We start from the raw sequence: 57,671 nt of genomic DNA, 5'->3' as shown, positions 1-57,671 counted from the left end.
CGCCGTGCAGGGCCTCGTTCCACCAGTTGTAGGCCGGAATGCCCAGCCGGTCGATGGCCGGCGAGGCGTTCAGCATCTGCGACACTTTTTCGGGCAGGGTCAGGCGGCCCACCAGGTCGTCCACGCGCTGGTCGACGGGCAGGTCGGGGTTCTGGAACGGGAATTCGGCCACCGGGGCATGGGCGGGAGGAGCCGGCTGGGCCCCGCTGCTGAGCAAGAACAGGCCGAGTAAAGCAGTAGCAAGTTTCATAATGAGGATGGGGAAAGCGTTTATCAGTTGCTTGAGCCGCCGCGGGGCGGAGTGTCAGCCGTGCGGCCGTTGCACGGGGAGCTCACTCGAAGCGGACCCAGTCGACCTCCACAGCTGCCGCCGCTGAGGACGTCGGCTTTGGCGCGACGTACAGCGCGTGCGTGCCGGGCCGGAAAGCCCGCATTGGCGCTTTTACTTCCTGCCAGGCACTGCCCTTGGGCACGGTGATTTCGGCGACAACCGGCCCCGCCGCGTTATCCAACCGGATTTGCAGGGTGGCACCGGCGGCCGACATGCCCCGGAGCATCACAGTTTTCAGCTTTTGCGCGCCAAACGCGACGCCGTTGTACTGCACCCAGCCTTGGTTACCGGCGAAGACGGTTTTCCAGCCCCGAAACGTGTTGGCCGTGTCCAGAAAGGCAATGGCGGCGCCTTGCGTGCTCAGGCGGCTGTAGCGGTCGAGCTGGATTTTCTGGCGGGCATCGGTGAGGCCCACGCCGCGCAAAGTCGGCGTCACTTTCCGAATCGAGCCGTCGGCCGCGAAGGACAAGCTGTCGATTCTAACGGAGCGGTTTTTGTCAAACTTCGGCGACAAATCGTTGTGGTGATAGAAGAGGTACCACTGCTTGTTGAGCTGCAGCAGGGAGTGGTGGTTGGTCCAGCACCCGGTCGGCGACTCGTCCATCATCACCCCGCGCACCGTGAACGGCCCGAGCGGGCTGCTGCTGGTGGCGTATTCGAGGCGCTCGGTCTTGTTTGCCACGTGCGGATACGTGAGGTAGTAAATGCCCTTGCGCTCGAATACATAGGGGCCTTCCTTCAGGCCTTTGGTGGGCAGCTCGCCGAGGGTGTGGGGTTCTTCGGCCAGCTCCAGCATGTTGGCCTTGAGCTTGGCGCCGTAGATGTTGCCCTGCGACCAGTAGAGGTAGGCCTGGCCGTCTTGGTCGATGAACACGTTGGGGTCGATGCCGCGGACGTTGGCGATGGGCGCGGGCTGCGGCACGAAGGGGCCGGTGGGCTTGTCGGCCACGGCCACCCCAATGCGGAAGCCCCGGCCGCCGGTGGTGTCCTGGGGCGTGGCGGGGAAGTAGAAGTAGTACTTGCCGTTGCGCTGCACGCAGTCGGGCGCCCACATGGCGTAGCTGTCGGGCTTCACCCAAGGCACCTTGTTTTGGGTCACGATGACGCCGTGGTCGGTCCAGTCGGTGAGGTTGGCCGACGAAAAGACGTGGTAGTCTTCCATCACAAACCAGCCGGCCCGCCCGTGCCCCGGAGTAGCCTGGATGTCGTGCGAGGGGTACACGTACACCCGGCCGCCGAACACGCGGGCCGTGGGGTCGGCCGTGAATTGGTTGGTGATGAAGGGGTTTTGGGCGTGGGCGGACTGGAAGCTAGATAGAGCCAGCGCCGTGAGCAGCCAAAGGTTAACGTTTTGTATCATATGGGTTAGAGCACGGGTATTCGTTCTGACGGGGCGCCTCACCCCCCGGCCCCCTCTCCCAAAGGAGAGGGGGTGCGTTCAACAATTTTGGCGTCTGGCTCCCCTCTCCACCGGAGAGGGAATGGGTGTAAGGCGCCCTGCCAACATGGTTAATTGGTAAGCTTGTCAGTGATGCGGAAATAGTCGAAGTCGGCGTAGCCGCCCGCTGTTTGGGTGGCGTAGTTGAAGAGGGCAAACCGGTAGCCCATGAAGTGCGGCAGCGTGTAAGCCATTTTGAGGGGCCTGCCCACGGGCTGCCAAGTGTTGCCGTCTAGGCTGTAGAAGAAGGTGGCCACGTCCTTGCGGTCCCGGAAGTCGCACTCGATTTTGAAGTACACCCTGTCCTGGTTTAGCGGCAGGCGCTGCAGTTCCACCGGCTTCTCCGATTCGGCGCTCACCATTACAATGGCTTTCGCGCCCGCACTAGCCTGCACGCCCACCAGGCCGTAGCGCCGCTGCAACACCCCGAGGCCGGCAAAATCGCCGGGCTGCAGGTGCGACACGTCCAGGGCCGTGGTGCCGGCGCACACCGGGCCGATGGTGCGCTGCGTGAGGGTGTTGCGGGCCAGCAGGAAGGACGTATCGACCCGCCCGGTGGTGAGGCGCAGGTAGCCCGACCGCCTGGTCACCGACCAGCGTTGGTTGTCGGGGTTGTGGTTCCACTGCCACACCAGCGGCAAGGCCGGCTCGCCCGCCCGGCGCGTAAACTCGTCGGAAGCAACAATGCCCGGAATCAGACTTTTATTCGCGGGCAGGGCCAGTATTTCGGGCACTTTGCCCGCCGGGCTGCCCAGCACCAGCCAGCCCCCCTCCCACTGCACCGGCACCAAGTACGGAATGCGGCCCACCGCGCCAAAATCGCGGAATAAGTAAGCGTACCACTTGCCGTCGGGCGTGTCGATGAGGCCGCCCTGGGCCACGCCCAGGTCCTGCAGGGCCACCCGGCCTTCGTAGGGCCCGCCAATCTTATCGGCCCGGTGCACCACCACGGTGCGCATGCCGCCCTTGGGCCAGGTGATGTTGAAGAGGTAGTACTTGCCGTTGATTTTGAACAGCTGCGAGCCTTCGGCCGGCAGGCCAAGGTTGGGGCCAGCCGGGGCGCTGGCGTTTTCGATGATGACCTGCGAAGTGGTGCCCGGCTTCAGGCCCGAGGCGTCGGCGGTGAGCTCGGCCAGCTGGATTTTGCCTGCGCCGTACACCATGTACACGCGGCCATCGTCGTCGAAAAACAAGGAATGGTCGTGCAGGCTGGGCCGGAAGGAAACCGCTTTCCAGGGGCCCTTCTCGATGTTCTTGGTCGAATAGACGTGGGTTTTCCCCGTGGTTTGGGCGAAGGTGCTCACGTAGTAGGTGCCCCGGTGGTAGCGCAGGCTGCTGGCCCACGAGCCCCGCCCGTAGGTGCTCCGGCCGTTGGCGAGCGTCATGGCGTCGTTGCCGGAGAGGGTATCGTAAGCGTAGCCCACCAGCTTCCAGTTCACCAAATCCGTCGATTTCATGAGGGGCACCCCGGGGCTCATGTGCATGGTGGTGCTGCTCATGTAGTACGTTTTGCCCACCCGAATGATGGACAGGTCCGGCACGTCGGCGTGCACCACGGGGTTGTGGGCCGGCAGGGTCTGGGCGCTCGCGGCCGCCCCAACCAGCAGCAACGGATAGATTTTCATCACGAACCTTGCTTGATTAATGCGTTTGGGGCTTTATCGCCTGGTACTTGCCGCTCAGGTGCATCAGGCTGAAGAGGTACAGGAGGCCGTCGTAGTAGGGGTCGAAGTAGCCGTCGTCGTAGGGCGCCAGCTTGGCATTCCAGAGGGCGTGCACAAAATCCAGCTGCGGCGGGGCCGGGCGCATGAGCGAGGCCGCGGCCGACGTGGCCACCAGGCCCAGCGAGTGGCGCAGCTTTTTCACCTTGCCGGCCGGCAGAATGAACTCCGGCCGCGAGCCGTCCACGTTGAACTGGTCTTCGAAAGTGTTGAGGCCCTTGCGGCGCAGAAAACCCTGGAAGCGCTGCGCGTACTGCTGCTGCCAGCGCCGGTCCTTGCCAAACCACACGTAATCCATGGCCAGGTTCATGGGCACGCGCCAGGAGTCGTAGCGAAAGGCCGGCGGCGCCCAGCGGGTAGCGTGCGGCTGGCCGCTGAACTCGGTGTAGTCGTAGTTGAGGCCGGTGGGCGCGGTGCAGGCCCGGTGCAGAAACACTCGCGACGTATCGGCGCAGTCCCGGTAAAACTGCTCGTGCCCGTCCTTGGCATATTCGGCCCACACTTCCAGAAAAGCGGGCACGTGGTACGAGGGGTCGGTCCAGGTGTACATGTCACCGGTTGGCACGAAGCTTATCTGCTTGGCTTTGGTGTTGAATAGGTTGTACACGCCCCCGGTGCCGTCCTTTTTCCACGAGGCGTCCAGAATGCGGCGGGCTTCGCGGTAGTAGTCAATGCCGGTGGCGTTGCCCCAGCGGTTGGCCGCAAACAGCAGGCTGGTCACGAAATACAGCTCGCCATCCGAGGCCGGCCCCTCGGAATTGCGCTTCATGGTGGCGGGGTTGAAGCTCCAGGCAAAGTAGCCTTCCAGCGGGCCGCTCTGGTGCTGCAAATACTTCTTCGACCAGCGCCAGAGCCGGTCAAAGACCTGCTTCTTGTTGAGCTGCACGGCCACCATCATGCCGTAGGAAAGGCCTTCGGTGCGGGCGTCCTCATTCTTCACATCCGACACGTAGGCCATGGAGTCGCCCACCTCGAAATACACCTTATTGGGCCCCTCAAACACGTCGTGGTAGGCCTGGGCCACCTTCTTGTCGATGTCGGCCTGGCGGTAGCCCGCTTCCCGAAACAGATTGGGGTATACGTTGGTATAGAAAGCCGCCTTGCCGGCCGGTGGGCGCGCCGGGGCCGGGGCTTGGGCGTGCGCAGCGTGCAGGTGCACGAGGCACAGCGCCAGCAGGCAAGCCCGCCAGCCAAGGGCCGAAAGGCGGAAAGAAAGTTTCGGCATAAATAACCCCGCGCGGGGCGGACGGAATGGTGGGGAAAGCCTCATTTGGCCGGAGCGACGCCGCGAGTGGTCTGCACGATGGGCTGGATGGTGCCGTCCGGGTTGTAGTGCAGGTAGTCCACACAGATGGAGCGCCGGTAGTTGCCGCCGGTGGGCAGGGCGCCGTTGTGGTAGAAAAAGTAGCTCTTGCCCTTGTAGTCGACGATGCCGGGGTGCGTGGTGAAGCTATTCGGCACGTTTTCCTGGATGATGCCCCGGTACGTCCACGGCCCGGCGGCGCTGGGCGCCGTGCAGTACTCTATCATCTCGGGCTTGGTGCCGGCGCCGGCGTACACGAGGTAGTAGAGCTTTTTACGCTTGTACACCCAGGGGCCTTCGATGTAGTTCTTGGGACTTATCACCGTGATGGGGCCCGCCAGCTCCGTCAGGTTGTCCTTGAGCTTCACCCAGCGGCAGCTTAAGTTGCCCCAGTACATGTACACCTGCTTATCGTCGTCGACGAAAACGGTGGGGTCGATGTCGTCCCAGGCGTGGGGCTTGTCCTTGGTCATCTCATTGGTGATAAGAGCCTTGCCGATGGCATCCCGGAACGGCCCGGTGGGCCGGTCCGACACGGCCACGCCAATGGCTGCGCCGCCCTGGCTCTGGTCGTCCTTCTTGTGGAAGGTGGCCACAAACCAATAGAACTTGCCCTTGTGGTACACGCACTGCGCCGCGTAGGCATCGCCGGTGGCCCAGGCAAAGGTGCGGGGCGAGAGGCGCTTGCCGTGGTCTTGCCAGTGCACTAGGTCGGTGGTGGAGTAGATGCGCCAGTCGGGCATCTTGTAGTTCGTCTCGCTCACCGAAGCCGTGTCGTGCCCGGTGTACAGAAACAAGGTGTCGTGGTACACCAGCGGCGCTGGGTCGGCCGTGAACACATTCCGAATAATGGGGTTCTGCGCCCGCATGGGCAGGTAAGCCCCAAGGGCCAGCAGGACGACAAGCAAAGTAGTTTTCATGGAGCTTGGGCAAAAGAAGGAAAGCCCTGCACAGGCCAGGGCTGATGAGGCGGAAGCTGCTACCCAGCCTAAAACAGGTCCTGGGCAAACAGGTACAAGTCGTGCCGCCACACGGGCCAGGTGTGGCCGCCGGGGTACTCGCTGTACACGTACTTGATGCCCAGCTCATCCATCCTGGCGCGCATCGCCTTGTTGTTGGCGTAGGCGATGTCGGCCGGCCCGCCCATCGAGAGCCACAGTTGCTTCAGGTTGGTGTTGATGGTGCCGGCGTTGGCCTTCATGTAGGCGTACTGCGGGTCGGACAAGGCCGGGTTATTGGCAAAAAAGCCCGAGCTGAAGACGCCCAGCGCGGCAAACAGGTCGGTGTTTTTGAGACCAGCGTAAAGCGTCTGCAGGCCGCCCACCGACAAGCCCGCCAGTGCCCGGTTCGGGGCTCCGGCCGCTGCCCGGTAGCTGCTTTCCACCAGCGGCAGCACGGTTTGCTTCAGCTCGTTTTCGAAGCGCTGCAGCGTGCCTTCGTTGAAGCCGGCTAGGCCGCCGGGGCCGCCCAGGTTGCCGTCCAGCATCACCACGAGCATGGGCTTCGCCTTTTTCTCGGCAATCAGGTTGTCGAGTATCAAACCGGCTTTGCCCTGCCGGGCCCAGCCGGTTTCGTCTTCGCCGCCGCCGTGCAGCAGGTACAGCACCGGGTACTTGGCGGCGGGGCTGGCGTCGTAGCCGGGCGGCGTGTACACGAAAAACCGGCGCCACGAATTGGTGATTTTGGAGAAAAATCGCCGCTCCCGCACCTCGCCGTGGGGCACGTCCTTCAGGGCGTAGAAGCCGGTGCCGCGGCCCGGAATTTCGATGCCGCTGGCCATGCGGCCCATGCCGTAGAACGTGTCGCTGGCGGGGTCGGCAATGGGCAGGCCGTCGAGCACGAGCGAGTAATAGTGCAGCCCCCGGCTCAGGGTGTCGGTGGTCACGGTCCAGGTGCCGATGCTGTCCTTCACCATGTCGTATTTGCGGCCGAGGTCCAGCTGCGCTTGCCGCACGCCGGGGGCTTTCAGGCGGAATACGGCGCGGTTGTCCGGCAAAATCTGCGGGTATTTGGCGTTGCGCACGTTGGTGGCCGCCGGTGTGCCCAGCACGGTGTAGGTGGGCAGCGCGGCCACTTCCACGGGCTTGAACAGAAACTGCGAGAACATGTACAGCCCGTTTTTCCACACCTTGAAATCGTGCCCGCCGGCTTCGAGGTAGTACACGTGCGGCACGCGGTGCTCGTAGAGGTAGTCGTGCGTGCGCTGGCTGATGGGCAGCAGCCCGTCCTGGTCGCCGCACGAAATCCAGAGCAGCCGAAGCTGCTTTTTGGCTTTGGCCACGTCGGGCACCAGCTGCTCGGGCTGCTTCGTGTTGGGGGCCGACGAAAAGCCGCCCACCCAGGCAAAGGTATCCAGGTTGCCGAGCCCGAAATTCAGCGACTGCCCCCCTCCCATCGACAGCCCGGCCAGGGCCCGGCTCTCGCGGTTCCGGAGCACCGGATAGGTCTTCTCCACGTAAGGGATGAGGTCGGTCAGCAGGTCCTTTTCGAAGTTGGCGAACGCGGCCACTTTGTCCGGGCCGTAGATATTGCCCACGGCGCGGTCGTCCGGCATGGCCCGTCCGTTGGGCATCACCACCAGCATTGGCTTGAGCTTGCCGGCCGCGTACAGGTTGTCCAGAATAACCTGCGGGTGGCCGCCTTTGAGCCATTCCTTCTCGTCGCCGCCGATGCCGTGCAGCAGGTAGAGCACCGGGTACTTCTTCTTTTTGGAATAGCCCGGCGGCATGTACACCAGCGCCTTGCGCACCGTGCCCACCGTTTTGGATGGGTAGTGGATGCTGTCTATCCGGCCGGTGGCATTGCCCGCCGTGGGCTGGTCGAAGCCTTTGGGAGCTTCCAGCGCTATTTTTTGCGCCGAGACCGTGCCGACGCTTATGGCGGCGACGGCAAGCAGCAGGATGGAAAAGGCGTTTCGCATGGTGTCAGATGGGTTCATCAACGGAGTTTTCGGCAGGCCACTACCCGCCGCAGGGGCTGCATCTGTTCTTTTTCACGGGCAAGCACCGCCTAGGGCTGCACCACGAAGCCACCCCGCGCCGGCAGCGTCACGCTGAGGCCAGCGCCGCCCACGGCCCGGGTGCTGAAGCTGCGGTTGGTGGCGCCGTCGGTGATGAGCGTGCCACCGGCCAGCCCCAGCTTGCCAAGGTCGAGCTGAATGGTTTTGGGCGCGTCGGTGGCGTTGATGCCGGCCACGTACCACGCGCCGCCCGGCGCCCGGCGGGCCAGCACCGCGTACTCGCCGGGGAAACCGTCGAGCAGCTTCACCTCGGCCCAGCGCGGCGGCAGCTTTTTCACGAAGTCCTGCACGTAGGCGGGCTGCGCGGCCATGCCCTCGGGCACCTCGGCATAGTGCTGGATGCCCGACTGGAAGAGCACCGAAAGCGCCAGCTCGAAGGCGTTGGAGGTGCGGCGCTGCTTGCCGTTGATTTCGGAAAACGCCATGGGCGTGAAGTCCATGGGTCCCACGGCGTTGCGGGTGAAGGGCAGCGTGGCGCAGTGCGTGGCCTCCTGGTCGGTGTTGGCCTGGTCGAAGGTCAGGAACTCGAAGCCCTTCACGGCTTCCATGGTCATCAGGTTGGGGTAGGTGCGGTGCCAGCCGCGCGGCAGGGTGGCGCCGTGGAAGTTCACCAGCAGGCCGGCCTGGGCGGCATCGGTGAGCAAGTCCTGGTAGTAGTTCATAAACGACTGCCCGTCGCCGCCAAAGAAGTCGATTTTCACGCCCGCCACGCCCATTTGCTTGATGCGGGCGAACTCCCGGCGCCGGCTTTCGGCGTCGAACAGCACCTTGGTGGGCGTTTGGGGCGCTTCGTTCCAGTTGCCGTTGGAGTTGTACCACACCAGCAGCCCCACGTTTTTGGCGCGGGCGTACTGGGCCAGCTCGGCCAGCTTGTCGTAGCCGATTTGCTTGTCCCACAGGGCATCGACCAGGCAGTAGCGCCAGCCCATGGCGGCCGCGTAGTCGATGAAGCGGCGCTGCACGTCGTAGGTCGTGTTCTGGTCGCCCATCAGCACCCACGACCACGACGCCTTGCCGGGCGCCTCCGTGAGCACGGGCGATTGGGCGGGCGCGCTCACGTCGGTGGTCAGCGTCGACTCTACGATGGGCGCCAGCGAATTGCCCAGCACGATGACGCGCCAGGGCGAACGCCAGGGCAGTCGGCTTTCGGGCAGCAGCGCCGCGTCGGGCGTGGTCTTTTCCGGGGCTTGCGGAAAGGCGATGCGGTACTCGGCATCGGGCGCGGCGTGGGCCAGGTGGCTGCCGCAGTAGCTGCGGCCCATGCCCGCCTCGGTGAGCAGCACCCAGTGGCCGCCCGTCTGGAACAGCGCCGGAAACGACCACCCCTGCCCCAGCGTGGAGGGCGTGCCGGCCGCGATGCCGCCCTGGTAATACTCTTCGTACGAAGGCTGCGAGTTGGCCCAGCCGGTCTGGGCCTTAGCGTGCGGGTGCAGCCAGCCCCTGGCCCCGGCGGGCAGATGAAACGTGGTTGCCTCGGTGGCAATGCGCTGCACGTCGGCACTGTTGCCTTCGACGAGGTACTGAAACGCCACGCCGTCGTTCGACACCTGAAACGCCACGCTCAGCGTGGGCGCCCCGGCCGGGACGGCAAAATGCACCACGCGGCGGTTGGCCCGGTAGCGGCAGTTGGCGCGCTTGTCGGTGGCCAGCTGGTAGTCGTCGGCCACGGCCGTGACCTTGTCGGCTTGCGTCAGTTTCAGTCCCTTCGAAAGGTCGGCGCCGGCCAGCTGCAGGCCCAGGCGCGAGGGGCGCAGCAGCTCGGCCTGGCGGTAGCGCACGGCGTAGGTGGGCTGCCCCTGGGCATCGACGGCCACGCTCACCCGCACGGCCCCGTCGGGACTGCTGACCACTACGGGCCCCGCGGCCCGGGCAGCGAAAGCGGCTAGCATCAAGGCGCAAAAAAAGAGAGTCACTCGCATGATAATCAAGACAACAGTTGGCAAATCGAGCCAGCGCGCAACGGACCCCAGCTCCCGCCCATCGGCATTACTTCCGGTACATAGGGTCGTTGCCCTCGTATTTCAACCACTTGAAGGAGGCCGTATTGGTGGTGGGCTGGCCTGAGGAAGTGGCGTACAGCCCAAACAGGCAACCGATGAAGCCGCCGGCTACTTGGGTACTCAGGAACTTGCCGTCCACCTTGTCCTTGAGCACCGTCCAGGCCTTGCCGTTTTCTGAGAAACCAAAGCTGTAGGCGTCGCCCTGGGCCTGAATGCGCAGCTGCACGCCGCCCGCGGCCGACTTGAGCGGCGCCTGCGCCAGCAGCTCCATGCGCTTGGCTTCGGGGGTGCTTTTGTACAGCTGCAGCACGGGCTTGCCCTGGTCCACCGACTTGCTGAGGAAGTAGCAGTGCTTCTCGTCCTGAAAGATGACCAGGCCCGCCTGTTCATTGGCGGCTTTCGGCGCAAAGGTCAGCTCGGTTTCGGCGGTGCAAAACTGGTGCTGCTGCCGCTTGCCGATGAAGGCCGGATTGCCGGTTTCGGCGCAGGTTTCGGGCTTGAGCTTTAGGGTGAGGCCCTTGGCTTTGCTCAGGGCAAAGCTGGTGCTGTCGACGGTGCGCAGCAGCAGCAACGCCGGGTCCAGCTGCTTCTCGAAGGTGAGGGTGTAGCCAAAATTACCGCTCTGGGGCCGGGCGCCGGGCTGCTTCACCTCCGGGAAGTTGGCCTGGTAGCGGTATTGCACGCCGTTGGGCCCCGGGTCCATCACGGGCCACTCGTCCTTCCATACCACGGGCACGATGAACGTCTCGCGGCCGGTGTTGTAGAAATTGCCCTCATAGGGCCGCACGGCCAGGAAAATGGCGTAAGTCTTCCCATCGGGCCCTTCCACAAACTGGGCGTGCCCGGCCGAGGTGATGGGGTCTTTGCGGTCTTTGGGCAGCTCGCGCTGCGAGAGGATGGGGTTCTTGTCGTAGGGCACAAACGGGCCCAGGGCCGCTTTGCTGCGGAACACCACCTCCGTGTGGTTCACCGAGGTGCCGCCTTCGGCCGCGTAGAGGTAGTACCAGTCGCCCCGCTTCATCAGGTGCGGGCCTTCTATCCAAACGGGCTTTTTGCTGATGTCCACTCCCCCATTCACCACGATTTTGGCCTCGCCCACGGTTTGCAGCGTGCGCGGGTTCAGCTCCATCATCTTGATGGAGCGGTGCCCCTCGTAGAGCGGCTTGTTGTCGGGCGGGTCGCTGTTGTAGATGACGTAGGCCTTGTCGCCCTCGAAATACAACGACGGGTCGATGCCCTTTACTTCGGGCAGGAAAGTGGGGTCGCTCCACGGCCCGGCGGGGTTGTTGGCCGTCACCACGAAGTTGCCCTTGTGGTCAATCAGCGTGCAGGTGACGTAGTACGTGCCGTTGTGGTACTCAATAGCGGGCGCAAACAGGCCCCGCGTCATGCGGTCGCCCAGGAAGTTCATCTGCGAGGGCCGGCTGATGACGTTGCCCACTTGCTTCCAGTTTTTCAGGTCGCGGCTGTGCATCACCGGGATGCCCGGGAAGTAGGAAAACGTGGAATTGACCAGGTAATAGTCCGCCCCCACCTTCACGATGCTGGGGTCGGGGTAAAACCCGTTTAGGATGGGATTCACCAACTCAATCGATTGTGCAACTGCCCCCAAAGCAGGCAGCAGCAGGGCCGCCGCCACGCTCAGCGCGGCCGCCCAGCGTTTCAGCTTCGGGGCGACAAAACGGACAGTGAGACAATGGGCCGGGCAGCCAGCATGTGGGGCGGAGGTCATTTGCGCGGAGGGAAGTTGACGGTTGGGGCAAATCGGGGAATTCGCCTGCTCAGGATTTTTTGGGGATTGACGCGAGTGCCACAGTGCTAGCGCTGCCCAAGGCTGCCCTTGTTGCTCTTGGGCGCTGGCGTGGCGGCCGGTGCATTTTCGGGCGGGCCCAGGTAGCTGGCGGGCACCGCGCCCTGGCTCAGCACCAGTTTTTCGAGCACCACGCCGGGGTCGACGCGCCAGAACTTGAGCACGTGCGGGCCGGCCGCGGCCACGTTGTGCTGTGAGGTCTTCAGGATAATGTTTTCCGCCACGGCCTTCTCCCATGGTCTGTTGCCATTATCGGGATTTAGCCCGGTGTGCAGGTTGATGAGCTGCGGGGCTTCGTCGTCGAGCGACACGGCGTAGCGCAGGCCGGTGGTGTTGGTGAAGTCCAGCGTGGGCGCCAGGTAGGCCTGCACGGTCACGGGGCCCGGCTGCGCAAGCGTGATGCGGTACTCCAGATGCGGGCTGCTGCCGCCCGGCGCTGCCGTGGGCGCCGCCGTCACCGGAAACGTGGTGACGGCGCCCAGCGTGCGGCCCAAATCAGGCAGGCGCTGCCAGGTGATGGGGCCGGCATTCACGGCCTGGGCGTAGTGCTCGGCTTCCAGTGAGACGTAGCTGCCTGCGGCGGCCGGGCCGGGCGCCGGAGCGGGCGCCGCCACCGCGCCCACGGGCAAGGTCATCACCTCGGGCATCACGTCCCTGGGCTCGTCGTGCCAGGTTTTGTAGCCGATGTGCATCTGGTCCATCATGTGGTTCCATTTGCCGCCGGCGATGCCGTTGTAACGCTTCGAAATCTCGGCGTCTTTGGCAAACAGGGCCTGGGCGGTTGAGGCCAGCTCGTTGGTGGTGGGCTGGTTGGTTTTGGCGGCCTCGCGATTCCGGGCCACGGTGTAGTACAGCTCGTTGAGGTTGGCGCAAGCCTGCACGGGGTGCAGCACCAGCTCGTAATACGCGTCGCGGTCGGCGGCGGGCAGCTGCTGGTTGATGGCCTCGGCGCGGGTTAGCAGCTGCTGGTAGTCGGCCACTACGTTGGCCCACTCGCCGGTGGCCAGGCTATAAGTATCGGGCGAAAGCAGCTCGGGCTTGCGGCGGGCGTTGTACTTGGCATACTTGGCCAGGATGTCGCCTATTTCGGCGGCGTGCTTCGTTCCAAACTGCTGGGCCGCCCAGCGTTGCGCATAGGCCGCCACGCCGGTGGCCGGAATGCGGTCGGGGTTCCAGGCATAGTCCAGGAAGAAGCTGATGGGCAGCTCCATGGGCTTGAGGTCGCCCACGTTCACCACCCAAATCTGGTTGGCGCCGTACTCGTGGGCCAGGTGCATTTGCTCCCAGATGCGCGGCAGCGGGTTTGTGTTCAGCCACTTGTAGTTGCGCGGGCCGCCCACGTAGTCGAAGTGGTAGTAGATGCCGTAGCCGCCCTTGCGGGGTTTCTCGCCCAGCTTGGGCAGCTTGCGGATGTTGCCCCAATTGTCGTCGCAGAGCAGCAGGGTCACGTCGTCGGGCACGCGCATGCCCTTGTCGTAGTACTCCTGCACTTCCTTGTAGAGGGCCCACATCTGGGGCGTTTGGTCGGCGGGCTTGCCGGTGACCTCGGCGATGATGGTGCGCTGGTCGGCCACGATGCGTTCGAGCAGGGCGGTGTTGCTTTCGCGGCTCATGGGCTCGTCGCCGTCGCCGCGCATGCCCACGGTCACGATGTTTTCGCGGGTGCCCATGCGCTGCATGCCGCCGCGCCAGAAGCGCCGCAGGGTGCTGTCGTTGGTTTGGTAGTTCCAGGGCGTGCCGTGGCCAAATGCCTTCCACTCCTCGTGGGCGCGGGTCAGGGGCTCGTGGTGCGAAGTGCCCATCACGATGCCGTACATATCGGCCAGTTCCGGGCTTTTGGGGTCGTCCACGTTGAACATGTTGCCCCACATGGCCGGCCACAGGTAATTGCCCTTGAGCCGCAGTATCAGCTCAAACATGTGGGTGTACATCTTCGAGTTCACGCCCCCAAACTTCTCCCGGCTCCAGCCCGACAGCGCCGGGGCCTCGTCGTTGATGAAGATGCCGCGGTACTTCACTTTGGGCTCGCCCAGGGTGTAGCGGGCGGGCGCCACGTACAGGGCCGTTTGTGGCTTCACCGGCACGTCGGCCCACCAGTACCAGGGCGAGACGCCCATCTGCTGCGAAAGGTCGTAGATGCCGTAAATGGTGCCGCGCTTGTCGCTGCCGGCTATCACCAGGGCGCGGGCCACGCCCGGCAGGGGCTGCTCCACTACTTGGCGCACAAAGGTTTCCCACTTGCCGGCCACGGCCTTCACGTCCAGCTTTTTGGCTTGAATCAACTGGTCAATGAGCGGGCTCTTGCCGATGGTGCCAACGAGCACGACCTCCTGCCCGACCGGCTTGCTGGTGCCGAACGCGGGCAACACCTTGGTCACGCGCTGCACGTCGGCCTGCAGGTCTTTGGCGGCGCGCAGCACGCCCGGCCAGTCGCCGGCGCTGGCGAAGATGGGCGCAGTTTTGCCGGCCGCGGCCAGGGTGAAAGCGCCCTTGCCTTTGGTGGCCGACACGGTGGTTGCGCCCACGGGGAGCGTGGCCTGCGCCTGCGCCCCAACGGCCACGAACAGCAGCGCCAGTGGCAGCAGCGTTTGGCGGAAGGAGGTGATTTTCATAGCGTAGAGTAGCGTAATGGTGTAGCGCGGCCTCGGCGAGCCCACGCTACAACTTTGCGAAAAGGCTTACTTGGCGGCCCGCAGCACCGCTTGCACCGCCGGTTTGGGCTGGTAGTTGCGGTCAAACAGCAAAGGGTAGCTCGTGCGGCCGCGGATGGGCCAGTCATTCAGCCAGGAGTCGGCGTCGGTCACGCCCCAGAGCGTGATGCGGTCGATGACGTCGCGGTGCTTGTGGAACAGGGCAAACAGGTCGGCGTAGCGCTTGGTCAGCTTTTGCTGCACCGAGTCGGGCAGGCCCGTGGTGTACACGTTGTATTTGGCATCGACCGCGAAAGTTTCGGCAATGTCGGCCCCCTGGCGGCGGCTCGGGTTGGGCAGCACGTCAATGTCCAGCTCCGTAAAATTGACGTGCACGCCCAGCTTCGAGAAGGCCACAATGCTGGCTTCTACCTGCTCGATGGTGGGCTTGGTGAGGCCGTAGTGGCCCTGCATGCCAATGGCAGTCACCTTGATGCCCTTGGCTTGCAAGCTCTTCACCAGCTTAATCACGCCCTCGCGCTTTTCGGGGCGGTAGAGGCTGTAGTCGTTGTAGTACAGCTCCGCTTTCGGGTCGGCTTTGTGGGCGTATTCAAACGCTTTGGCGGCAAAGTCTTCGCCAAGGATTTCCAGCCACTTCGTTTTGCGCAGGTCGCCCTGCTGGTCGTCGATGGCTTCGTTCACCACGTCCCAGCCCGCGATTTTGCCTTTGTAGCGGCCCACTACGGTGTTGATGTGTTCCTCCAGGCGCTTGAGCACCATTTCCCGGGTGGCGGGTTTGCCGGCCCCGTCCTCAAACACCCACTTGGGCGTTTGCTGGTGCCACATCAGAGTGTGGCCGATGGTGAACATTTTATTTTCCTGCCCGAAGGCCACGTAGTCGTCGGCGGGCTTGAAGTTGTACTGGTCGGGCTGCGGGTGCACGGCCTCCCATTTCAGCAGGTTTTCGGGGCTGATGGTGTTGAACTGCTGCTGGACCAGCGCCGCGGTTTTGGCATCGCGGCCGCTTATCACGCGGTAGTTGAGGGCAGCCCCCACGTAAAAATCCTTCTTAAACGCCTCTTTCAACGGCACGTCCGCTTTCGGCCCGAAGCCGAGGCCAAGGCTGGCCAGCGCGAGGTACACAAATCCTTTCTGGGGGGTCATAAACTGTGCTGACTAGGGTGGGCGGCCGGGCACAAGCCCCGGCCACTCCGGAGAGTATTTATTTCAGTTCGAGCACCACCACCGATTTCGGCGGCAGCGTCACGGCCAGCTTGTCGCCGCGCTTTTTCGCGCCGTTGAAAGCGGCCAATGCTACGGTGTTGGGCTTCTCAAACGTGTTGTAATCGTTGATTTTGGCCGACGTCAGCACGCGGCCGGTCACCGTTTTCCACGTCACGCCGGGCAAGGCCGTTTCCAGGGTCAGGGCCTTGGTGGGGTCGAGGTTCACGAGGGAGATGTGCACCGCGCCTTTGGCGTCTTTCGAGGCCGAGGCATTCAGCGCCGGGATTTTCTCGTTGCCAAACGCATAGTCCGGGCTGCTGAACTGCAGCGGCAGGTACTGCGCGTCCTGGTGCACCTGGTAGAGGTCGAACACGTGGTAAGTGGGCGTGAGCAGCATCTTGTCCTTCTCGGTGAGGATGACGGCTTGCAGCACGTTCACGGCCTGGGCGAGGTTAGCGCCGCGCACCCGGTCGCAGTGGTTGTTGAAGATGTTGAGCGTGGTGCCGGCCACCAGCGCGTCGCGCAGGGAGTTTTGCTGGTACAGGAAGCCGGGGTTGGTGCCGGGCTCCACGTCGGTCCACACACCCCACTCGTCCACTAGTAGCGCCACCTTTTTGTCCTTGTCGTATTTGTCCATGATGGCGGCGTGCTTGCTCACCACGGCGTCCATTTTCAGGCAGTTGCGCAAGGTGCTGAAGTACTGGTCCTCGCCAAAGCCGGTGGCCTTGCCCTTGCTGCCGCTCCAGCTGCCGGTGGGCAGCGTGTACTGGTGCAGGGTGAGGCCCCACATCTGGTTGAGCGGGATGTTTTTCATGCACGTCTCGGTCCAGTGGGCGTCGTCGCCATTGGCGCCGCTCACAATGCGTTTCAGCGGGGTACCGGGGTAGTTGTGGGCGAAGGTGGCGTAGCGCTTGTACACGTCGGTGTAGTACTCGGCGGTCATGTTGCCACCGCAGCCCCAGCTCTCGTTGCCGATGCCCCACCAGCTCACTTTGTAGGGCTCGGGGTGGCCGTTGGCGCGGCGCTCCAGCACCATGGGCGTGTCCTCGTTGGAGTTGAGGTACTCCATCCAGTTGCTCATTTCCTGCACCGTGCCGCTGCCCACGTTGGCGGCCAGGTAGGGCTCGGTGCCGAGGAGGTTGCAGAGCTCCAAAAATTCGTGGGTACCGAAGCTATTATCCTCCAGCGTATTGCCCCACCACAGGTTCAGCATTTTGGGGCGCTGGGCCGTGGGCCCCACGCCGTCGTGCCAGTGGTAGGTGTCGGCAAAGCAGCCGCCGGGCCAGCGCAGGTTGGGCACCTTAATTTTCTTCAGCGCCTCCACAATGTCCATGCGGATGCGGCCTTGCTGTGGCGCTTTCGAGTCCTTATCGGCCCAAAAGCCGCCGTAGATGCAACGGCCCAGGTGCTCGGCAAAGTGGCCGTAGATGTGCTTGCTGATTTGCAGCTTGGGGTCGCCGGCCTGCACGGTCATTTGCACGGTTTGGGCAGTGGCCCCCGTAGAAAGGGCAAGACTGGCCGCCGCAAAAGCGGCGAAATGCGTTGGGAATTTCATGTCGAAATTTTGGGTCAAGTGGCGGGACAAATACTGGTTAACATCTACCTGTCGCGCCGGACGGCAAAACGGCGTTCCGGCCGGCGGGCACAATGGCCCGCCTGAAGTTTGGCCCGCTCACCAACGAGCCTATCTTCGTGCCGGAACGCCGGAGCCGCCTCGGACCGCGGGCTCGTCTCGAGCCCGCAGCCGTCGGCAAAACGTCCCCAACCAGCCGCCTTGCTATTCCCACCACTCGGCGGCCGGCCGGTTCCGTTTTTTCGTTCTGACGTTGCGCCTCACCCCCGGCCCCCCTCTTCGAAGGGAGAAGAGAAACCGGTCTAGCACCAATTAGCGTCGGCTGGCTCCCCTCTCCCTTGGGAGAGGGGCCGGGGGTGAGGCGTAACGTCAGGATTTTCCTAGATGTACTGGTTGATAATGGCTTCCAGCCACTCCTGCTTGCCACTCTTGGGGGTCGGCTCGCCCGATTTGTGGGCAATGGTGCGCAGGTCTTCCAGCGTCAGGCCGCCGCGCTCGAACTCGGCGCCCTGGCCGGAGTCAAACGACGCGTACCGCTCCTTGCGGAACTTGCGGTAGGGCGACTTTTCCAGGATGTCGTTGGCCACCACCAGGGCGCGGGCGAAGGTGTCCATGCCGGCGATGTGGGCGATGAAGATGTCCTCCAAGTCCGTCGAGTTGCGGCGGGTTTTGGCGTCGAAGTTGATGCCGCCGGGCGAGATGCCGCCGTGCTCGAGGATGATGAGCATCGACTCGGTCAGCTCGTTCAGGTTGTTGGGGAACTGGTCGGTGTCCCAGCCGTTCTGGTAGTCGCCGCGGTTGGCGTCGATGCTGCCCAACAGGTTGGCGTCGGCGGCCACTTGCAGCTCGTGCTGGAAGGTGTGACCGGCCAGGGTGGCGTGGTTCACTTCCAGGTTTAGCATGAAGTCGTCCTGCAAGCCGTGCTCGCGCAGGAAGCCGAGGACCGTGGCCGCGTCGAAGTCGTACTGGTGCTTGGTGGGCTCGGCTGGCTTGGGCTCGATGAAGAACTTGCCGGTGAAGCCCTGCTTGCGGGCGTAGTCGCGGGAGATGGTCAGGAACTTGGCCAGGTGCGCCTGCTCGCGCTTCATGTCGGTGTTGAGCAGGGTCATGTAGCCCTCGCGGCCGCCCCAGAAGGTGTAGCCTTCGCCGCCCAGCGCGATGGTCGCGTCGATGGCATTCTTCACCTGGGTGGCGGCGTGGGCCACCACCTGGAAGTCGGGGTTGGTGCTGGCGCCGTTCATGTAGCGTGGGTGCGAAAACACGTTGGCCGTGCCCCAGAGCAGTTTCACGCCGGTGTCGGCCTGGTGCTGCTTGGCGTAGTCCACGATGGTGGCCAGGTTGCGCTCGTACTCGGCCAGCGAGTCGCCTTCGTCCACTAGGTCAATGTCGTGGAAGCAGTAGTACGGCGTGCCCAGCTTGGTGAAAAACTCGAACGCGGCGTCCATCTTGTCCTTGGCGCGGCCGATGATTTCGTGGTGCGAGTCCCAGGCAAACTGCTTGGTGCCGGGGCCGAACGGGTCGCCGCCGGTGCCGGTGAAGGTGTGCCAGTACGAGACCGCGAAGCGCAAATGCTCCTTCATGGTCTTGCCGGCAACCACGCGGTTTTCGTCGTACCATTTAAAGGCGAGCGGGTTGTCCGACTCGCGTCCTTCGAAGCGAACGGTGTCGATGCCCGTGAAAAATTCTGTCTTGGAGAGCGTGTTGCTAGACATAGGAAGGGGTGGTGATTGAATTGGGAATACGGTGAGATAAAGCGTCTTGCCAGCGGCCATAGGCAGCCTGGTATTGTTCGCGGAGCTGGTGAGTGGGCTCCACGGTGAGAATGCGTTCGAGGCCACCGAAGGCTTCGGCCGGGCTGGCGTACACGCCGGCGCCGATGCCCGCGCCGCGCGCCGCGCCCTGGGCCGCGTCGGTGTTGTAGAGTTCGAGCTCCACGTTGCCGCTGTTCACGAAAGCTTCGCGGAACACCGGGCTGAGGAACATGTTGGCGTTGCCGGCGCGCACCTTGCGCACCTGCACGCCGCTGGCCCGCATGATGTCCATGCCGTAGTTCAGGGCGAACACAATGCCTTCCTGGGCCGCGCGCAGCACATGCGCTTGGTGATGGATATTGAAGTTCAGGCCGCGCAGCTCGGCGTCGGCCGGGCGGTTTTCGAGGATGCGCTCCACGCCGTTGCCAAAAGGCAGGAACACGAGCCCCTCCGCCCCTACCGGCGCCTGGGCGGCCAGCTGGTTCATGCGGTCGTAAGGCAGCTCGCCCACGATTTTGCGGAGCCAGCTGTTCAGGATGCCCGTGCCGTTCAGGCACATCAGCACGCCGTTGCGGGGCTGGGCGGGCGTGCTGTTCACGTGCACGAAGGAGTTGACGCGGGAGCGCGGGTCGGGCGTGTTGGTTTCGTTGATGCCGTAGACCACGCCGCTGGTACCGCCCGTGGCCGCCACTTCGCCGGGGTTCAGCACGTTGAGCGAGAAGGCGTTGTTGGGCTGGTCGCCGGCCCGGTAGCTGATGGGCGTGCCGGCCGTGAGGCCCAGCTCGGCGGCGGCCTCGGCGCTCAGGTGGCCCTGCACCGAGAAGGTATCTACCACCTCCGGCAGCAAGTCGGCGCTGATGCCGTAGTAGTCCAGGAGCTCCTGGGCGATGGCCTGCTTCTTGAAGTTCCAGAACACGCCTTCCGACAAGCCGGAAACCGTGGTTTGCAGCTGGCCGCTCAGCTTGAAGGCGATGTAGTCGCCGGGCAGCTGAATTTTGTGAATCTGGGCGTACACGTCGGGCTCGTTTTCGCGCACCCACTTCAGCTTCGACGCCGTGAAGTTGCCCGGCGAGTTCAGGAAATTGCTCAGGCAAAACTCTTCGCCCAGCTCTTCAAATGCTTGGTTGCCAAAATTCACGGCGCGGCTATCGCACCAGATGATGGCGGGGCGCAGCACCTGGCCCGCCTGGTCAATCAGCACCAGGCCGTGCATTTGGTAGGTGATGCCGATGCCGGCCACCAGCGAGGTGTCGAAGCCGTAGCTGGCCTTTAGCTCGGCGGTGGCGTTCACCACTTCCTGCCACCAGCGCTCGGGGCGCTGCTCGGCCCAGTTGGCCTGGGCCACGGTGATTTCCATCTCCTGTTTGGGAGACGTAGCGGCGGCCACGCACTTGCCGGTGTCGATGTCCAGCAGAGAGGCTTTTATGGAAGAGCTACCGATGTCGTAGCCAAGGAGGTATTTCATGGGAATAGAATAATCAACGCGACTTGCTATAGTCGAACGAGTATTACAGGCGGCTGGTGGCGCCGGGCACCTCCGGCTCGGTGGTGAAGGTGGAAGCCGGCAGGCCCTCTTTGTTGTACAGGTTTACGCCTTCGGGGTTGTCGGCCCAGGCGTAGCGCACCACGGCGGGGTTGGGCACCTGGTCGTTCCATACCACCACCTTGTTGCCCTCAATTCGGGCCTGGGCCCACACAAACTTCTTGTCGGGCCCAGCGATGGCGAAGCCCTTCAGCGGCTCGCCGCCCTTGGCTACCAAGCCACTGCCCACGCTGGAGAAGCTCAGCGTGACTTTGTTGCCACTGGTTTGCATGCTCTGGTAGAGCGGGCCGGAGGAAACCACTTTGGTATCGCCGTAGGCTACTTTTTGCGCCGCCAGGGCCAGGCGGTGGCCGGGCGTCTGCTTGTCCAAGGGGTGAATGTCGTTCCACTCGCCGGCGTCCAGAATCACGGCCATGCCGGTGTGGGGCAGCGCCAGCCCGCGGCGCTGCACGTCGCGCACCACGGCCCAGCCGCTTTCCGAAGGCTCTTTTTTCACGGCCATGAAATTGGGCAGCTGCGCGTACAGGAACGGCAGGTTGGGCTGCTTAAACTGCTGGCGCCAGTCGGCAATCATGCCGTTGAACAGGGCATGGTAGTCGCCGGTGCGGCCGGCGTTGCTCTCGCCCTGGTACCACAGCACGCCCTTGATGGCGTAGGGCAGCACCGGCGCAATCATGCCATTGAACAAGCCGCCCGGCGTGTACTGAAACGTGGTGGTGCCGGGCGTGGGCGGCATGGTGGCGCCCAGCTTGTACTGCCAGGGCCCGCGCAGGTCGATGGTCTGGCCGCCGGCCGTCAGCTCGTACTTCTTGTCCATGGTGAAGCCGCCGCGCCCGCCGTTGCTGATGAGGCGCACCGTCACCACGTTTTTGCCGGCCTTCAGCACGCCGGCTTTCACGTCGTACTTGCGGGGCGGGTACTGGTAGCCGGTGCTACCCACTAACTGGCCGTTGATGTAAGTGGAGTCGGCATCGACCAGCGTGCCCAGCTCCAGGCGGGCGGGCTGGCCTATCATAGCGGCCGGCACGTCTACTTCCTTGCGGAACCACACCACGCCGTTCACGGGACCCAGGGGAGTTTGGTTGGCCCAGAAGCCGGGCACCGGCATGGTGGGCCAACTGCTGGCGTCGTAGTCGGGCGCCGACCACTTTTGCTGGCCGCGGGCTTCGCCCTGGTCGGTTTTGTAGAGGGTCTGGTACCAGTTGGCCACCGCGGCGCCCTCGCGCTGCCGGATGCCCAACACCACCGTACTGTCTTTGTACTTGGCCAGCTGCTGCTCGTAGGTCGGGAACTGCTTCAGTCCCTCGGCGCTCAGCCAGGCCTCGGCCGGCGAGCCGCCCACGGCGTCCTTGATGATGCCCACGGGCACCCGGTATTTGACGTTGATTTCCTTCGCGAAGAAGTAGGCCACGGCCGAGAACTTGAGCACGGTTTGCGGGTCGGCCGCAATCCATTTGCCGCCCGTCACATCCTGCTGGGGGCGCTGGAAGTTGTATGTCAGGGGTACTTCGTATTGGCGGATGTTGGGGTTGGCGGCCTGGGCCACCACGTCGGGGTACTTGTCGCGCAGGCGGCTCATGGGCGTTTCCATGTTCGACTGGCCCGAGCACAGCCACACGTCGCCCACCAGGATGTCCTTCACCGCCACCTGGTTGCTGGCCTTGATATTCATCTCGAACGGGCCGCCCGCTTTCAGGCGGGGCAGCTGCACGCGCCAGCGGCCGTCGGGGCCAGTCATGGCCTTGTAGGTTTTGCCCAGGAAAGCCACGCTCACCGCCTCGCCCGGCCGGGCCCAGCCCCACACGGCCACGTCGGCATCGCGCTGCAGCACCATGCCGTCGCTCACCAGGCGCGGCAGGCGAACCTGGGCGGTGGCCGGGCGGGCAAGGGGCACGCTTAGCAGCAGTGCAACGGCAAACGCATTAGCTTTCATAGACATAGCAGCTGAGGAACAGGAAAGAAGACCAAAACCGGTACCCTCTCATAAATAAGCCCCGATTTCGGAGCGAAATCGGGGCTTATTCAACTGGCAAAATCGAGGGCTGTTAGTACCCGGGATTCTGGGTGATTTTGCCGCTGGTGCGGTCAATCTCGGTCTGCGGAATCGGCCGCAGCACGTGGAAGTCCTTGATGTTGATGGCCGCGTTGGAGCCGTACACCCCGCCGCCCTGGTTCCGCAGCGCGGGGGCGTAATTGGTGTTCCGCACCCGCGTCAGCAGCTGGCTAGCGCCAGCGGCGGTCCGGGTGCGCTTCAGGTCGTGCCAGCGGTGCATCTCCCCCACCAGCTCGCGGGCGCGCTCGTCGAGGATGAAGTCGATGGTGACTTGCGCCGACGTGATTTCCATTTGCGTGGTCCGGCCGGGCGCGGCGGCGCGGCGGCGCACCACGTTGATGTAGTCGCGGGCCTGGGCGGAGTTGCCCAGGTAGAAGTACGCTTCCGCCGCAATCAAATAGGTTTCGGCCAAGCGGTACACGATGTTGGGCCGAATGGAAAAGCCGTTCACCGAGGTGCGGGTGGGCGAGTCGTATTTGTTGAGCGTGGGGAAGAACTCTGTGGTGAGCTGGTTGGGCTGGAACACCCGGTACGGCGCGGGCGTGCGGGCGGCAATTTGCGCCAGGCGCGCGGCCGACAACTGCCGGCCCGAGTACCAAATCGAGGTGTCGCCCACCACGGCCCGGGCCGTGCCGCCATTGCCGCCCGGGTTGTTTACCCGGTACACCGAGGTGAACCAGCTGTTGTAGCGCGTGTCGGTGGTGCGGAGCGCCGCGTCGGCCTCCAGCGGGGCGCCGCTGGCATCGCGCAGAATGTAGGAATCCAGCAGGAAATACGTGGGCGAGTGGCGGGCAAACGGACGGCCGTTGGCGATGTCGCGGGCCATGTTGGGCAGCAGGTCGTAGCGGCTGCGGAAGTTGAAGCCGCCCACGTTTTCGCCCCCGAACGTAAAGCCGTCGATGCGCGAGAACGTGGCATCGCCGTTGAACTGGGCGTTCATAAGCACCTCTTTGCCGTTTTCGTTGCCGTTGGCAAACACGGCGCCGGGGGTGGCTTCCAGGCCCAGGCCGTAGCGGGTCTGGTTGTCGATGAGCTCTTTGGCGTACTGCGCGGCCAGCGTGTAGTCGCCGGTGGCCCCGGCCGGAATGGCGGTGGCGCGGGTCAGGTACACTTTGGCCAGCAGGTGCAGGGCCGTGGCGCGCGTCACGCGGCCGGGCTGGGCGGGCTTGTCGGCAATGGCCGCCAGGGCCTCGGTCAGGTCCTTGATAATCTGGGCGTACACGCTGGCCATGGGCGCGCGCACGATGTCTTTGGTGGGCGAATCGACAAAGGTGAGCATGAGCGGCACGTCGCCGAAGTCCTGCACCAACCGGAAGTAGTAGTTGGCGCGCAGCAGCTTGGCTTCGGCCAGCAGCTGGGTTTGGCGGGCCGGGGCAATGCCCTGGGCCTGCGGGCCGTACTGCAGCACCCCGTTGGCGTTGTTAATTTGGGTGTAGCAAATCGTCCAGATAAACGAATGCGAGCCGTCGTTCAGGGGGGTCAGGTCGTTGGGGCCGTAGTCGCTCAGGCCGCTGCTGTTGGCAATGCCGTTGGTGAACAGGTCGGTGCCGGCCTCGGTGGTGAAGAAGCCCGAGTCGTTGCCGTAGAGCTGGCGCAGGCCCGAGTACACGCCCGTCACGCCGGCCTCTACGCCCTGGGCGGTTTTGAGGAAGCTGGGGGTGAGCACCGATTGCGGGTTTTCTTCCAGAATGTCTTTCTGGCAGCCGGTGGTTGCCAGAAACAGCGCGGCACCCAGCGTTAGAACTATCTTTTTCATGTTGATTGCTGATTTGAAGGGAATGGGAAGGGGCGCTTGTTCATCGGTTGGGGCACTGCCCTCGAGCTTGCCGCCCGGTCAACCGATGAGGAGTTTGCTCCTAGAAGCCCAGGTTAACACCCGCGATGAAGGCGCGCGTAACGGGGTAGTTGCTGCCGCCCTGGAAATCGAGGTTGGCCGAAGCCGTGCCCGTGTTGCTGAAGCGCGTCGAGTACGAGAGCGCATCGGGGTCGATGGCCTTGTTGCGCTGGTAGAACTTGTCGGCCGCCCAGATGTAGGGGTTCTGCACCTGCAGGTAAATGCGGGCCGAGCTCAGGAAGGCCGACTTGGCCCAGGCGGCCGGAATGGTGTAGCCCAGGTCGATGCTGCGGATTTTGATGAACGTGCCGCTGTGGTAGCCCAGGGTCGAGCCGTAGGTGGGCCACTCGTTGGCGCGGGCCGTCTGGTCGGGCTGGGGGTATTCGTTGGTGGGGTTGGTGGGCGTCCAGTAGTCGAAATTCAGCTGGTTGCGGCGGCCGGTGTTGGTGGCGTAGTAGCTGGGGCCAAAGGAATACGGGTCGACCACCGTGGCGCCCACGCGGGTCAGGGCCACAATGTTCAGGTCAAAGCCCTTGAAGCGGAAGCGGTTGGTGAGGCCGGCTTCAAACCGGGGCTGGCGCGAGCCAATCACCTGGCGGTCGGCGGCGTCAATCTTGCCGTCTTTGTTCACGTCTTCCACCTTAATCTGGCCCGGCTTGGTGCCGTACTTGCGCGCCTCGTCGGCCTCAGAAGTTTGCCAGATGCCTGTTTTCTTGAAGTCGTAGAACACGTACAGCGGCTGGCCGATGAAGCGCTGGTTGCCAATGTCATCGCGGGGGTTGCCGTTGGCGTCGTACAGGTTCAGGTCGAGCAGCTTCTCGCGGTTCACGGTGAAGTTCCAGTCGGTGCTCCACTCAAAGCCGTTGGCGCTGGCCGAGCGCACGTTGGCCGTGGTCAGCGAAATCTCGATGCCGCGGTTCTGGGTCTGGCCGGCGTTGCGGATGAACGAGCCGTAGCCGCTGGCCGTGGGCAGGGCGTCGGGCAGCAGCAGGTCGCTGGTGCGCTGCTGGTACACTTCCACGCTACCCGTCAGGCGGTTGTTAAAGAAGCCGAAGTCCAGGCCCACGTTGGTGGTGGTGGTGTATTCCCAGCCCAGGGCGGGGTTCGGAATGTTGTTGGGCACCACGCCCACGGCACCCACGGCGCCCCAGTTGTAATAGCCGTTGCCCAGGCCGGCGCCCAGCGAGCCCTGCGTTTGGTAGGGGTTGATGGCAGTGCTGCCCACGCGGCCCAGGCTGGCGCGCAGCTTCAGCACGCTCAGCCAGTCCTGCCCTTTAAGGAACGACTCGTTGGCGATGTTCCAGGCCACGGCGGCCGAGGGGAACCACTTGTACTTGTTGCCGGGGGCCAGGCGCGACGACCCGTCGTTGCGCGCGGTCAGCGTCACCGAGTAGCGGTTATCGAACGAGTAGTTGATGCGGCCCATGTACGACTCCAGGGCCCAGTCGATGGGCTGCCGGTTCACGTTGTTCACGCTGTTGGGGGTACCGGCCCCGAGGTTGCTATTTAGCTGGTAGTCGGCCAGCGTGCCCTGCACCGAACCGCTGAAGCCGTCGTTGTGGAAGGTCTGGCGGCTGTAGAGGGCCGTCACGTTCAGGTCGTGCTTATCGGCAAACGTGCGGTTGTAAGTCAGGATGTTTTCCGCCAGCAGGTTGTAGGCAATGCTCGAGCCGCTGCTGGCCGAGTTGAGGCCGGCGTTGTTCTGCGGCGTCACCGAGGCGTAGAAGCTGTCGTCGGCCTGCGTGCGGCCGTCGAGGCCCACGTTGAGGCGGTAGTCCAGGCCTTTCAGGATGTTAATCTGACCGTAGAGGCTGTTGAAGCTGCGCAGGCGGCGGCGGCGGTCCAGGTGTGCGTTCGGCGCGTACAGCGTCAGTGGGTTCGAGAGCTGGTCGCCGTTGGGGTACAGCACCAGCTGGCCGTCGGGGCCGTTGGTCGAGGCCAGGGGGCTGGTCGTCAGAATCTGGTACAGCACGTTCACGTTCGGGTCGTTTTCGTCGGTGAAGGTGTTCAGGCTGTTCGCCCCCACTTTCACGCGGCCCCCAATTTTCTGGTCGAGCGTGCCGCGCACCGAGTAGCGCCGGAAGCGCTGCACCGGCACAATGCCCGTTTCGTCGTAGTAGCCCAGCGAGGCCGAGTACTGCGTTTGGTCGGTGCCCCCGGTCAGGCCCAGCGTGTGGTTCTGGATGTGGCCGTTCTGGAACAGCAGGTTCTGGTAGTCGGTGGTTTTGCCGGCGGCGTAGTTGGCCCGCTCGTCATTGGTCAGGAACGTGGTTGCGGTGGCCGGGTTGAAGTTGGGGTTTTGCGCCCGGAACGCCTCCAGGCGGTAGTTGTAGTACTGCTCGCCGTTTTGCAGGTCGAACCGGTCGTAAATCCGCTTCTGGCCGTAGTAGCCGCTGTAGGTGGCCCGGGCCGCGCCGCTCTTGCCGCGCTTGGTCGTAATCAGAATCACGCCGTTGGCGCCGCGGGCGCCGTAAATGGCCGTCGAGGAGGCGTCTTTCAGCACTTCCACGCCGGTCAGGTCGTCGGGGTTCAGGTCGTTGAGGCTGCCGTCGTACGGCACGCCGTCCACCACCAGCAGCGGGTCGTTGCTGCCCGAGAGCGAGCGGTTGCCCCGGATGCGGATGGTGGGCGCCTGGCCCGGCGCCGTGCCGTTGCTCGAAATGTTGACGCCGGCCGCGCGGCCCTGCAGGGCCTGGCCCACGTTGGCCACAGGCACGTCGCGCAGGGCCTGCTCGTCAACCGACGAGATGGCGCCCGTCACCTGGCTTTTCTTCTGCACGCCGTAGCCCACCACCTGCACCTCGTTCAGGGCCTGGGCTTCGGTGGCCAGGCGGGCATTCACGGCCCCGGAAGCACCCACCGGCACCTCCTTCTTCTCGTAGCCGATGGAGCTAATCACCAGCGTGTTGCCCCCTTCGGGCACGGTCAGCGTGTATTCGCCGGCCGCGTTGGTGGTGGCGCCCACGGTGGTACCCTTCACGATAACCGTCACGCCCGGCAGCGGCTCGCCGTTGTCCGACGTGACCGTGCCCGTCACCGTACGGCCGGCCTGGGCCCAGGCCTCGGCCGGCATCATGCCGCCCAGCAGCAGCGCCGCGGCTCCGAAGAGCTGCGCCCAACGCCGGACTGGGCGCGGCGCATCGTTTGATAAAAGTAGTTGCATGGATTTGAGTGGGTTTTTGGTGGGTAAGTAGTTGGGTTAAATGAAAAGCGGGAGGCGGGCCCTGGCGCCGCCTAAAAGCCGATGGAGTTGCCGCCGTCGACGGGCAGCGAGGCGCCGGTGATGTAGCGGGCGGCATCGGAAGCCAGGAACACGGCCGCGTGCCCGATGTCCTCAGGCTTGCCGAAGCTGCCCATGGGCGTGCGGCGCATGGCGCGGTCGCGGCGGTCGGGGTCGGAGTTCATGGCCGTGCGGCTCATCTCGGTTTCGATGAAGCCCGGCGCAATGGCGTTCACGCGCACGTTGCGGCCCGAAAACTCCGAGGCCAGCACCTTCACCATGCCCTCCACCGCCGACTTGGAGGCCGCGTAGGCCACCACGCGGTCGATGCCGTAGTAGGCCGCCATCGACGAAATCATGAGGATGACGCCCTTGCGGCGGGCCACCATGCGGGCGGCGCAGGCCCGCGTGAGGGCAAACACCGAGTGCAGGTTGGTATGCAGAATGCGGCTGAATTCCTCGTCCGTGACTTCCAGGGCCGGCTTTTTGAGGTTGATGCCGGCGTTGTTCACCAGAATGTCGAGGGGTCCGTAGGTGGCTTCCACGTGCGCCACCATCCCGTCGATGGAACCCAGGTCGGTGATGTCGTTGACGAGGTACTCCACCGAGTCGCCGAGGTCGGCCACGGCGTCCTGCAGCACCGCTTCGCGCCGGCCGGTGATGACCACCGTGGCGCCCGCTTCGGCCATGCAGCGGGCTATTTCGAGCCCGATGCCGGTGCCGCCGCCGGTAATCAGCGCCAGCTTGCCGTCGAGCGAAAACACGTCGGCGTGGCGCTGCTGCGCGGCCGTGACGACGCCGTTGGAAGCAGTGGAATGAGCGGGAGAGTGCGACAGCTTGTTCATGTCGAGGGAATTAGCGGGGAAGAATTACTTGAGCTGGTAGAGGTTCACCAGGGTTTTGACGTCGGCCAGCGTGCGGGTGGGCGGCGCGAAGGGGGCCGGAATGGGCTGTTTGGAGAAGGTCTGGAAGTAGAGCACGCAGGCGTCGCGCCACCACAGGGCCTCCCGCCGCTGAATGGCGAGGCGGGCGGCCACGTCGGCGTGCAGAGCGGGGTCCACGGCGGGCTGCACGCTGGCCCAGCGCTGCTGCATCCAGGTCACCGAGTCGGCGCCGGTGTAGTAGCGCGTCACCAGCTCGTTCCAGAGCGTGCGGCCGGTGCGCAGCGGCTGCTTCCAGCCCACGTGGTGAAACCAGAGCAGGTAGTTGAGCGGGCAGGTAGTGGGGTTGCCCCACTGCTGCTGCACGCCGGCCGAGTACAGGGCCAGGGCATTGGAGCCGGTTGCCGTGCGGTTGAAGCCCAGGCCCAGCGAGTCGGCCTTGTGGTAGTACACGGCCGTCCAGTCGGGGCGGCCGGCCTGGGCCAGCCAGGGCTCGGGGCCGTAGTGAATGTTCTGGCCCATGATGTGGTGCAGGCCAAGCGGCGTGGTGTAGCGCACGTACACGTCGCGCGACCGGTCCATCAGCTCCACAATGGTGGCCACGGCCTTGGGTTCGCGGGTCAGGGTCATCTGGGTCCATTCTTTGGCAATGGCGGCCGAGGGCAAGGTGTAGTCCCAAGCCAGGCGGCCGAAGGCGTACCAGTTGGCCTGGCCCATGGGGTGCCCGGTCCAGTTGCGGTCGGTGCCGATGTTGGCCACGCCGGCAATGCCGCTAAGGCGGTGCTGGTCGAGGCTGCCGTCGACCACCCGGGCCACCGTCGAGCCGGGGCCCTTGGTCTGGGTGTCGGCGTCGAGGCACTCCTTGAACATGGGCGCCAGGTACACCAGGTGCGTGGCCATGCCCAGGTATTCCTGCGTAATCTGCACTTCCAGCACCAGCGGCGTTTGGGGCATGGCCCCAAACAGCGGGTGGAAGGGCTCGCGGGCCTGAAAGTCGATGGGTCCGTTTTTTACCTGCACCAGCACCTTGGGCGAGAACTTCCCATCGAGCGGCTTAAACTCCTCATAGGCCTGCTTGAACCGGTCGTCGCTGCCGGCTTTGTACACGAAAGCGCGCCACATCACAATGCCGTCGTGGGTACCCAAGGCCGTGGCCAGCATGTTGGCGCCGTCGGCGTGGTTGCGGCCGTAGTCCTGCGGGCCGGGCTCCCCCTCCGAGTTGGCTTTCACCAGAAAGCCGCCAAAGTCCGGAATGGCCCGGTAAATCTCATCGGTTTTGGCCTTCCACCACTGCTGCACCTGGGGGTCGAGCGGGTCGGCCGTTTTCAGGCCGCCAATGACTTTGGGCGCGGCCCAAAACACCGACAAGTACACCCGGATGCCGTAGGGCCGCATCACGCCCGCCAGCGCCTTCACCTTGTCGAGGTACTCGGCCGTGAGGTAGCGCGCGCTGGCGTTCACGTTGTTGATGGCCACGCCGTTGATGCCGATGGAGGCGTTGGCGCGGGCGTAGTCGGTGTAGCGCGGGTCGAGTCGCTGGGGCAGCTCGTTCCACTTCCAGATGCTGCTGCCCGCGTAGCCCCGCTCCACGGTACCGTTGGGGTTGTCCCAATGGTTGAGCAGGCGGTACTGAATGCGGGGGCTGCTGGTCAGCGACAGGTTGGCCACGGACTGCCCCGTCTGCAACTGCCGCAGCAAGGCAAACACGCCGTAGAGCACACCGGCTCCGCTCCTGCCCTTCACTACCAGGTTCTTGCCCTGCGCCGAAATCTGGTAGCCGTCGCGGCTGGCCGAGCTACCGGAAACGTTTGCAGATGGGTCAATCGCAAGCAGGATGCCGCGCTTGGTGCTGGCCGGCGCCGCCAGCCGCGGCACGGCCTGGCCCAGCAAGCCTTGCAGGCCGCGCTGCAGCTCGGCCGCGGCGGTTGTCAGCACCGCGTCTCCCCCGCTGGCGGCCACAAACTGGGCCGCGGCGCGGTACTGCGCCAGCCGCGAGGCATCGGCCACCCGGTCGTACTTCAGCCACAGCCGGTAGCCGTCGTCGGCCACGCAGCGGGGCGCGGCGGCAACCACGGCTAGCAACAACAAAAGCGACCGGAGCAACATGGGTGGGATTGGGGGAGGGAGGGTGAGGACTTAGGCGAGTTGCGGGGCTTCGGCGTGCCGCGCCCGGGGCGGCGACTCGGCCGCCAGGCCGCGTCGGATGCCGTATTCCAGGCCGCGCAGCTCGGCCAGCCCCCGCAGGCGGCCAATGGCCGAGTAGCCGGGGTAAGTTTTCTTCTTGAGGTCGTCGAGCATCTGGTGGCCGTGGTCGGGGCGCATGGGAATGGCGCCGGCGCCTTCGCCGCTGGCGGCGCGGCGCTGCTCTTCCAGCACCAGCTCGCGCACCACGGCGTACATGTCCACGTCGCCGGTCAGGTGGTCGGCCTCGTGGAAGTTGCGCGGGTTTTCTTCGCGCTTGGTGGCCCGCAGGTGGATGAAGTGGATGCGCGCGGCAAAGCGCCGGGCAATGGCCGGCAGGTCGTTGTCGGCCCGCACGCCCAAGGAGCCCGTGCAGAACGTGAGGCCGTTGGCCGGCACGTCGCAGGCCCCAAACAGCTGGGCAAGGTCGGCGGCGGTGCTCACCACGCGGGGCAGGCCCAGCAGCGGATAGGGCGGGTCGTCGGGGTGAATGCAGAGGCCCATGCCCAGCTCCTGGGCCACCGGCGCCACCTGCTGAATGAAGTAGTGCAGGTTTTCGCGCAGCGCAGCCGCATCGATGGCCGCGTACTCGTCGAGCAGGCGTTGGAAGCTGGCCAGCTCAAACGCCTCCTCCGAGCCGGGCAGGCCCAGCAGCACGGTGTTGGTGAGGGCGGCCACTTCGTCGGCGCTCATGGCCGCGAATTGCTGGCGGGCGGCTTCGGCCACGGCGGGCTCGTAGTCGGCCGCAGCGCCGGGCCGCTTCAGAATGCAGAGGTCGAACAGGGCGAAGTCCTGCCACACAAAGCGCAGGGCCCGCGAGCCATCGGGCATTTCGTAGCGGAGGTTGGTGCGCGACCAGTCCAGCACCGGCATGAAGTTGTAGCACACCGTGCGGATGCCGCAGGCGGCCAGGTTGCGCAGCGAGGCCTTGTAGTGGTCTATATACAGCTCGCGCGAGGGGCGGCCCTTTTTGATGTCTTCGTGCACCGGCAGGCTTTCCACCACCGCCCAGTGCAGGGGCGCGTGGGTGGCGTTGTCGGCCTCGATGAGCTGCTGGCGCGCCCGGATTTCGCTCACCGGCCACACGACGCCCACCGGCAGCTGGTGCAGCGCCGTCACCACGCCGGCGCACCCGGCCTGCCGGATGTCGAAGAGCGAAACGGGGTCGTGCGGACCGAACCAGCGCATGGTGTGCAGCATGGCAACTGTTAGGTAAAATACAATTTGTGTTATACCCAGACTAATCTACCTCCGCGATTACCGTAAATGCGGCAGATAGGTCGTTTGGCTGACTTACCCCCGAATGTAGAACGGGAAACCTCAAATTGATTCTGCCAAAATCGGCCAAATTTTCGTGCATTGGCAACAAAACTATCGGCATCGTTTCCGGAAACGATGCCGATAGATAACTTTGCATTTCTTTCGCCGAAAATTTTTTTTGTGCGTTATATTTGAGTGAGTACTCACAGCGGCGCGTCTCCCCCACGCATCCAAAGCCGTTTTTCTCCACTAAATACAATTCTCAATGGCTACCTGCATCAAATGCAAGCTTTCTGATACGGTGTTGAAGGCCGGATTTGTGCGAGGAAAGCAGCGCTACCTCTGTAAAACCTGCGACTACCATTTCACGGAGGAGAAAACCGGCCCCAGCCCGGACCGCCGCCGCACCCAAACCACCATCGGCGACGTGGCCAAGGCCGTGGGCGTGGCCTCGTCCACGGTGTCGCGGGCCCTGAACGGGCACACCGACATCAGCCCCGTGACGCGGCAAGCCATTCTTGACGCGGCCCGGCAGCTCGACTACCAACCCAACCTGCTGGCCCAGAGCCTCAAAAGCCGCGAAACCCACACCCTGGGCGTGCTCATCCCGGACCTGGAGCGGCCCTTTTTTGCCACGGCCGTGAGCGGCATTCAGGCGGTGGCCACCGAGGCCGGCTACCGCGTGATGATTTGCCAGTCGAAGGAGTCGTACCGCACCGAAGTCAGCAACGTGCAGGCGCTGGTGGCCAGCCAGGTCGACGGCCTGCTCATCTGCCACTCGCGCGAAACCGAAAACTTCGACCACGTGAAGCCCGCCGCCTGCCGCGGCATTCCGGTGGTGCACTTCGACCGCGTGAGCAACGAAGTGGACAGCGCCAAGGTCATCCTTGACGACTGGAACGGCGCCTACAACGTGACCGAGCACCTCATTCAGCAGGGCGCCCGGCGCATTGCCATCCTGGCCGGCCCCGAGTCGCTGCTCATCAGCCGCAACCGCCTGGCCGGCTACCAGCACGCCCTCCGGCGCTACCAGCTGCCGCTGCGGCCGGAGTACGAGGTGCACATCGACTTCCGTACCGAGGAAGCCGAGGCCACCCTCGACGCCTGGCTGGCCCTGCCCGAGCCGCCCGACGCCATTTTCGCCATCAACTACACCAACGCCTTCGACCTGCTGGTGGCCTTGAAGAAGCGCGGCGTGCGCGTGCCCCAGCAAATGGCCGTGGTGGGCTATGGCGACGAGTTCATGGCCGCCATGATTGAGCCCGGCCTCACCACCGTCGACCTCCACCCCTATCGCATCGGCCAGCAGGCGGCCCGCCTGTTTCTGGAGCAGGTGCAGCAGAAAGAGAATTTTCAGCCCCGCACTTTCGTCATTGCCGGCGATTTGATTATTCGGCAGTCGTCGCTGAAAGGCGAAGGCGACTTGTTCCGGCTGAGCATCTAGGCAAGTGGCGCCCCAAGCTGTGCGGCGCCTTTTGCATTGTTGAATTGAAAAAATAGGCTTTCCATTTTGAAAAAATATAGCCCTGCTGCGCTTCGTGCGCGGCAGGGCATTTTTATTTAACTTTCTGTCAATCAACAATAAGACTACTTTTCTCAAAAAAGCCCGGCGAGTCGGCACTGGTATTGGCAGTAGGTGCGAGTCACCAAACGCACGCCACCATGGCCATTCTTGATAACCTCACCAAAGCCGCGAAGGATTTCTTCATCGAAGACGATGGCGCGGCCCGCCAAGCCCCCGCTCCGGCCCCGCTTGCCGCGGCGCAACCCGCCCAGGCTGGGCCGCCGGCCGCCGGTCCGGCGCCCGCCGTCACCCAGGCCGAGCAGCGCCACCTCGACCACATCGCCAGCCTGCTGGCCGGCGACGGCAAGGACTTCGGGGCCTACACCAAGATGGTGAACAGCATGGCCGGCAGCGGCCTCACCGGCCCGCTGCTCTACCAAACGGCTTTCAACGCCTTCGCCGCCCTCACCGGCACCAACCAGGCGGCGCTGCTGGCCTCGGCCGAGCAGCTGGCCCACAAGCTGGCCGAGGACCGGGCCCGGGTGCTGCAGCGCCACCGCGAAAAGATGGGCGAAAGCCCGGACACCAAAGCCCCGCCCGGCCCCTTGGCCCTGCTGCACCAGCGCGAAACGCAGCTGCAAGCGGAGGTGGCCTCCCTCACGGAGCAGCTCACGCAGAAAAGCCAGCAGCTGCGCGAAATCCAGCAGCAGGCGCAGGCCGAGAAGCAGAAAACGCAGGCCGCGCTGGCCTCCTACGAGCTGGCCAACGCCGCGGCCGCGGCCGAGCTGCAGGCCCACCGCCAGGCCGCCCAAAACTTCCTCAACCCCTCTCCTTCCACCCCTTCTTCAAACGCCTAACCCCATGAACACGTTGCTCACAACTACTTCTGATACCGATACCGGCCTCCCCAAGTGGCAGAAGCCGGAGAAAATGGCCGGCCGCGTGGTGCTGCTGGGCCTGGCCGGCGCGGCCGTGTACTACTGGGGCGTGATTCTGCCCTTCCTGGTCGACATGGTGTTCAACAGCGTGAAGCTGGGCATCGGGCTGGGGGCGCTGTTCGTGCTGTTTTTGCTGGTCACGAACAAGCGCATTCAGGCCGGCATCTGGTACGCCGGGCAGCGCGTGCTGCGCACGCTGGCGGGGATTTTCGTGAACACCGACCCCATCGGCATCATGCAGGACTACATCAAAAACACCGAGCAGGAAGCCCGCAAGATGGACGCCGAAGTGACCAACATCGAAGGCGCCCACGAGCTGGTGAAGCGCAAGCTGGCCACCAACACCGCCCAGATGAAGGAGTACCTGGCCCTGGCCAGCTCGGCCACCCGCCAAAACGAAAAGGACATGGCCGAGAGCTACGCCAGCCGCGCCGCCCAGCTGGAAGACTACAACAAGCGCCTGCAGCCCATGGCCACCACCACGGCCAACGTGAGCGTGGTGATGCGCCAGATTCTGAAAGCCGCCCTGCGCCAGATTGATGGCAGCAAGTTCAAAGTCAACCTTTTGAAAGACGAATACGAGCTGGTGAAGCGCACCAGCTCCGGCATGCGCGCCGCCATGAACATCCTGCGCGGCGACCCCGACAAGAAGTACTTCTTCGACCTGGCCACCGACCGCGTGGCCCAGGACATGGCCCAGCAGCTCGGCCAAATCAAGCAGGCCATGCGCTACTCGCAGGAGTTCGTGAAGGAGATGGACATCCAGAACGGCGTGATGAGCGAGAAGGGCCAGGCCTTGCTCAGCAAGTACCAGAACGGCGATTTCAACGCCGTGCTCAACGAAAAACCGCAAGCCCAACAATCTTTCGCCGCCACCAAAAAAGCCTCCGATGATGCCTATTCTAGCCTGCTTGATTAGCTTTTTGCTGGCCTGCGGTCTGGTGGGCCTGCTGGGCCAGCCGGCGCCGGTGACGGTGGTGCCTCATGCCGCTTCGGTCGAACGTCATGCCGAGCACAGCCGAGGCATCTCGCTCGCCCGGCACCTCACCCCCCGGCCCCCTCTCCCAAAAAGAGGGGGAGCTTAACGCCAGCGCATAGCCGGTGCCCCCTCTCTTTTGGAGAGGGAGTCAGGGGGTGAGGTCGACACCTGCCCCCACAACAACCCCAAAATCAACGCGCCTCAACAGGCGCCTCACCCCTCCTTTGCCTTTACTCAAATGACAACACGTGGTAAAATCGTAATCGGCCTGCTCATTGTGGCGGCTCTTTACTTCGGCATCAACAAGTTGATTGCCAGCGGTGCCATCTTCAAGAAAGCCGAAACCGAATCGGTACTTCTCAACTCCATCGAGCTACCGGCGGCCACCGGCGGCAACCGCGCCACCGTGGTGGTGCCGCTGGCCCCGCTGCCCGGCACCGCCCCCGCCGACAAGGGCACGCCCGTGGTGTGGGAGGTGATGGCCTGGAACAGCCAGATGGCCGGCATGCTGGCCAACGGCGGCCCGCGCACCACCATGGGCTCGGCCCTGGCCGCCAACGGCCTCGACCTGCAGATTGTGCGCCAGGACGACGTGAGCAAGATGCAAGCCGACCTGGTGAAAAACGCTGTGGACCTGCAAAGCAACCCCGCCACGCCCGGCCTGATTGTGAGCATCATGGGCGACGGCCTGCCGGCTTTCTCGGCCGTGCAAGCCGAGCTGCAGAAGACCGGCACGCAGTTGCAAATTATCCCCTACTCGGTGGGTAAGAGTTTCGGCGAAGACAAGCTGATGGGCCCGAAAGAGTGGCTCGACAACCCCAAAACCGCGCTAGGCAAAACCATTGCCTGCTACCTGCGCGACGGCGACCAGAACATCGCCCTGAAGTGGTGCGCCGACAACGGCCTGAAAGTGAACCCCGACGAAACCACCTACGACCCCGAAGCCGTGAACTTCATGGCCGCCAGCGACTTCCTGGTGGCCGCCGAGAAGTACATCCTCGGCAAGCCCGAAGCCCGCACCAAAGTGGTGAACGGCAAAAACACCGGCGTGAAAGTGGACGTGGTGGCCGACGCCGTGGCCACCTGGACGCCCGGCGACGTGAATATTGCCAAGCAGCGCGGCGGCCTCGTGAACATTGTGAGCACCAAGGACTACTCCAACCAGATGCCCAACATCATGGTGACTACCAAGCGCTGGTACGATGCTCACCCGAAGGAAGTGCTGGGCCTGATGACGGCCTTCGCCGTGGCCGGCGACCAGGTGAAAGCCCACCCCGAAGCCCTGACCCGCGCCGCCGACATTTCGGCCGCCGTGTACGGCGACCAGGACAAGCCCGGCGCCTACTGGCTGAAGTACTACAAGGGCGTAAGCGAAGCCGACCGCAACGGCGACGTGGTGGAGCTGGGCGGCAGCAAAGCCTTCAACTTCAGCGACAACCTGAGCTTGTTTGGCCTCGACGAAGGCGGCACCAACGTGTACGCCGCCGTGTACAAAACCTTCGGCGACGTGCAGAAGAAGCTGTACCCCAAGGAGCTGCCCAGCTACGTGCCCCTCGACCAGATGCTGGACTTGACGCCCCTCAAAAAGCTACAGGCCCAATACAAAGGCAAAACTGTGGCCCCGGCCGAAAACCAGCAGTTTGCCGCCGATGACGAAATCCGCCAGAGCGTGAGCAAGCGTGCCTGGAACATCGCCTTCAAATCGGGCCAAAGCACCTTCACCCCCGCCGCCGAGCGCGACCTCAACCAGCTCTTCAACGACCTGGTGGTGGCCGGCCGCCTGAAGGTGGCCGTGCACGGCCACACCGACAACACCGGCGACCCCGCCAAAAACCAGCAGCTCTCTGAAGACCGCGCCATGGCCGTGGAACACTGGCTCGAAGCCAAAAGCCGCAGCGCCTTCCCCGCCGGCCGCGTGCAGGTGTACGCCCACGGCGCCACCGAGCCGGTAGCCAGCAACGCCACCCCCGACGGCAAAGCCAAAAACCGCCGCGTGGAAGTAGTGCTGGGCAACTAGAATCGTACCGCTGACTTTCAGTCGGCGCACGAGCAAAGCGAGTTCCCCGGGCCTGCCGGGCAACTGCGCAATTACCAACGGCACAGACGCGGATACTCGCTCCGCTCGTGCGCCGACTAAAAGTCAGCGGTACTCCCCATGAAATCCCTTTTCGCCCCTAACGCCCAGCCGGCCCGCCTCGTGTTTACCACGATGGTCATCGGCCAGGCCGCCCTGCTGCTGCTGCTGTGGCTGTTTTACCCTATGCAGCTCTTCCCCAGCCTGGGCGAAGTTGTCCGCGCGCTCGGCGACCTCATCACCACGCAGGGCCTCATACAAGAGCTGTGGGCCAGCATGAGCACGGCCCTACAGGCGCTGGCCGTGGCCACGGTGCTGGCGCTGCTCATCTCCTACCTCACGGCGCTGCCCTTCTTCCGGCCCATCGCCTACGCGGCCTCCAAGATGCGCTACCTCACCCTCACCGGCCTCACCTTCTTCATGGCCCTGATGGTGAGCTCCGGCCACCAGGTGAAACTTTCGGTGCTCATTTTCGGCGCCACGGTGTACCTGGTCACGGGCATGACGAGCGTGATTCTGACCACCACGCAGGAGGAAATGGACCATGCCCGCACGCTGGGCATGGGCGAGTGGCGCAGCTTCTACGAGGTGGTGGTGCTGGGCAAGCTGGATGAAATGCTCGAAGTGGTGCGCCAAAACTTCGCCATCATCTGGACCATGATTACGCTGGTGGAAACGCTCTACCAGTCCGAGGGCGGCATCGGCCTGCTGCTCTACAAGCAGAACCGCTACCTGCATTTGGATGGCGTACTGGCCATTCAGCTGGTAATCCTGGCCACCGGCGCGGCGCAAGACTACGTGTTTGTGCTACTGCGGAAAGTGTTTTTTCCTTATTCTTCTTTAGGAACATCCGCCTAGCGGGCGCCTCACCCCCCGGCCCCCTCTCCCAAAGGAGAGGGGGTGCCTGCCGACTTCTCGTCATCCCTCCAACCCGAATTAGCTTGCCCGCGCCGCCGTGGCACCCCCTCTCCTTTGGGAGAGGGGGCCGGGGGGTGAGGCGCCCACCAGAACGACCATGACTGCCCTCCCCTACAACTACAAAGACCCCATCCTCACCCTGGAAAACATCTCCATGTCGTTCCACGGCGAGCCCGTGTTGCGCGACATCAACGCCCAAATCCTCGACGTGACCCGCCCCAACATGCGCCAGGGCCAGGTCGTGGGCTTCTACGGCCGCTCGGGCATCGGCAAGTCGGTGCTGTGCCGCATCATGGCGGGCCTCATCGCGCCCAGCGCCGGCACCGTGGAAGTGGGTCTCGCCCAGCAGCCCGTGACGCCCGGCATGGTGGGCTTCGTGCAGCAGCGCTACCCCCTCTTCGACCACCGCACCCTGCACGACAACCTGCTGGTGGCCGCCCTGCGCAAGCACGCCCCCGCCGACGCCCGCCAGCACGTCGAGGCCTACCTCGAACGCTTCGGCCTGGCCCCGCACCGGCGCAAGTACCCGGCCCTGCTCTCGGGCGGGCAGCGCCAGCGGGCGGCCATCGCCCAGCAGCTGCTCTGCTCCGACCACCTCATCCTGCTCGATGAGCCCTTCTCCGGCCTCGACGTGGCTATGATTGACGAAGTGAAACGAATAATCGTCGAAGTCACCACCATGGACGAGCTGAACACCGTCATCATCGTCTCGCACGACATCGTGACCACCACCGCCCTGGCCGACCGCCTCTGGCTGCTCGGCTACGAGCACGACGCGGCCGGGGCCCTCGTGCCGGGCGCCACCATCAGCCCCCAGCACCAATACAACCTGGCCGAAATGGGCCTCGCCTGGCACGAAAACGTGGAAGCCGAACCCGAATTCGCCCAGTTCGTCGAGCACATCAAGAATGAGATTCGGGGGAGTTAGGCGAGGTCGCGCACTCGCCAAAGGACTGGCTTACGCTTATCCAAATCGTATAGAAAGAACGGAATTCCCCACTGGTGCAATTTCGCCGTCAGCTTTTGGTCTAGAATATTTTTTCGGTCTTTCTCCGTCGATTTACGAAGCGGTGTGCTACGCTGCGGAAGCAGTTCCGGCTCCTCCAGAAACAGCACCACTTCTATCAACGGCTGGCGGCTAAGGCAAGCCATTGGTTTCAAAGAACCATCGCCTAAACGTTCAGCCAGCAGCAAGCCAGCCAATGTGCCCATCGTTTTACGCAGTACTGTCTGGCGCAATTCCTCGTGGCGAACGGCCACGTTGGCATCAGGAGCACGTTCACGTTCGTCTTTTACTTCGATAAGCTGCAAACGGACGGGTTGCCCTGGCAGTCGGCATACGATGTCCATACCGCGCACTTGTTGCACACCTTCACTCAGAATAACGCTCCGATAGAAACCAGCCGGCTCATTATACCTCGGCTCAGCATCTTGGTCATACTTCACCGCATACCAATCAGAAGGAAAATCGAAGGCCAAGCCTTTACCGGCCTTATTCTTTTCTTCGATTGTTGGCATGATACTCCTGGTCTTCGCGGATAAAAATTTCTTCTAACTCGTCGGCCTGCTTCAATTCTTCTGCTAAAGCCACCACGTCAGGCAAAAACTCAAAATTATCAGTCGTCACAATTCGCGTAGCTTCGCCTGGCTCAGCATTTAAACCAAAATATTTTATTGGCAGTGGCGCAGCATCTTTCTGCCGTGACAGAATATGAAACTCTTTTAGTAAGTCAGTACTGTGGGTAGCTAGTATTATTTGGAAACCTTGGCGAGCTAATTCAGCTAGAATAGCGGCTAGCTTTCGAAGCAATGCAGGATTTAAGTTGGCTTCGGGCTCGTCCCAAAACAAGGTGGTTATGCTAGTTAAACTCCCATTAGCAAGCAATTTTTGTAACGTGCCAAATTTGCGCAGTCCTTCAGCCACCATATTCATAGCTGTTCGTTTTCCGTTGGTAGCTATGAGATAATATTTTCCTTCCTCTTCCTTCACTTCCCCACCCAGAACATTTGTCAAAGCTGATATGGCTTGAGCAGAATTGACTTTTCGTAGTGGCAAGAGACGAAGTTGCCTTAATAAATGCAAATAGTTTTGTTCTATTGGCAAGACTAATTGTTCTGAAGCTGGAAGCATCCAACTCAGGGTGAGTATTTCTTTTGCAGGGATAAAAACTGGAGCAACTATTTCTAATTTTTCATTAATAAATTCCCCGCCACTGATTACGCTCACGCTATCTAAATAAGCATTTATCTCAAATTGCACAGTCTCATTTTGAGAAAACCCATCACCGAATTCCGCTTCAATATTAGCAGTTTGCAGCGACGAAAGAGTAGACACTAATTGCTTTCGGCTGGCTGTTTGAAATACTTCTGGTAAAAAATAAGATAAGCGACGAGGCCAATCCGGTTCACTCAGGGCAAAATCAAGAGCATAAGGAAAACCTCCTGAAGGTGGCTCATTTTTATTACGCTCACGCACTATTTCTATAGAATACCCCAACTTTAGCACATGGCTTTTTCCAGTTCCATTGGTTCCAACCAACACATTCAGCCCCGGCCCAAACTCAAAGTTGGCATCGGCAAAAACGGTGAAATTCTTAAGGTGGAGGCGCTTTAGCATAGCCAAAACTACGTAATTGCGGCCCCATTCGGCCAATCCTCCCAAAAATGCCCACCGGTACCCTGCTCATCATCGACGACGAAGCGCGCTTGCGCCAGCTGCTGGCCCAGGTGCTGGAGCTGGAAGGCTACACCGTGCTGCAAGCCCCCGACGCCCGCCGCGGCCTGGAGTTGCTTCAGCAACACGCCGCCGACGTGCTGCTGGTGCTCTCCGACGTGAAGCTGCCCGACGGCCACGGCGTGGACCTGCTGCCCCGCTACAAAGCCGCCGCCCCCGATGCCGAAGTGGTGCTGCTCACCGCCTTCGGCACTATCCCCGACGGCGTGAAGGCCATGAAGCTCGGCGCCTTCGACTACCTCACCAAGGGCGATTTTGAGCAGCAGCTGGTGGTGGTGGTGGAGCGCGCCGCCGAAAAAGCCCGCCTCCGCCAGCGCGTGGCCGAGTTGGAGCGCCGCGTGGGCGAGCAGTACCGCTTCGAGTCCATGATAGGCGAGTCGGCCGAGCTGAAGCGGGTGCAGCGCCTGGCCCAGCAAGTGGCGCCCACCGACAGCACCGTGCTGCTGGAAGGGCCCACCGGCAGCGGCAAGGAGCTTTTTGCCCAGGCCATCCACCAGGCCAGCGGGCGGCGGGGCAAGGCCTTCGTGGCCGTCAATTGCAGCGCCTTTCCCAAAGATTTGCTCGAATCGGAGCTGTTTGGCTACAAGAAAGGGGCCTTCACCGGCGCGCTCACCGACAAGAAGGGCCTGCTGGAAGAAGCCAACGGCGGCACCCTCTTTCTGGACGAAATCGGCGAATTGGAGCTCAACGTGCAGGCCAAGTTCCTGCGCGTGCTCGAAAGCCAGACCTTCACCAAGCTTGGCGACACCAAGCCCACCAAGGTCAACATTCGCCTGGTGGCCGCCACCAACCGCAACCTCAAGCTCGAAGCCGACGAAGGCCGCTTCCGCCCCGACCTCTATTACCGCCTCTCGGTGTTCACCATCCGCATTCCGGCCCTCAAGGACCGGCCCACCGACGTGCCCCCGCTGGCCCAGCACTTTCTGCACTACTTCGCCGCCCGCCTCAGCAAGCGCCTGCCCGGCCTGGAGCCCGAGTGCCTGGCCCTGCTGCAGCGCTACCCCTGGCCCGGCAATGTGCGCGAGCTGAAAAACGTGCTGGAGCGCGCCGCCATCCTGGCCCCGAGCGGCGAACCCTTGACGGGCGATTTCCTGCCCGATGAGTTTCACGCCCTGGGCCGGGCCGCCCGCCCCGGCGCCGACGCGGCCGACGACAGCCTGCGGGCGCTGGAAGCCCGCCACATCGAGAAACTGATGCGCGAGCTGGACGGCAACAAGCCCGACGTAGCCAAGCGCCTGGGCATCGGCCTCACCACGCTCTACCGCAAGCTGCAGGAGTACGGGCTGGACGGGTGACGGCAGGCCGGTGGTCGTGGGTGCTCTCGCGGTGCTTGCTTCAAGCGGGCAGAGCGCCCGGCGCGGTCAACCCGGGGGGTGCTTTCGTCAATTCGAGCAGCAGCTGGCAGAGGGCGGCTTCCTCGTAGGGCTTGGTGAGGCAGGCGTTCATGCCGGCGGCCAGGTAGGCGGCGCGGTCGGCTTCGAAGGCATTGGCGGTGAGGGCGATGATGGGCACGTTGGCGCGGGCCGGGTCGGGGTGCCGACGAAAAGCAGTCGTGACCTGCAGCCCGCTCAGCCCCGGCATGCGGATGTCGAGCAGCACGGCATCGAAGGGCTGCTGCAGCAGTTGGGCCAGCGCGTCGAGGCCGTTGCTGACGGCTAGCACCTGCACGCCCCAATACTCCAGCACGGCCACGGCAATGCGTTGGTTCACGGGGTTGTCTTCGGCCAGCAGCACGCGCAGGCCGCGCAGGCCCTCGTACGACACTTCGGCGGGCGTGGGCGTTTGCGTGGCCGGGGCGTCGGCCACGCGGGGCAGCACCAATTGGAAAGAAAACGTGGTGCCCAGGCCGGGCTCGCTGTAGAGCTGCAGGCTGCCGCCCATCTGCTCCACCAGCTGCCGGCTGATGGCCAGGCCCAGCCCGGTGCCGCCAAAGCGCAGGCTGGTTTCGGCGCTGGCCTGGGCAAACGCGTCGAAGATGTGGGCCTGCTGCTCGGGGGCGATGCCGATGCCCGTGTCCTGCACCCAGAACTTGAGCAGCAGTTCCTGACCGGTTTCGTGCAGCACCTCCGCGCCCAGCCGCACACTGCCGCGCTCGGTGAACTTGATGGCGTTCGAAAGCAGGTTGAGCAGCACTTGGTGCAGGCGGTAGGCATCGCCCAGCAAGCGGGGCGCCGTGGGCACCGGCAACGCTATTTCGAGGAGCAGGCCTTTTTCGGCCACCAGGGCGGCCACGGTTTGCCCGGCGCCCTGCAGGGCCACGGCCAGGTCGAAGGGAGCGTGGTTGAGCTCCAGGTTGCGCGTGGTGATTTTGGCCATGTCGAGCACGTCGTTCAGCAGGGCCAGCAGGTGCTGGCCGGCGTGCTGCATGGTGGTGAGGTACTCGCGCTGCGGGTCGGTGAGCGACGTTTTCTGCAACAGGGCGGCCATGCCCAGCACCCCGTTGAGGGGCGTCCGGATTTCGTGGCTCATGCGGGCCAGGAAGGCTTCTTTGGCCTGGGCATTTTCCTCGGCCTCGCGCTTGGCCTGCTGCAGGGCCTGCTCGGCCTGCACGGCCGGGGTCACGTCGTAGCCCGACGCCACCACGTAGGGGGGTTCGCCGGCTTCCAGCACGGGGTAGGAATAGCAGTGCACGTGGCGGCGCTCGCCGGACCGGGTGAGCACCCCCAGGGTACGCTCCTGGATTTGCAGGGTCGTGTCGCCATCGAAGTAAGCCTGCAGTTCGGCGCGGCTTTCCGGGAGCACGACGTCGTACAGGTAGCGGCCCACCAGCTCATCGGCGGGCCGGCCCAGCAGCCGCTCAACGGCCGGATTTACGGACAGCACCTTGCCGTGCAGGTCGTGGGTGCAGATGAGGGCCTGCGAGTAGTACACCAGGTCGTGGTATTGCTTTTCGCGGCGCTCCAGCTCCTGGCGGGCCTGTTTCACGGCCGTGACGTCGGTGCCGATGCTGAGCACCCCGAGCTGCCCGCCGGGGCGCTGCAGGGGTCGCTTTTCCATCTGAAAAAAGCGCGTTTCGCCGTTGTCGAGGGTGCAGGGCAGTTCCCGGGCCTGGGGCTGCCGGGTGGTGCGCACCAGGGCGGTGAGTTCCTGCAGCTGGCGCGCTTCTTCGGCCATTGCGGGGCTGCCGCCCGGCGCTTGCTGGCGTTTGGTTTGGGCCGACAGGGTCCGGAAAGCCTCGTTGCCGAAGGACACACTGCCGTCGGGGTCGCTCATGTAGATGACGTTGGGCAGGGCGTCGATAATCTGACGCACGAAGGTTTCCTGGGCCCGCAGCATCACCTGCACGTCCTGTTGCAGCTTCTCGGCGTTGTAGCGGGCCGTAATGTCGATGCCCGACCCCACCACCACGCGCAGGGTGCCGTCGGCCTCAAACACAGGCCGCAGGTGGCGGAGCATGAGCTGCGGGCGCTGCTTTTTGTCGAGGCGCATTTCTTCCCAGGTCACGTCGGTGCGGGTGCGCACGGCCAGGTCGAAGTACTGTTCCCGCTGCTGGCGGATGCCCTCGGGCTGCTGCGTTTTGCGCAGGGCGAAGTATTCGTCGTTGGTCAGGCCGATGACTTGCCGGCGCACGGCGGGGTCCGAAATCGAAGCCGGATTGACGAACAAGAACCGGTGCTCGGCGTCGAACACGGCCACGTCGACGGGCAGCAGGTTCAGGATGGACTCGTAGAAGGCCTGCTGCCGCGAGAGCATTTCTTCGGCTTGCGAGCGCGCCGTAATGTCGACGCCGGAGCTGATGACCCGGACCGAGCCGTCGGCTAGGCGCACCGGCCGGTAGCGCAGCAGCAGGTGCACGGGCCCGTCGGGGCCGGGACGGGTTTCCTCCCAGGCTTGCTCCTGCTGGGTGCGCAGGGCATTGGCAAAGGCCGCGTCGCGGCGCAGGCTGACGGCCGCCGGCCGCTGCCGGTGGGCGCAGGCCTCGGCGCTGGTGCGGCCCAGCATCCAGGCGCGCGTGGCGGGGTCGGGCTCCACGGCGGGGTTCACAAACAGGTAGCGGTGCTCGGCGTCGAACACGGCCACGGCCGAAGGCACCTGCTCCAGCACGCCTTCGTAGAAAGCCCGCTGCGCGAGGAGCTGCTGCTCGGCCAGGTAGCGCTCGGTCACGTCGGTGAAGTAAAGCGAGGCGTAGGGCAGCTCCGGCACGGCCACGGCCGTGAACTGGAAGTGGCGCCCGGCCAAGGCCAGCGTTTGCTGGCGGTGCTCGGCAGGCAGCAGGGCATCTTGCACCAGCGCCAGCAGGCGCTGCGGCAAGGTGGCCGGCGCCTCCGCGGCCAGGGCCTGCAGCACGGGGGCCGCGGCGGGGTTGGCATACACCAGCTCGCCGGTGGCGGTCACCTGCATCAGCGGATTGGGGTTGTGGCGGGGCAGGTGCGGCAGCGTGGCCCCGGTTGGCTCGCGCGCCGCCGAGGCGGCGAGCTGCTGCTCCAGGACGGCCACGCGGGCCTGCGCGTCGGCCAGCGCGGCCTCGGCTTGCGCGCGGCCGGCGCGCTCTTGCTCCACGCGGGCGGCCCACTCGGCAGCAACGGCAGAAGGGGTTGTTTTCATGGCCAGAACGTGGAATACGCCGCGTGTGGTGCCGGCAGCCTGCGGCGCGGGCAACTCCCAGCTAGCGCCCACGTCGGAGCAGGCCCGGCAGTTCGACAAAGGTCAAACCCCAAGCAGAGATAACCAACTGTAATATTTTTAGCCGTGGTGCTATTTATCGTTTGCGGGCACTCTTCCTGCCCGGCGGCCGTGGCCGGCGCGAAGCCATTGCTGGTGCGGGCCCACGCCGGCGCTAGCTTCGCGGCCGGGCTGGCCGCCGCGCTTTTGCGCGGGCTTTTTGATTCCAGCTGCTTGCTCATGTCCCTTAAACTCAAAATTCGCCTTAGCGTCTTTGTGCTCCTGCTGCTGCTGCTGGGGCTGGGCGGCTACGCCTTTCTCACCATCAGCTACCTCGAGCACGGCGCCCACGGCATCGAGCAGGCCGATTTCAACCTGGCCCGCTCCACGGTGCTGGCGTTTCTGGCGGCCGGCACGGCCGTGGGCGTGGTGATGATGGTGCGGCTGCCGCGCATTGTGGTGCGCCCGCTGCGCCGCCTCACTTCCGACGTGGAGCGCGTGGCCGGCCCCGGCCCCGCCACCCGCGTGGGCGTGGGCCGGCGCGACGAGGTGGGCTCCGTGGCCACCGCCGTGAACCGGGTGCTCAGCCAGGCCCAGAACGAGCGCCGCGCCACGCTGGCCGCCCTCTTCGCCGAGCGCAACCGCATGGACAGCCTGGTGCGCAGCCTCGACGAGGGCCTGCTGCTGCTTGATGAGCACCGCACCATCATTCTGGCCAACCCCGTGGCCTGCGACCTGCTGGGCCTGCGCGCGGCCGAGCTGGAAGGCCAATCGGCCGACCGGCTGGCCGAAACCAACGAGCTACTGCGCGAGCTGCTGGCCCCGCTGGCCGCCCACAACCTGGCCGGCGACGCCGAGCCCGACCCCGTGTTCACCTTTCCGCACAAGGGCGAGTCGCCGCACTATCAGCTCAGCATCAGCCCCATCGAAATGACGGACGGCACCACGGGCAAGCCAGTGCCCGGCGGCCACATCTTCTGCTTGCGCAACGTGTCCGATTTCAAAAAGCTCGACGAAGTGAAATCCGGCTTCCTGGCCACCATTTCGCACGAGCTCAAGACGCCCCTGGCCAGCATCAAGCTCAGCCTGATGCTGCTGCAAAACGAGCGCACCGACGCCGCCGAGCGCCAGCGCCTGGCCACCGGCATTGGCGAGGAAACCCAGCGCCTGCTCAACATGGTGGGTCAGCTCATCGACGTGGCCCGCCTCGACGCCGGGGCCGGCATCAAGCTCGACGTGCAGCGCATGCGCCTGGCCGACGTCATCGGCTACGCCACCCAAACCGTGCATCCGCAGCTCACCGACAAGCAGTTGCGGCTCGACGTGCAGGTGGCCGACGCGCTGCCCGAGGTGCAGGGCGACATGGAAAAAACCACCTGGGTGCTCATCAACCTGCTCTCAAACGCCATCCGGTATTCGCCCACGGCGGCCCCGCTGGTGGTGCGGGTGATGCCCTGGGGCGAAATGGTGCGCGTGAGCGTGGAAGACTGCGGCCCCGGCATTCCGGCCGAGTACCACAAGCGCATTTTTCAGCGGTTTGCGGGGGTGCCGGGGCGCACGGCCACGGGCAGCAGCTCCGGGCTGGGGCTGAGCATATCCCGCGAATTCATTACTGCGCAAGGCGGCACCTTATGGGTTGAAAGCCAGCCGAATAAAGGCAGCCGCTTCTTATTCACCTTGCCGGTGGCGGCTTAAAGACGTACAAAAAAAGTCTTAGAAGCCGGTGCGGTGGCACAAGAACGTCCTGTTTTTTTGCGTCCGCTGCGGCCCTCTCGTCCGGTCACGCGGGTACGCCGTTCGGCAGCGGCGCAATGGGGCCGGTAAGCTAGGCAATTCTTAGGAAGCAGCCAAGTGCATTGGGCGAGCCGTGAATAGGCGGCGGGACGAAATTTCTGGCCTCTTTGCCGGTTGAAACGCCTTCACGGCGGCGCTTTTCCCGTATTTGGGCTACTTTGGCCGAACGGTGTGCGGCCAGTTCGGCGGCAGCAACGGCAAATACGGCTCTTATGAAATCATTTTCCTTCCGGCGCGTGGTAGCGGCAGTGCTTCTGCTGTGCGTGCTGGGGGGAGTGGCGGCCGTGTGGCTGCTGGGCAGCGACTATGGCCGCCGGCTGGTGGCCCAAAAAGTGCGCCGGGCCCTCACCCGCAATTCGGAGCTGGTGCTGGAGCCCTTCACGGTGGAACTGTCGCCGTGGCGCGACTTTCCGCACCTCACGGCGTCCATTCAGCACATTGCCCTCACCGATACGTCTTACGGCCGGCGCATGCCCGTGCTGCGCATTGCCCGCGCCGACCTGCGCGTGGAGCTGCTGCGGCTGCTGCGCGGGCAACTGCAGGTGAAGCGCCTGGCCGTAACCGACGTGGACTTCCGGGAGCGGGTCGACTCGCTGGGCCGGTCCTGGGGGCTGCGCGGCAAGCGGCGCCGCGGCACCGGCAAGCCGCCGCTGGTGAACCTGGAGCTGGATGAGCTGCTGGTGTCGAATTTCCGCTTCAGCGCCCAGAATGGCTACCTGCGCACGGCCTTTGGCGCCCAGGTCGACGCGGCCCACCTGTCGGCCCGGCTGCAGGGCGGCGTGCTGCGGGTGGCCGGCACCCTGGACGGGCAGCTGAGCTACCTGCGCACGCGGGCCGGCACCTTGTTTGAACGCGAGCCGGTGCACGCGGCCGTGCACTACCGCTACACGTTTGCCAACCGCCAGGGCCTGCTCTACCGCACCCGCGCCACCCTCAACGGCGACACCATTCGGGTGAGCGGCACCCACACCGTGGCCCCCGACCACCCCGAAGGCGCCCTTATGAACCTGCGCTTCGTGGGCAACCAGCCCCTCACCGACGTGCTGCACGCGGCCCTGCCGCCGCGCCTCGAGCCCTACCTGGCCGGGGCCAGCAGCCCCAGCAAAGCGCACATTCACTACACCATCACGGGGCTGAGCGGGCCCAAAGTGACGCCGCACAACGTGCTGGAGTTTGGCCTGCAGGCCGCTAGCCTAAAGTGGCCCGGCGAGGGGCGCCACATCACGCGCTGGGACCTGGCCGGCACCCTCGACAACGGCCCCCGCCACAACGTGCGCTCCCAGGTGCTCACCCTGAAGCGTTGCCGGATTTACTCCCGCGCCGGCCGCCTCGACGTGGCCATGACCTTGCGCGACTTCAAGCGGCCGTACGTGAACGGGCGCTTCCGGGGGCGCACCGAGCTGCCGGAGCTGGCCGCGGTGGTGTCGCCGGGCCGCTGGCGCGCCCGCGCCGGCCTGGCCGACCTCGACGTGCAGGTGCGCGGCCTGCTGCCCCCGCCGCCGGGCCGCCCGGACCTGGAGCCGCGCAAGAACATGTCGCTGCGGGGCACGGTGAACCTGCGCGGGGCCTCGTTTTGGCTGCCCGCCCGCGGCGCCGACCTCACCCAGCTCGACGTGAACGTGGGGCTGCAGGACAGCCTGTGGCAGCTTTCCAACGCCGCCGGCGTGCTCAACGGGATGCGGTTTCAGGCCTCGGCCACCACCGTGTACCTGCTCGACTACCTAACTGGGCAGCACGCCACGGCCAGCATCAAAGGCTCGTTTGCGGTGGATGAATTGCGCGTGGCCAGCTTGCGCACGCTGCTGCGGCCGGTGCCGCGCACGGCGGGGCCGGGCTTCGCGCCCACCAGCCTGCCCAAGCCGCGCCGCGCCCCGCGCAACCGCGCCCAACTGGCCGCCACGCTGGGCAGCGAGCTGATTCCGCCGGGCCTGCTGCTGGATGCCAGCCTGCGCTGCCAGCGCCTGCTGCTGGCCTCCGACACCCTCTACGACCTGGCCGTGACCGTGCGCCACGACGGCCGGCAGGTGCAGCTGCAGCAGTTGGCGGGCCGGGTGTGGGGCGGCGAAGTGCGCGGCAACGTGCACTGGCCCACCGACCCCGACAACCGCGTGGCGCCCGTGGAATACGAGCTGGGCGTGCACTTTGCCCACCTGAACTACCGGCAATTTGTGGAGCGCTTCACCCGGCCCGAGCCGCGCGCCGCCGCCCGCGCCCGCCGCCCGGGCAAGGCGGCGGGCAAGGCGGCGGGCGTGGCCGTGCCGGCCCTGCGCGACCTGTTGCTGGCCGCCAACGGCCGCCTCACCCTCGACATCGACCACGTGCAGCTGCCCGAAGAAGAAAGCCTGGGCAGTGTGAACCTGAAGCTGATAAAAACGGGCTCCCTGCTGCGCCTGCCCTACCTCCGGTTTCGGACGCCGGAGGGCGGCCGGGGCGAGGCCACCGCCACGGCGCAGGTAGAAAACCTGCGCCTGCTGGCCGCCGACGCCGACCTGACCCTGCGCTACGCCACCCTCGACGTGACGCGCCTGCTGGGCCTCATCGCCAACCTCACCACCTCGGCCGACACCGTGTTTACCGCCCAGACCCTGGCGCGGGCCGAGCGCCGGGCCGAGCGCCGCGCCCTGCGGGCCGAATCGAAGGAGAACCGCTCCCTGCTCTCGAACGGGGTGCTGAGCGCGGTGCTGCACGTGGAAGCCGACCGCGTGAACTATGCCGCGCTCAGCGGGGGGAAGTTTCGGCTGCTGGCCCACCTGCTCGAAGGCCAGGCCCGGCTGGACGAGTGCTCGGTGGAAGCGCTGGACGGCCGCATCAGCCTGAGCGGCTCGATGCGCAGCACCGCCAACCGCGCCCACCACCCCACGCAGCTGCAAATGCGCCTGCAGGACGTGGCCCTGCCGGCCCTGTTCGGCACCATCACGGCCATGGGCCTCAACGTGCTGGGCGGCGACAACGTGCGGGGCAGCGTGCGGGGCGTGGCCGACATCCGCACCGACTTAAATGCGCGGTTTTTGCCCAGCTTGTCGGCCACCGACGGCTACCTCAAAACGGACATCAAGGGCCTGGAGCTGCTGAACGTGGAAGTGCTGATGGAAGCGCTGAAGTTCATGAAAGCCGAACGCACCAGCCACTTGTATTTTGAACCCGTGAGCGGCGAGTTTTTGCTGACGCAGAGCCAGCTCATCATCCCCGGCCTGCGCCTGAACAGCAACCTGAGCAACCTCGAAATCGGCGGACACTACGGGCTCGACGGCGCCACCAACCTCTTCGTTGGCCTGAAACCGCTGCAGGCCTTGTTCGGCAACAACGACAAACGCGTGGAGCGCATCCAGAACGGGGAGCCGGTCAGCCAATCCGACAACGGCAAGCTGACCTACGTGAACCTGCGCCGCACGGCCCCGAAAGAAAAATACAAAGTGCGCCTGTTTCAGCGCGACGAGCAGCGCGAGGCCATGGCCCGCCTGCGCCAGCAGTACCGCGACTACCTCATCAGCCAGCGTCTCGACACCACGGTGCGGTTGCTGCGCTGAGCTCAATGCAGAACGTCAAGGCCTGACGGTGCACGCGGGATGCCGCGGCGCTCGGCATGACGTTCTTTGGCTACTCAATTCACATTTCCTCTTCGCACTTTCTCTTTCCCCATGCTTCGCCCCTGCCTCACGCTTGCCCTTCTGGCTACCATCTGTGCCAATGCCCCGGCCGCCCGGGCCCAATCGGGGCCGCAGGATTCGGTGTACGTGCGGCAGCACTACACCAAGCTCGACCGCCGGATTACGATGCGCGACGGGGTGCGTCTCTACACCACCATCTACGTGCCCAAAGACGCCTCGGCGGCCACGCCTTACCCGTTTTTGCTTACGCGCACGCCCTACTCGGCCGGGCCCTACGGCGAGCAGAAATACCCCGGCCGCGGGCCTGGCCCCAGCCGCGAACTGACGGAAGAAAAGTACATTTTTGTGCGGCAGGACGTGCGCGGGCGCTACATGAGCGAGGGCCGGTTTGAGGAGATGACGCCGGCTTTGCCGGGCACGTCCACAGCCGGCAAAGCCCACGACGAAAGCACCGACACCTACGACACCATTGAGTGGCTGCTGAAGAACGTGCCCGGCAATAACGGCCGCGTGGGCATGGTGGGCATCAGCTACCCCGGCTTCTATGCCTCGGCGGCCTTGCCCAACGCCCACCCGGCCCTGAAAGCGGTGTCGCCGCAGGCCCCGGTCACGGATGAGTTTATGGGCGACGACGCGCGGCACAAGGGCGCGTTTTTTCTGCTCGACAACTTTGAGTTCACCAATTATTTCGACGTGCCCCGGCCCCAGCCCGTGGCCGAGTACCAGCCGCTGTTCAAATTCGAGCCCAAGGATGCCTACAAGTTCTTTCTGGACCTCGGCCCCGTCAAAAACGCCAACGGCCCGCAGTATTTCAACAACCGGGCCCGCATCTGGAACGAGTACCAGCAGCACGAAACCTACGACGCCTACTGGCAGGCGCGCAACATCCGCACGGCCCTCACGGGCGTGAAACCGGCCGTGCTGGTGGTGGGCGGCTGGTTTGATGCCGAGGACCTGTACGGCGCCCTGAACACCTACAAGGCCATCGAAAAGCAGAACCCCGGCGCCACCAACCGCCTCGTGATGGGCCCCTGGACCCACGGCGCCTGGAGCCGCCCCGACTGGAGCAAGTTTGGCCCCCTCAGCTTCGGCTCGAACACCGCCGAAACCTACCGCCAAACGTTGGAAACGCCGTTTTTCAACTTCTACCTGAAAGACAAAGGCAACTTCAACCCGGCCGAAGCGACGGTGTTTAACACGGGTACGAACGAGTGGAAAATGTATGCGGCCTGGCCGCCTGCTCCCGCCGCAACGCAGATGCTTTATTTCAAACCAACTGGAAAGCTTGATTTCATTTTTGAAACCCCAATTGAGAAGGCGCTAAACAACCGCCTCCCCAGTCTGGGACTACCCGCGCCAGTTCTCCCACCTGCCTTCACCCAATACCTCAGCGACCCGGCCAACCCAGTGCCTTACACCAGCGGGGTGCACGGCGGGCGCAACAACGAGTACATGATAGAGGACCAGCGCTTCGCCGCCAAGCGGCCCGACGTCCTCTCCTTTCGCACCGAAACGCTGCCCAGCGACCTCACGCTGGCCGGCCCCATCACCGCCGACCTGTGGGTGAGCACCTCCGGCACCGACGCCGATTTCATCGTGAAAGTCATCGACGAGCTGCCCGACGGCACCCAGCGTCTGGTGCGCGCCGAGGTGATGCGCGGCCGCTTCCGCAACAGCTTTTCCAAGCCGGAGGCCTTCAAGCCCAACCAGCCCGCCGAAGTGAAATACGAGCTGCCCGACGTGCTCCACACTTTCCAGAAAGGCCACCGGCTGCTGGTGCAGGTGCAAAGCAGCTGGTTTCCGCTCGTCGACCGCAACCCGCAGACCTTCGTGCCCATTGCCACGGCCGAAGCCAAGGATTTTCAGAAAGCCACCATCCGGCTGTACCACGACGCGGCGCACCCGTCGGCGCTGCGGGTGCCGGTGCTGCCGTAGCCAAGTTCGGAAGGCGCGCAACCCCAGCCCGGCCGTGGCGCGTAGGCAGAGAATTCATTTTCACTTCCTTTCCTGCTTTCTCTCATGAAAATTCTTCCCCTCGCGCTGGCCTTGGGTCTGAGCACGGCGGCTTTCGCCCAAACCACGCCGGCCAGCAACGCTCCGGTCGACAACAACACCAATCCCACTGCGCCTTCCAACAATCAGCCCCGCGTGAGCACGGCCGTGGATGGCTCCAACATCGCCAACAACCGCGACAAGCTGTCGCCCGGCACGGGCACGCCCGTGGCCCCGCGCTCCGACGCCGAGAAAAAGGCTCACCGCGACGCCAAGCGCGCCGCCAAGGGCAAGTCGAAGCCGAAGATGTAGGCCTCAGGTAAAGGCTATGAAAACGGTCCTGCTGAGCGCAGCCGAAGCATCTCTACCGCGAAGAGTAATTATTTACTTCCTCGGCAGAGATGCTTCGGCTGCGCTCAGCAGGACCGTTCTTTTTATCGTTCTCTCGCCCCGTTGTCACCCACCAGCCCGCGCACGAACTCATCGGTAAAATCGGGGGCGAAGTGCAGCACGTTGGGCAGGGCGGCAAACTCTTCGACTTCGTGGGTAGTGGTGAGCACCACGGCTTGCATGCCGGCATTGTGGGCCGCCTCGGCGCCCTTGGGCACGTCCTCAAACACGAGGCAGTCGGCGGGCGCCACGCCGAGCTGGGCGGCGGCTTTGAGGAAAGTTTCGGGGTGGGGCTTGCTCAGCACCACGTCGTCGGCGCTCACGATGGCGCGAAAATAGTGCCGGATGTGCAGGTTATCGAGCACGAAGTCGATGTTGAACGGGATGGCGGCCGAACCGATGGCCATGGGAATGCCCCGTTGGTGCGCCGCCTCCAGAAACTCGGCCAAGCCGGGCAGCAGCGCCAGGCTGGGCAGGTACTCCTGCTGGTAGCGGCGCTCTTTTTCCAGCGACAGGCGGTCCATTTCTTCGGCCGTGAAGCGGTCGGGGCCGAACACGCGCACCAGCACTTCCTGGTTTTTGCCGTACATCTGGGGCTTCACTTCTGCGTGGGTGAAATTGCCGCCCAGGTCGTGGTTGAAGAGGTGGCGCCAGGCGCGGGTGTGGAAGTCCATGTCGTGAATCATGGTCCCGTTGAGGTCGAAAATGAAGGCTTTCATGCGAGGCAATAAGGGCTGAATACGCCGCAAAGGTCGGAGCTATGGCCCGGCCGGCGCTGTCACGCTGGTATTGCTCGACTGCGGCGGGCTTCCTCAACACGGGTGGCGGGTTGGAAATGGCACCGGTCTGCTCAGCCAAGGCAGGTCCGGCCCATCCCCAGCTGACGAAAAGCGGGGTGTCCGGCCAGTGCAATCAGCCTCACAAATGCAGCCGAAACGTGGTGCCCACGCCCACTTCGCTTTCCACCTCCACGCGGCCGCCGTTGCTCTGCACAATGCGGTTGACGAGGTAGAGGCCCACGCCGGTGCCTTCGGTGTGGTCGTGGAAGCGCCGAAACAGGTGAAACAGCTCGTCGCGGTGGCGCTGCACGTCGAAGCCCAGGCCGTTGTCTTCCACCAGCAGCACCGGGCGCCCGCCTTCGACCCACAGCGAGAGGTGTACGCGGCAGGTCCGGGCGGGGTCGTTATACTTCAGCGAGTTGCTGAGCAGATTGGCCAGGATGGTGCGCAGGTTGGCGCGGGCGTAGGAAATGGTGGGGCGGGCGGCAAAGTCGGTGGTGATGCGGGCGCGGGCGGCCAGCACCTGCGGCTGCAGGGTCTGGAGCACTTCCTGGGTCAGCTCTTCGAGGTCGACGGTTTCGGCGGGCAGCTCGGGCAGGCGCTGGGCCTGGCCCACGGCGGCCAGGTCGTCGATGGTGGTGGCCAGCTGGTGCAGGGCCTCGTCCACCATGGGCAGGAGCAGGTCGGCCTCGTCGGCGTCGGCGAAGGTGGCGGCGTGGCGCAGCTCCTCAAACAGGCCCGAGAGGTTGTTGACGGGCTGCTTGAGGTCGTGCGAGGCCGCGTACACGAAGTTGTCGAGGTCCTGGTTGGTGCGGATGAGCTGGGCGTTGGCGGCGGCCAGCTCGTCGTTGCGGGCACTCACGGCCTGGTTGGCGGTGCTCAGCTCGGCGTTGATGCGGGCCATGAGCTGGCGGGCGGCCACCTGCTCGCTCACGTCGGTGGCCACGGCGGCCACGCCCGTGATGCGGCCGTCGGCGGCGCGCAGGGGCTGGTACACGTAGTTGAGCAGCACCGTGGTGGGCTGCCCGCCGCGCATGAGCTGGGCGGGCTGCTCCTGGGCCACGTAGCTCAGGCCCGTGCTCATCACGCCCTGCAGCACTTCCTGAAAGCCCTGGCCCTGCAGTTCCGGCAGGGCCAGCAGCAGGGGCTGGCCCTGCACCTGCTCGCGGGTGCGGCCCCAGATTTCGCACACGCCGGGGTTGGCCAGCTCAATCACAAACTCGGGGCCCCGAAACACGGCAATGGCCACCGGCGACTGCTCAAACAACTCCTGGAGCTGCGCTTCGCGCCGCAGCACCTCTTCCTGCAGGGCCTCGGTGCGGCGCCGGGCCAGCACTTGTTGCGTCACGTCAAAGGCAAAAACCGACACGCCCACCGTGACGCCCGCCTCGCGGTAGGCCTGGTAGGTGAAGGTGTAGTACGTTTCGGGCAGCAGCTGGCCGGCCGCATCGTATACCTGCAGCGGCAGCTCCACCCCAAAAAAGGGCTCGCCCGTGGTGTACACCTGGTCGAGCAGGGCCACGAAGCCGAAGGCAACGGCCTCGGGCAGGGCCTCGGCCAGGTCCTGGCCCAGCAGCGGGCGCCCGGGAAACAGCGCCTGATAGCCGGGGTTGAGGTACTCGAAGCGGTGCCGGGGCCCGCGCAGAATGGCCACGCTGGCCGGCGTTTGCTCAAACACCTGGTACAGGGTTTCGCGCTGGCGCACCAGCTGCTCGGCATTGCGCAGGGCTTCGGCCTGCAGGGCCTCGGTGCGGCGCCGGGCCAGCACCTGCTCGGTCACTTCAAAAGCAAAAACGAGGATGCCGTCGATGCGGCCGGCTTCGTCGTAGCGCGCCTGCTGGATGTAGTTGAAAAACCGTTCTTCCAGCTCGCCGCCTTCGGACCGGGCAAAGGGAATGAGCATGGCGTACTCCTCGTGGGTGATGCCGGTTTCGTACACCCGCCGAAAGGTGTGGTACACCTCGTGGTTGGCAATTTCGGGCAAGGCCTCCAAAATGGGCCGCCCCCGCAGGGCCCGCCCCGGAAACAGGGCCTGATAGCCGGGGTTCACCAACTCGTACACCAGGTCGGGCCCGTCGAGGATGCAGATGGCCGCCGGGGCCTGCATGAATAGGCGCTCGAGGCGCGCGCGCTGGCGCTCGGCCTCGGCCTGGGCGTCCTGCAGGCGGGCGGTGCGCTCGGCCACGCGGGCCTCCAGCTCCTGGTTCAGCTCGTGCAGCGTGAGCTGGGCGCTGAACAGCTCGGCGTTGCTGGCGCGGATTTCTTCGTTGGCGGCCTGCAGCTCTTCGTTAATGACGGCCAGTTCTTCGTTGGCGGCGTTGGCCCGCTGGGCGTTTTCCGCCGACTGCTGCCGGGCCGTCACGTGGGCCGTCACGTCGTAGGCAAAAATGAGCAGGCCCGATACCTGGCCCGCCACGTCGCGCGTGGCCTGGTAAATGAAGTTAAAGTACACAGGGCTCACCCGGCCCGTGTTGGCCTGGTCGAGGTAGGCCAGCTCCTCGCTGCCGTGGTACGTGTGGCCGGTGCGGTACACCTGGTCGAGCAGGTCCGGAAATGGCTGGCCGTGCAGCTCCGGCAAGGCCTCGCGCAGTGGCAGATTCAACAGCACACGGTTGCCGAATAGCTCGCAGAACGGCGCATTGGCCATGGTGAACACGTGCGTTGGCCCCGCCGTGCGGGCAATGCAGGCGGGGGCCTGCATAAACAAGTCGAACAGCTGCTGGCGCTGCTGCTCGGCCTCGGCCAGGGCGGCGCGCTCGCGGGCCTGGCTTTCGCGCAGGGCCTGCTCCACGGCCGTGCGGCTGTGCAGCCCCGTGTCGTCGAAGCTCACCAGCAGCCCCTCGCCCACCCGCTGGGCCGAAAGCCGGAAGTAGTTGTCCAGCCCGTCGCCCTGGTAGTTCACCTCCATTTGCATGGGCTGCCCCGATTCGAGGGCCTCGCAATGAAACGCAAACACGCCCGTGTCCAGGGTGTGCGGGTAGTACTGCAGGTAGGTGCCCGCCGGGCGCGCGGGCTGCTGCAGTATGCGCTGGGCCGCCGGATTCAGCAACTCAATGGTGAGGTCGGTAATCTGCCCATCGGCCCCCCGAACGGGTCGGTACAGCGCCACGCCCACCAGCGACCCTTCCAACAGGCCCGCCAGCAATTCCTCGGCCGGAAAGACGGCTTGAAGCTCGGGGGACAACGTGGGTAGGAAAGAGAAGGGCATACCGCGAAAATACACAGCGTGGGCAGGAAGGTTCAGCGTATACGCAGAAATGGCCTTCCCATCCCGCTGCTAACCAAAACGCCCCCGCTGCGCAACGGCAGCGGGGGCGTTTCTGGAAACCAGAAGCCAATTGGTTATTTCAGCTCGTCGCCAATCACGGCCACGGCCTCGGCAATGGCGGCGTCTTTGCGCAGCGGCTTCAGGAAGCGGGCCGTGCGCTTGGCCACCACCGAGTCGGTTTTGGCCAGGGTGGCGTCGGGCGCGGGCAGGGCGATGTCGAGGGCGGGCAGCGCGTTCTGGGCCGTGGTTTGCAGCTTGTTGGCGTCGCGGGCCTGCTGCTGGGCGGTGCGGTAGGCCGCCAGGTTCAGCGAGAGGGTGG

Annotated in this window: 36 protein-coding genes (2 of these 36 only partly in view); 11 read left to right on the top strand and 25 right to left on the bottom strand. The window is 64.5% G+C overall.

What is annotated here, in order from left to right; genetic code table 11:
* The 19 genes from IC234_RS09785 to uxuA all read right to left on the bottom strand — a co-directional run.
* Window positions 1–250, bottom strand: partial view of a glycoside hydrolase family 3 C-terminal domain-containing protein gene (locus IC234_RS09785; protein ID WP_190923966.1) — the beginning only. The gene continues 2,414 nt to the left of window position 1, outside the view; 250 of the gene's 2,664 nt are visible here — the first part of the coding sequence; the start codon lies at window positions 248–250; the stop codon falls past the left edge of the window.
* An 82-nt stretch (window positions 251–332) separates the two neighbouring features.
* Entirely contained in the window at window positions 333–1,691 is a 1,359-nt protein-coding gene (locus IC234_RS09780; RefSeq protein WP_190923964.1) for a family 43 glycosylhydrolase, read from the bottom strand.
* Between the two features lie 149 nt (window positions 1,692–1,840).
* The gene (locus tag IC234_RS09775) at window positions 1,841–3,394 is read right to left on the bottom strand and encodes a glycoside hydrolase family 43 protein (protein ID WP_190923961.1); all 1,554 of its coding nucleotides are present in this window, start codon (window positions 3,392–3,394) and stop codon (window positions 1,841–1,843) included.
* A gap of 16 nt (window positions 3,395–3,410) precedes the next feature.
* Window positions 3,411–4,715 carry a glycosyl hydrolase family 8 gene (locus IC234_RS09770; protein ID WP_190923959.1) on the bottom strand — a complete coding sequence of 435 codons (1,305 nt, stop codon included), beginning with the start codon at window positions 4,713–4,715 and terminating at the stop codon, window positions 3,411–3,413.
* A gap of 41 nt (window positions 4,716–4,756) precedes the next feature.
* Window positions 4,757–5,713 (bottom strand): glycoside hydrolase family 43 protein, encoded by a 957-nt coding sequence (locus IC234_RS09765; RefSeq protein WP_190923957.1) that lies wholly within the window; start codon window positions 5,711–5,713, stop codon window positions 4,757–4,759.
* 68 nt (window positions 5,714–5,781) lie between these two features.
* Window positions 5,782–7,713 carry an alpha/beta hydrolase-fold protein gene (locus IC234_RS09760; protein ID WP_190923955.1) on the bottom strand — a complete coding sequence of 644 codons (1,932 nt, stop codon included), beginning with the start codon at window positions 7,711–7,713 and terminating at the stop codon, window positions 5,782–5,784.
* Window positions 7,714–7,802: 89 nt separating this feature from the next.
* On the bottom strand, window positions 7,803–9,701 hold the full coding sequence (locus tag IC234_RS09755) for a glycoside hydrolase family 97 protein (protein ID WP_223827587.1): 1,899 nt from the start codon (window positions 9,699–9,701) through the stop codon (window positions 7,803–7,805).
* Window positions 9,702–9,798: 97 nt separating this feature from the next.
* The gene (locus IC234_RS09750; RefSeq protein ID WP_223827626.1) at window positions 9,799–11,397 is read right to left on the bottom strand and encodes a glycoside hydrolase family 43 protein; all 1,599 of its coding nucleotides are present in this window, start codon (window positions 11,395–11,397) and stop codon (window positions 9,799–9,801) included.
* 233 nt (window positions 11,398–11,630) lie between these two features.
* A complete protein-coding gene (locus IC234_RS09745; RefSeq protein ID WP_190923949.1) occupies window positions 11,631–14,234 on the bottom strand; it encodes a glycosyl hydrolase 115 family protein in 2,604 nt (867 codons plus the stop codon).
* Between the two features lie 66 nt (window positions 14,235–14,300).
* Window positions 14,301–15,416 carry an endo-1,4-beta-xylanase gene (locus tag IC234_RS09740; RefSeq protein ID WP_190923947.1) on the bottom strand — a complete coding sequence of 372 codons (1,116 nt, stop codon included), beginning with the start codon at window positions 15,414–15,416 and terminating at the stop codon, window positions 14,301–14,303.
* 58 nt (window positions 15,417–15,474) lie between these two features.
* Window positions 15,475–17,031: an alpha-N-arabinofuranosidase gene (locus tag IC234_RS09735; RefSeq protein ID WP_190923945.1), complete on the bottom strand. Its 1,557-nt coding sequence runs from the start codon at window positions 17,029–17,031 to the stop codon at window positions 15,475–15,477.
* 398 nt (window positions 17,032–17,429) lie between these two features.
* Window positions 17,430–18,761, bottom strand: a complete 1,332-nt coding sequence (gene xylA, locus IC234_RS09730) for a xylose isomerase (protein ID WP_190923943.1) — start codon at window positions 18,759–18,761, stop codon at window positions 17,430–17,432.
* Window positions 18,754–20,265 carry a xylulokinase gene (locus tag IC234_RS09725; protein WP_190923940.1) on the bottom strand — a complete coding sequence of 504 codons (1,512 nt, stop codon included), beginning with the start codon at window positions 20,263–20,265 and terminating at the stop codon, window positions 18,754–18,756. Before IC234_RS09725 ends, xylA begins: the two co-directional genes overlap by 8 nt.
* Window positions 20,266–20,308: 43 nt before the next feature.
* Entirely contained in the window at window positions 20,309–22,276 is a 1,968-nt protein-coding gene (locus tag IC234_RS09720) for a sialate O-acetylesterase (protein WP_190923937.1), read from the bottom strand.
* A gap of 112 nt (window positions 22,277–22,388) precedes the next feature.
* On the bottom strand, window positions 22,389–24,152 hold the full coding sequence (locus tag IC234_RS09715; protein WP_190923934.1) for a RagB/SusD family nutrient uptake outer membrane protein: 1,764 nt from the start codon (window positions 24,150–24,152) through the stop codon (window positions 22,389–22,391).
* A gap of 100 nt (window positions 24,153–24,252) precedes the next feature.
* Complete coding sequence (locus IC234_RS09710; RefSeq protein ID WP_190923931.1) at window positions 24,253–27,393, bottom strand: SusC/RagA family TonB-linked outer membrane protein; 3,141 nt, start codon at window positions 27,391–27,393, stop codon at window positions 24,253–24,255.
* Between the two features lie 71 nt (window positions 27,394–27,464).
* Window positions 27,465–28,295, bottom strand: coding sequence for an SDR family NAD(P)-dependent oxidoreductase (locus tag IC234_RS09705; protein ID WP_190923928.1), 831 nt, complete (start codon window positions 28,293–28,295; stop codon window positions 27,465–27,467).
* A gap of 24 nt (window positions 28,296–28,319) precedes the next feature.
* On the bottom strand, window positions 28,320–30,437 hold the full coding sequence (locus tag IC234_RS09700; protein WP_190923926.1) for an alpha-glucuronidase family glycosyl hydrolase: 2,118 nt from the start codon (window positions 30,435–30,437) through the stop codon (window positions 28,320–28,322).
* 30 nt (window positions 30,438–30,467) lie between these two features.
* Window positions 30,468–31,712 carry a mannonate dehydratase gene (uxuA, locus tag IC234_RS09695; protein WP_223827586.1) on the bottom strand — a complete coding sequence of 415 codons (1,245 nt, stop codon included), beginning with the start codon at window positions 31,710–31,712 and terminating at the stop codon, window positions 30,468–30,470.
* Between the two features lie 325 nt (window positions 31,713–32,037).
* On the opposite strand from uxuA, the gene IC234_RS09690 reads away from it, so the two are divergent.
* From IC234_RS09690 to IC234_RS09665, 6 genes are all read left to right on the top strand, one after another.
* On the top strand, window positions 32,038–33,216 hold the full coding sequence (locus IC234_RS09690; RefSeq protein ID WP_190923924.1) for a LacI family DNA-binding transcriptional regulator: 1,179 nt from the start codon (window positions 32,038–32,040) through the stop codon (window positions 33,214–33,216).
* 218 nt (window positions 33,217–33,434) lie between these two features.
* A complete protein-coding gene (locus IC234_RS09685) occupies window positions 33,435–34,133 on the top strand; it encodes a hypothetical protein (RefSeq protein ID WP_190923922.1) in 699 nt (232 codons plus the stop codon).
* A 4-nt stretch (window positions 34,134–34,137) separates the two neighbouring features.
* Window positions 34,138–35,133, top strand: a complete 996-nt coding sequence (locus IC234_RS09680; RefSeq protein ID WP_190923920.1) for a PspA/IM30 family protein — start codon at window positions 34,138–34,140, stop codon at window positions 35,131–35,133.
* A 298-nt stretch (window positions 35,134–35,431) separates the two neighbouring features.
* Window positions 35,432–37,210 (top strand): OmpA family protein, encoded by a 1,779-nt coding sequence (locus IC234_RS09675; RefSeq protein ID WP_190923918.1) that lies wholly within the window; start codon window positions 35,432–35,434, stop codon window positions 37,208–37,210.
* A 138-nt stretch (window positions 37,211–37,348) separates the two neighbouring features.
* Complete coding sequence (locus IC234_RS09670; protein ID WP_190923915.1) at window positions 37,349–38,125, top strand: ABC transporter permease; 777 nt, start codon at window positions 37,349–37,351, stop codon at window positions 38,123–38,125.
* A gap of 157 nt (window positions 38,126–38,282) precedes the next feature.
* Window positions 38,283–39,113 (top strand): ATP-binding cassette domain-containing protein, encoded by an 831-nt coding sequence (locus IC234_RS09665; RefSeq protein ID WP_190923912.1) that lies wholly within the window; start codon window positions 38,283–38,285, stop codon window positions 39,111–39,113.
* On the opposite strand, the gene IC234_RS09660 is transcribed toward IC234_RS09665, so the two are convergent.
* Together IC234_RS09660 and IC234_RS09655 are read right to left on the bottom strand one after the other, a co-directional pair.
* Window positions 39,110–39,703: a hypothetical protein gene (locus IC234_RS09660; RefSeq protein WP_190923910.1), complete on the bottom strand. Its 594-nt coding sequence runs from the start codon at window positions 39,701–39,703 to the stop codon at window positions 39,110–39,112. The genes IC234_RS09665 and IC234_RS09660 overlap by 4 nt on opposite strands.
* Complete coding sequence (locus tag IC234_RS09655; protein ID WP_190923908.1) at window positions 39,678–40,802, bottom strand: AAA family ATPase; 1,125 nt, start codon at window positions 40,800–40,802, stop codon at window positions 39,678–39,680. The genes IC234_RS09660 and IC234_RS09655 overlap by 26 nt, the downstream gene beginning before the upstream one ends.
* A 47-nt stretch (window positions 40,803–40,849) precedes the next feature.
* On the opposite strand from IC234_RS09655, the gene IC234_RS09650 reads away from it, so the two are divergent.
* On the top strand, window positions 40,850–42,214 hold the full coding sequence (locus IC234_RS09650; protein ID WP_190923906.1) for a sigma-54-dependent transcriptional regulator: 1,365 nt from the start codon (window positions 40,850–40,852) through the stop codon (window positions 42,212–42,214).
* 40 nt (window positions 42,215–42,254) lie between these two features.
* Here IC234_RS09650 and IC234_RS09645 read toward each other — a convergent pair whose 3' ends face one another.
* On the bottom strand, window positions 42,255–45,464 hold the full coding sequence (locus IC234_RS09645; RefSeq protein WP_190923904.1) for a PAS domain-containing hybrid sensor histidine kinase/response regulator: 3,210 nt from the start codon (window positions 45,462–45,464) through the stop codon (window positions 42,255–42,257).
* Window positions 45,465–45,761: 297 nt separating this feature from the next.
* Between IC234_RS09645 and IC234_RS09640 the strand changes: the two genes are divergently transcribed.
* The 4 genes from IC234_RS09640 to IC234_RS09625 all read left to right on the top strand — a co-directional run bounded on the left by IC234_RS09640 (window position 45,762) and on the right by IC234_RS09625 (window position 53,227).
* Window positions 45,762–47,216 carry a sensor histidine kinase gene (locus IC234_RS09640; protein ID WP_190923902.1) on the top strand — a complete coding sequence of 485 codons (1,455 nt, stop codon included), beginning with the start codon at window positions 45,762–45,764 and terminating at the stop codon, window positions 47,214–47,216.
* Between the two features lie 311 nt (window positions 47,217–47,527).
* Window positions 47,528–50,842 carry an AsmA-like C-terminal region-containing protein gene (locus IC234_RS09635; RefSeq protein WP_190923900.1) on the top strand — a complete coding sequence of 1,105 codons (3,315 nt, stop codon included), beginning with the start codon at window positions 47,528–47,530 and terminating at the stop codon, window positions 50,840–50,842.
* A gap of 111 nt (window positions 50,843–50,953) precedes the next feature.
* Entirely contained in the window at window positions 50,954–52,858 is a 1,905-nt protein-coding gene (locus tag IC234_RS09630) for a CocE/NonD family hydrolase (protein ID WP_190923898.1), read from the top strand.
* Between the two features lie 84 nt (window positions 52,859–52,942).
* Window positions 52,943–53,227 carry a hypothetical protein gene (locus IC234_RS09625; RefSeq protein ID WP_190923896.1) on the top strand — a complete coding sequence of 95 codons (285 nt, stop codon included), beginning with the start codon at window positions 52,943–52,945 and terminating at the stop codon, window positions 53,225–53,227.
* A gap of 122 nt (window positions 53,228–53,349) precedes the next feature.
* On the opposite strand, the gene IC234_RS09620 is transcribed toward IC234_RS09625, so the two are convergent.
* From IC234_RS09620 to IC234_RS09610, 3 genes are all read right to left on the bottom strand, one after another.
* On the bottom strand, window positions 53,350–54,024 hold the full coding sequence (locus IC234_RS09620) for an HAD family hydrolase (RefSeq protein ID WP_190923894.1): 675 nt from the start codon (window positions 54,022–54,024) through the stop codon (window positions 53,350–53,352).
* 199 nt (window positions 54,025–54,223) lie between these two features.
* Window positions 54,224–57,268 carry a PAS domain-containing sensor histidine kinase gene (locus IC234_RS09615; RefSeq protein WP_190923892.1) on the bottom strand — a complete coding sequence of 1,015 codons (3,045 nt, stop codon included), beginning with the start codon at window positions 57,266–57,268 and terminating at the stop codon, window positions 54,224–54,226.
* A 158-nt stretch (window positions 57,269–57,426) separates the two neighbouring features.
* Window positions 57,427–57,671, bottom strand: the end of a protein-coding gene (locus IC234_RS09610; protein ID WP_190923890.1) for a carboxy terminal-processing peptidase. The gene runs 1,891 nt beyond the window's last position; 245 of the gene's 2,136 nt are visible here — the last part of the coding sequence; the start codon falls outside the window, past its right edge — the gene reads right to left on this strand; its stop codon occupies window positions 57,427–57,429.

It is taken from the genome of Hymenobacter armeniacus, from assembly GCF_014699055.1.
GTDB lineage: Bacteria > Bacteroidota > Bacteroidia > Cytophagales > Hymenobacteraceae > Hymenobacter > Hymenobacter armeniacus.
Note: the sequence above shows the minus strand (reverse complement) of the source record. Positions and strands in the feature narration are given on the sequence as shown.

Coding starts and splice junctions, on each gene's coding strand:
- IC234_RS09690 (WP_190923924.1), top strand. CDS start 32,038: ATGGCTACCTGCATCAAATGCAAGCTTTCTGATACGGTGTTGAAGGCC.
- IC234_RS09725 (WP_190923940.1), bottom strand. CDS start 20,265: ATGAAATACCTCCTTGGCTACGACATCGGTAGCTCTTCCATAAAAGCC.
- IC234_RS09755 (WP_223827587.1), bottom strand. CDS start 9,701: ATGCTAGCCGCTTTCGCTGCCCGGGCCGCGGGGCCCGTAGTGGTCAGC.
- IC234_RS09735 (WP_190923945.1), bottom strand. CDS start 17,031: ATGAAATTCCCAACGCATTTCGCCGCTTTTGCGGCGGCCAGTCTTGCC.
- IC234_RS09675 (WP_190923918.1), top strand. CDS start 35,432: ATGACAACACGTGGTAAAATCGTAATCGGCCTGCTCATTGTGGCGGCT.
- IC234_RS09650 (WP_190923906.1), top strand. CDS start 40,850: ATGCCCACCGGTACCCTGCTCATCATCGACGACGAAGCGCGCTTGCGC.
- IC234_RS09665 (WP_190923912.1), top strand. CDS start 38,283: ATGACTGCCCTCCCCTACAACTACAAAGACCCCATCCTCACCCTGGAA.
- IC234_RS09620 (WP_190923894.1), bottom strand. CDS start 54,024: ATGAAAGCCTTCATTTTCGACCTCAACGGGACCATGATTCACGACATG.
- IC234_RS09780 (WP_190923964.1), bottom strand. CDS start 1,691: ATGATACAAAACGTTAACCTTTGGCTGCTCACGGCGCTGGCTCTATCT.
- IC234_RS09715 (WP_190923934.1), bottom strand. CDS start 24,152: ATGAAAAAGATAGTTCTAACGCTGGGTGCCGCGCTGTTTCTGGCAACC.
- IC234_RS09635 (WP_190923900.1), top strand. CDS start 47,528: ATGAAATCATTTTCCTTCCGGCGCGTGGTAGCGGCAGTGCTTCTGCTG.
- IC234_RS09765 (WP_190923957.1), bottom strand. CDS start 5,713: ATGAAAACTACTTTGCTTGTCGTCCTGCTGGCCCTTGGGGCTTACCTG.
- IC234_RS09705 (WP_190923928.1), bottom strand. CDS start 28,295: ATGAACAAGCTGTCGCACTCTCCCGCTCATTCCACTGCTTCCAACGGC.
- xylA (WP_190923943.1), bottom strand. CDS start 18,761: ATGTCTAGCAACACGCTCTCCAAGACAGAATTTTTCACGGGCATCGAC.
- IC234_RS09710 (WP_190923931.1), bottom strand. CDS start 27,393: ATGCAACTACTTTTATCAAACGATGCGCCGCGCCCAGTCCGGCGTTGG.
- IC234_RS09680 (WP_190923920.1), top strand. CDS start 34,138: ATGAACACGTTGCTCACAACTACTTCTGATACCGATACCGGCCTCCCC.
- IC234_RS09745 (WP_190923949.1), bottom strand. CDS start 14,234: ATGAAAATCACCTCCTTCCGCCAAACGCTGCTGCCACTGGCGCTGCTG.
- IC234_RS09700 (WP_190923926.1), bottom strand. CDS start 30,437: ATGTTGCTCCGGTCGCTTTTGTTGTTGCTAGCCGTGGTTGCCGCCGCG.
- IC234_RS09720 (WP_190923937.1), bottom strand. CDS start 22,276: ATGAAAGCTAATGCGTTTGCCGTTGCACTGCTGCTAAGCGTGCCCCTT.
- IC234_RS09685 (WP_190923922.1), top strand. CDS start 33,435: ATGGCCATTCTTGATAACCTCACCAAAGCCGCGAAGGATTTCTTCATC.
- IC234_RS09760 (WP_190923955.1), bottom strand. CDS start 7,713: ATGCGAAACGCCTTTTCCATCCTGCTGCTTGCCGTCGCCGCCATAAGC.
- uxuA (WP_223827586.1), bottom strand. CDS start 31,712: ATGCTGCACACCATGCGCTGGTTCGGTCCGCACGACCCCGTTTCGCTC.
- IC234_RS09645 (WP_190923904.1), bottom strand. CDS start 45,464: ATGAAAACAACCCCTTCTGCCGTTGCTGCCGAGTGGGCCGCCCGCGTG.
- IC234_RS09640 (WP_190923902.1), top strand. CDS start 45,762: ATGTCCCTTAAACTCAAAATTCGCCTTAGCGTCTTTGTGCTCCTGCTG.
- IC234_RS09660 (WP_190923910.1), bottom strand. CDS start 39,703: ATGCCAACAATCGAAGAAAAGAATAAGGCCGGTAAAGGCTTGGCCTTC.
- IC234_RS09625 (WP_190923896.1), top strand. CDS start 52,943: ATGAAAATTCTTCCCCTCGCGCTGGCCTTGGGTCTGAGCACGGCGGCT.
- IC234_RS09630 (WP_190923898.1), top strand. CDS start 50,954: ATGCTTCGCCCCTGCCTCACGCTTGCCCTTCTGGCTACCATCTGTGCC.
- IC234_RS09775 (WP_190923961.1), bottom strand. CDS start 3,394: ATGAAAATCTATCCGTTGCTGCTGGTTGGGGCGGCCGCGAGCGCCCAG.
- IC234_RS09770 (WP_190923959.1), bottom strand. CDS start 4,715: ATGCCGAAACTTTCTTTCCGCCTTTCGGCCCTTGGCTGGCGGGCTTGC.
- IC234_RS09655 (WP_190923908.1), bottom strand. CDS start 40,802: ATGCTAAAGCGCCTCCACCTTAAGAATTTCACCGTTTTTGCCGATGCC.
- IC234_RS09670 (WP_190923915.1), top strand. CDS start 37,349: ATGAAATCCCTTTTCGCCCCTAACGCCCAGCCGGCCCGCCTCGTGTTT.
- IC234_RS09740 (WP_190923947.1), bottom strand. CDS start 15,416: ATGACCCCCCAGAAAGGATTTGTGTACCTCGCGCTGGCCAGCCTTGGC.